Annotated in this window: 38 protein-coding genes, 1 tRNA gene, 1 pseudogene and 1 riboswitch (1 of these 41 running past the window's edge); of the genes and pseudogenes, 26 read left to right on the top strand and 14 right to left on the bottom strand. The window is 72.7% G+C overall.

Annotated features, from left to right (window positions below):
• Window positions 1-226: 226 nt before the first annotated feature.
• Window positions 227-1,315, bottom strand: coding sequence for a TOMM precursor leader peptide-binding protein (locus ACZ3UD_RS08035; RefSeq protein WP_465583625.1), 1,089 nt, complete (start codon window positions 1,313-1,315; stop codon window positions 227-229).
• 411 nt (window positions 1,316-1,726) lie between these two features.
• On the opposite strand from ACZ3UD_RS08035, the gene ACZ3UD_RS08030 reads away from it, so the two are divergent.
• On the top strand, window positions 1,727-2,302 hold the full coding sequence (locus ACZ3UD_RS08030; protein WP_465583622.1) for a M48 metallopeptidase family protein: 576 nt from the start codon (window positions 1,727-1,729) through the stop codon (window positions 2,300-2,302).
• A gap of 109 nt (window positions 2,303-2,411) precedes the next feature.
• Here the strand turns inward: ACZ3UD_RS08030 and ACZ3UD_RS08025 are convergent, their stop codons facing one another.
• Both ACZ3UD_RS08025 and ACZ3UD_RS08020 read right to left on the bottom strand, forming a co-directional pair.
• Window positions 2,412-2,999, bottom strand: coding sequence for an NUDIX hydrolase (locus ACZ3UD_RS08025; RefSeq protein ID WP_465583619.1), 588 nt, complete (start codon window positions 2,997-2,999; stop codon window positions 2,412-2,414).
• Window positions 2,996-4,540: a zinc-dependent metalloprotease gene (locus tag ACZ3UD_RS08020; protein WP_465583617.1), complete on the bottom strand. Its 1,545-nt coding sequence runs from the start codon at window positions 4,538-4,540 to the stop codon at window positions 2,996-2,998. The genes ACZ3UD_RS08025 and ACZ3UD_RS08020 overlap by 4 nt, the downstream gene beginning before the upstream one ends.
• A 197-nt stretch (window positions 4,541-4,737) precedes the next feature.
• Between ACZ3UD_RS08020 and ACZ3UD_RS08015 the strand changes: the two genes are divergently transcribed.
• From ACZ3UD_RS08015 to ACZ3UD_RS08000, 4 genes are all read left to right on the top strand, one after another.
• Window positions 4,738-5,886, top strand: coding sequence for an NAD-dependent epimerase/dehydratase family protein (locus ACZ3UD_RS08015; RefSeq protein WP_465583614.1), 1,149 nt, complete (start codon window positions 4,738-4,740; stop codon window positions 5,884-5,886).
• 171 nt (window positions 5,887-6,057) lie between these two features.
• Window positions 6,058-6,498 carry a molybdenum cofactor biosynthesis protein MoaE gene (locus tag ACZ3UD_RS08010; RefSeq protein ID WP_465583611.1) on the top strand — a complete coding sequence of 147 codons (441 nt, stop codon included), beginning with the start codon at window positions 6,058-6,060 and terminating at the stop codon, window positions 6,496-6,498.
• Between the two features lie 231 nt (window positions 6,499-6,729).
• On the top strand, window positions 6,730-6,903 hold the full coding sequence (locus ACZ3UD_RS08005; RefSeq protein ID WP_387630858.1) for a hypothetical protein: 174 nt from the start codon (window positions 6,730-6,732) through the stop codon (window positions 6,901-6,903).
• A 42-nt stretch (window positions 6,904-6,945) separates the two neighbouring features.
• Window positions 6,946-8,058 carry a YlbL family protein gene (locus ACZ3UD_RS08000; RefSeq protein ID WP_465583608.1) on the top strand — a complete coding sequence of 371 codons (1,113 nt, stop codon included), beginning with the start codon at window positions 6,946-6,948 and terminating at the stop codon, window positions 8,056-8,058.
• 18 nt (window positions 8,059-8,076) lie between these two features.
• On the opposite strand, the gene ACZ3UD_RS07995 is transcribed toward ACZ3UD_RS08000, so the two are convergent.
• Window positions 8,077-8,658 (bottom strand): PPA1309 family protein, encoded by a 582-nt coding sequence (locus ACZ3UD_RS07995; protein ID WP_465583605.1) that lies wholly within the window; start codon window positions 8,656-8,658, stop codon window positions 8,077-8,079.
• 187 nt (window positions 8,659-8,845) lie between these two features.
• On the opposite strand from ACZ3UD_RS07995, the gene ACZ3UD_RS07990 reads away from it, so the two are divergent.
• From ACZ3UD_RS07990 to ACZ3UD_RS07980, 3 genes are all read left to right on the top strand, one after another.
• Entirely contained in the window at window positions 8,846-11,818 is a 2,973-nt protein-coding gene (locus tag ACZ3UD_RS07990) for a UPF0182 family membrane protein (RefSeq protein ID WP_465583602.1), read from the top strand.
• Window positions 11,819-11,884: 66 nt separating this feature from the next.
• A tRNA-Met gene (locus tag ACZ3UD_RS07985) sits at window positions 11,885-11,958 on the top strand.
• 373 nt (window positions 11,959-12,331) lie between these two features.
• Complete coding sequence (locus ACZ3UD_RS07980; protein WP_465583599.1) at window positions 12,332-14,308, top strand: SEL1-like repeat protein; 1,977 nt, start codon at window positions 12,332-12,334, stop codon at window positions 14,306-14,308.
• Window positions 14,309-14,345: 37 nt separating this feature from the next.
• Here the strand turns inward: ACZ3UD_RS07980 and ACZ3UD_RS07975 are convergent, their stop codons facing one another.
• Window positions 14,346-14,759 (bottom strand): Fur family transcriptional regulator, encoded by a 414-nt coding sequence (locus ACZ3UD_RS07975; RefSeq protein ID WP_380615436.1) that lies wholly within the window; start codon window positions 14,757-14,759, stop codon window positions 14,346-14,348.
• A gap of 104 nt (window positions 14,760-14,863) precedes the next feature.
• Here ACZ3UD_RS07975 and ACZ3UD_RS07970 point away from each other — a divergent pair, with 104 nt between their 5' ends.
• Window positions 14,864-16,339 carry a catalase gene (locus ACZ3UD_RS07970; protein WP_465583595.1) on the top strand — a complete coding sequence of 492 codons (1,476 nt, stop codon included), beginning with the start codon at window positions 14,864-14,866 and terminating at the stop codon, window positions 16,337-16,339.
• 216 nt (window positions 16,340-16,555) lie between these two features.
• On the opposite strand, the gene hisN is transcribed toward ACZ3UD_RS07970, so the two are convergent.
• From hisN to ACZ3UD_RS07945, 5 genes are all read right to left on the bottom strand, one after another.
• Window positions 16,556-17,353, bottom strand: coding sequence for a histidinol-phosphatase (hisN, locus tag ACZ3UD_RS07965; protein ID WP_465583592.1), 798 nt, complete (start codon window positions 17,351-17,353; stop codon window positions 16,556-16,558).
• A gap of 79 nt (window positions 17,354-17,432) precedes the next feature.
• Window positions 17,433-17,756, bottom strand: coding sequence for a DMT family transporter (locus ACZ3UD_RS07960; protein WP_380615439.1), 324 nt, complete (start codon window positions 17,754-17,756; stop codon window positions 17,433-17,435).
• A 118-nt stretch (window positions 17,757-17,874) separates the two neighbouring features.
• Window positions 17,875-18,930, bottom strand: coding sequence for a ribosome small subunit-dependent GTPase A (gene rsgA, locus ACZ3UD_RS07955; protein WP_465583588.1), 1,056 nt, complete (start codon window positions 18,928-18,930; stop codon window positions 17,875-17,877).
• A gap of 15 nt (window positions 18,931-18,945) precedes the next feature.
• A complete protein-coding gene (aroA, locus tag ACZ3UD_RS07950; RefSeq protein WP_465583586.1) occupies window positions 18,946-20,277 on the bottom strand; it encodes a 3-phosphoshikimate 1-carboxyvinyltransferase in 1,332 nt (443 codons plus the stop codon).
• Window positions 20,278-20,371: 94 nt separating this feature from the next.
• Window positions 20,372-21,097 (bottom strand): M50 family metallopeptidase, encoded by a 726-nt coding sequence (locus ACZ3UD_RS07945; RefSeq protein WP_465583583.1) that lies wholly within the window; start codon window positions 21,095-21,097, stop codon window positions 20,372-20,374.
• Window positions 21,098-21,235: 138 nt separating this feature from the next.
• Between ACZ3UD_RS07945 and ACZ3UD_RS07940 the strand changes: the two genes are divergently transcribed.
• The 10 genes and pseudogenes from ACZ3UD_RS07940 (at window position 21,236) to ACZ3UD_RS07895 (ending at window position 31,986) form a co-directional block, all read left to right on the top strand.
• Complete coding sequence (locus ACZ3UD_RS07940; protein WP_465583581.1) at window positions 21,236-21,988, top strand: SOS response-associated peptidase; 753 nt, start codon at window positions 21,236-21,238, stop codon at window positions 21,986-21,988.
• A gap of 62 nt (window positions 21,989-22,050) precedes the next feature.
• Window positions 22,051-22,701 (top strand): alpha/beta hydrolase family protein, encoded by a 651-nt coding sequence (locus ACZ3UD_RS07935; protein WP_465583579.1) that lies wholly within the window; start codon window positions 22,051-22,053, stop codon window positions 22,699-22,701.
• A gap of 146 nt (window positions 22,702-22,847) precedes the next feature.
• Complete coding sequence (locus ACZ3UD_RS07930; RefSeq protein WP_465583577.1) at window positions 22,848-23,753, top strand: sigma-70 family RNA polymerase sigma factor; 906 nt, start codon at window positions 22,848-22,850, stop codon at window positions 23,751-23,753.
• Entirely contained in the window at window positions 23,750-24,187 is a 438-nt protein-coding gene (gene rsrA, locus ACZ3UD_RS07925) for a mycothiol system anti-sigma-R factor (protein WP_465583574.1), read from the top strand. Before ACZ3UD_RS07930 ends, rsrA begins: the two co-directional genes overlap by 4 nt.
• Window positions 24,188-24,552: 365 nt before the next feature.
• Window positions 24,553-25,986 (top strand): HD-GYP domain-containing protein, encoded by a 1,434-nt coding sequence (locus ACZ3UD_RS07920; RefSeq protein ID WP_465583572.1) that lies wholly within the window; start codon window positions 24,553-24,555, stop codon window positions 25,984-25,986.
• 146 nt (window positions 25,987-26,132) lie between these two features.
• Window positions 26,133-27,422 (top strand): HD-GYP domain-containing protein, encoded by a 1,290-nt coding sequence (locus ACZ3UD_RS07915; protein WP_465583569.1) that lies wholly within the window; start codon window positions 26,133-26,135, stop codon window positions 27,420-27,422.
• Between the two features lie 278 nt (window positions 27,423-27,700).
• Entirely contained in the window at window positions 27,701-28,687 is a 987-nt protein-coding gene (locus ACZ3UD_RS07910; protein WP_465583566.1) for a tetratricopeptide repeat protein, read from the top strand.
• Between the two features lie 141 nt (window positions 28,688-28,828).
• A pseudogene (gene def / locus ACZ3UD_RS07905) lies at window positions 28,829-29,368 on the top strand (peptide deformylase); the annotation flags it as partial.
• 587 nt (window positions 29,369-29,955) lie between these two features.
• Entirely contained in the window at window positions 29,956-30,735 is a 780-nt protein-coding gene (locus ACZ3UD_RS07900) for a tRNA-dependent cyclodipeptide synthase (RefSeq protein ID WP_465583563.1), read from the top strand.
• A 42-nt stretch (window positions 30,736-30,777) separates the two neighbouring features.
• Window positions 30,778-31,986, top strand: coding sequence for a cytochrome P450 (locus ACZ3UD_RS07895; protein ID WP_465583561.1), 1,209 nt, complete (start codon window positions 30,778-30,780; stop codon window positions 31,984-31,986).
• A gap of 151 nt (window positions 31,987-32,137) precedes the next feature.
• Here the strand turns inward: ACZ3UD_RS07895 and ACZ3UD_RS07890 are convergent, their stop codons facing one another.
• The gene (locus tag ACZ3UD_RS07890; RefSeq protein WP_465583558.1) at window positions 32,138-33,181 is read right to left on the bottom strand and encodes a ferritin-like domain-containing protein; all 1,044 of its coding nucleotides are present in this window, start codon (window positions 33,179-33,181) and stop codon (window positions 32,138-32,140) included.
• Window positions 33,182-33,554: 373 nt separating this feature from the next.
• On the opposite strand from ACZ3UD_RS07890, the gene ACZ3UD_RS07885 reads away from it, so the two are divergent.
• Together ACZ3UD_RS07885 and ACZ3UD_RS07880 are read left to right on the top strand one after the other, a co-directional pair.
• Complete coding sequence (locus tag ACZ3UD_RS07885; protein WP_465583672.1) at window positions 33,555-33,701, top strand: DUF397 domain-containing protein; 147 nt, start codon at window positions 33,555-33,557, stop codon at window positions 33,699-33,701.
• A 281-nt stretch (window positions 33,702-33,982) separates the two neighbouring features.
• Window positions 33,983-35,143 (top strand): protein-L-isoaspartate O-methyltransferase family protein, encoded by a 1,161-nt coding sequence (locus tag ACZ3UD_RS07880; protein ID WP_465583555.1) that lies wholly within the window; start codon window positions 33,983-33,985, stop codon window positions 35,141-35,143.
• A gap of 10 nt (window positions 35,144-35,153) precedes the next feature.
• Here ACZ3UD_RS07880 and ACZ3UD_RS07875 read toward each other — a convergent pair whose 3' ends face one another.
• Both ACZ3UD_RS07875 and ACZ3UD_RS07870 read right to left on the bottom strand, forming a co-directional pair.
• A complete protein-coding gene (locus tag ACZ3UD_RS07875) occupies window positions 35,154-36,149 on the bottom strand; it encodes a ribonucleotide-diphosphate reductase subunit beta (RefSeq protein WP_465583669.1) in 996 nt (331 codons plus the stop codon).
• Window positions 36,150-36,172: 23 nt separating this feature from the next.
• Window positions 36,173-38,578: a ribonucleoside-diphosphate reductase subunit alpha gene (locus ACZ3UD_RS07870; protein WP_465583667.1), complete on the bottom strand. Its 2,406-nt coding sequence runs from the start codon at window positions 38,576-38,578 to the stop codon at window positions 36,173-36,175.
• Between the two features lie 191 nt (window positions 38,579-38,769).
• A riboswitch (cobalamin riboswitch) is annotated at window positions 38,770-38,895 on the bottom strand.
• A gap of 218 nt (window positions 38,896-39,113) precedes the next feature.
• Between ACZ3UD_RS07870 and ACZ3UD_RS07865 the strand changes: the two genes are divergently transcribed.
• The 5 genes from ACZ3UD_RS07865 to ACZ3UD_RS07845 all read left to right on the top strand — a co-directional run bounded on the left by ACZ3UD_RS07865 (window position 39,114) and on the right by ACZ3UD_RS07845 (window position 45,668).
• A complete protein-coding gene (locus ACZ3UD_RS07865) occupies window positions 39,114-40,262 on the top strand; it encodes a hypothetical protein (RefSeq protein ID WP_465583552.1) in 1,149 nt (382 codons plus the stop codon).
• Window positions 40,263-40,399: 137 nt separating this feature from the next.
• Window positions 40,400-41,854, top strand: a complete 1,455-nt coding sequence (locus ACZ3UD_RS07860; RefSeq protein WP_465583550.1) for a glycoside hydrolase family 26 protein — start codon at window positions 40,400-40,402, stop codon at window positions 41,852-41,854.
• 150 nt (window positions 41,855-42,004) lie between these two features.
• Window positions 42,005-42,934, top strand: coding sequence for a hypothetical protein (locus tag ACZ3UD_RS07855; protein WP_465583547.1), 930 nt, complete (start codon window positions 42,005-42,007; stop codon window positions 42,932-42,934).
• Window positions 42,935-43,001: 67 nt separating this feature from the next.
• Complete coding sequence (locus ACZ3UD_RS07850; protein WP_465583544.1) at window positions 43,002-44,453, top strand: glycosyltransferase family 2 protein; 1,452 nt, start codon at window positions 43,002-43,004, stop codon at window positions 44,451-44,453.
• Window positions 44,454-44,468: 15 nt separating this feature from the next.
• A complete protein-coding gene (locus tag ACZ3UD_RS07845; protein WP_465583541.1) occupies window positions 44,469-45,668 on the top strand; it encodes a glycoside hydrolase family 113 in 1,200 nt (399 codons plus the stop codon).
• Window positions 45,669-45,708: 40 nt separating this feature from the next.
• On the opposite strand, the gene ACZ3UD_RS07840 is transcribed toward ACZ3UD_RS07845, so the two are convergent.
• On the bottom strand, window positions 45,709-47,754 hold the 3' portion of the coding sequence (locus ACZ3UD_RS07840) for a DUF459 domain-containing protein (RefSeq protein WP_465583538.1). Its footprint extends 165 nt past the window's final position; only the last 2,046 of its 2,211 coding nucleotides appear in the window; the start codon falls outside the window, past its right edge; the stop codon is at window positions 45,709-45,711.

Genomic DNA, 47,754 nt, shown 5'->3' with positions numbered 1-47,754 from the left:
CCCGCCCGCCGCCCCCCCCCCCCCCCCCCCGCGCCCCCCGGTTACCCGTGAATGGGGGCGCCCTTTTCCCCCGGCCCGCGCCCTGCCCCAGGCAGGGCGCGGGCCATGGGCTCACCTGGCCGGGCGTCGGGCCCTCCGTCCGGGCCCAGGTCGGGCGGCTGCTGAGCCCCGCAGCCGCCGGACCTGTTCCCGGCATGCTTCTCGTTCCTCCTCCCTCGACGACTCCTCAGCCCGGCGGCAGCGGCTGCCACAGGCAGCCGCAGTCCGGGTGTCCTCGCAGCCGCAGGCGGCGGGGCATCCCGTCGCTCGCCGACACCTCGCACCAGCCGTCGACGCTCGGCGGCCGGCCGCCGTCCAGATACACCTGGACATGCAGGGCGGCCAGTCCGGCGGCGGCCGTCGCAAGGGCCGTGTCGCAGGCCGGTGTGCGGGCCCGGCCCGGGCCGTTGTTTGCCAGTTGGGCCAGTACCCGCGCCCACGCGGCGTCCTCGTCCTCCCTGCGCAGCACCAGGCAGTGCCCGCAGGCCGACCGCCCCGGGATCACCAGCGGCCCGATGATGCCGAACTCCTCGACGACGCCCACGTACAGATGCGGCACCCCGGCCCGGAGCAGCAGCTTGGCCTCGTACGTCCCGCCCGCGAAGGCGGCGCTGCCGTCCCGGGGTGCGAGGACCACGAAGTCGGGCGGCGGGTCGTCGGACTTCCGCCGTGGGACGGGCACCAGTGGCCGGCCCGCGGCCCGTTGCACCGCCTCCCGCGCGGCCGTCGAACGCAGCCGCCCGATGTCCGCGGGCGGCAGCCCGGCCGGGGAGCAGTCGCCGGGCTTGACCCGGCCGCCGTCGGACACCGTGACCGTGCCGGTGCCCGCTGCGGCGAGCACAGCCGCCACGGCGGCGCCGACCCGACCCGCGCCGCGCACCTCGATCCGGGTCTCGGCCCGGTGGGTCAGGACCGCCGGTGCGGCGCCGGGGCCGGAGTGGACCAGGGACAGTGAGGCGAGGTCGGGCCCGAGGAGGTCCCGGTGGGGCTGGGGGAAGCGGGACAGCGCCCGGTCGGTCGCCTCCGCGTCGTCCAGCAGCCCGATCTCCTCCAGTTCGGTCAGCAGGGTGTCGGCGTGCTCGCGGCCGAGGCCGATCCGCTCGCCGGCCTCCAGGAGCTCGGGCCGGTCGCGCGTTCCGTCGACCAGCCCGAGGAAGTCGCAGAGGGTCTTGTCGGCGTTTTCGAGCACCCCCGCGTACCGGGTGACGGTGCCGAACTGCAGGGTCTCGGAGTCCCGCCAGCTGCGGGACAGAGCGGGCTTCAGAGCGAGGCGCACGACGATCTCCCTTCTGATCGTTTCCGGACGGCTGACCGCAGCATGCCCCATCGCGTCGACCGTGTGCTGAAAGTTATCCACAGGTCTGGGCGCATGATCACACCATCTGTTTGCAGGTCCTGTGGATAACTGCCCATCCGCTCGGACGTCGGTTTCCGGACACCCTCCGTCGGCCTTTCGTTCCCGATCGCTCCACGAAAGATTTCGGCCATGGCAGCGGACTTCTGCCAGTGGTACCGGGTAACGTCGTGTGCCATGGCGGCCGAGCGGGACTCCCATCCACCGGTGTCGCGTCGGCGTGCCCGTGCAGCGTCCGGGTCCCAGGCGGCGGCGCCGAGCACACGTGGGCGCCCGGACGAGCAGCAGCACGAGCAGCCGCAGACGAGGCTGCAGCCCCCGCCCACCGGGGCGGTGCCGCCCGAAGCGCACGACCGCAGCCGGGTCGAGGTGCGGCGCAGCGCCCGCCGCAGCCGTACCGTCTCCGCCTACCGCGAGGGCGACCGCACCGTGGTGCTGATCCCGGCCCGGATGTCGCACGCCGAGGAGCAGCGGTGGATCGCGCAGATGCTGGAGAAGCTCGCCGCCCAGGAACGTCGGCGGATCCTCGGGGACGACGCCCTGATGGCCCGGGCCCGGGAGCTGTCGGTGGCCTACCTGGGCGGTCGCGCCCAGCCCGCGCAGGTCCGCTGGGTGACCAACCAGAATTCGCGCTGGGGCTCCTGCACGCCCAGTGAGGGGACGATCCGGCTGTCCCACAGGCTGCAGGGCATGCCGGAGTACGTGCTGGACTACGTGCTGTTGCACGAGCTCGCGCATCTGCTGGTGCCGGACCACGGGCCGGCGTTCTGGGCGCTGTTGGAGGCCTACCCGCGCACGGAGCGGGCCCGCGGCTATCTGGAGGGCGTGGTCTCCGCCGCCCGTCTGCCGCACATCCCGGGTGCCCGGCACGGCACCCCGGGCGAGGATCCGGCGGCTTCCTGCGGCTGAGTCCGGGAGGAGCGCCACCGGGAAGCGCCACCGGGAAGGGGCAACGGAAGAGTCGAACGGAAAGGGGGCGTGAGCCGATACGGCCCGCGCCCCCTTTCCGTGTCGCACCTCAGCCGGTCAGCCGCCGCGCCCGGGCGACCAGGTCGCGCACCGAGTGGTCGGTGAGCTCCGGCAGCCGGTCGTAGTCGAACCAGCGCAGGTCCAGCGACTCCTCGCTGATCAGCGCCTGCGCCCCGGCCGGGGCCAGCGCGATGTACTGGACGTCCAGGTGGGTGTTCTCCGGCCGGTCCTTGCCGGTGCAGCGGACCAGGTGCCGGTCCAGCTTGGCCGGTACGGGGGTGCCGTTGTCCCGCAGCAGGGTCAGGTCGGGGATGCCGGACTCCTCGACGGCCTCGCGCAGCGCGGCCGAGGCGAGGTCGGCGTCGCCCGGCTCGCAGTGTCCGCCCATCTGCAGCCACATGCCGACCTTGGGATGCAGGGTGAGCAGCACCCGCCCGGCTGCCGGGTCGACGACCGCCGCGCTCGCGGTGATGTGGGCGGGCAGGCAGGAGCGGTAGAGGCCTCCGGGCTGCTCGGCCAGGTGCGCGAGGTAGTCGCGCCGCAGCTGTTCCTGGTCCTCGTCGGCGGGCCGCCAGTCGGTCAGGGTGCGGACGGCGTCCGCGTGCAGGGCGGACCCGCCCGTGTCGGTGGCCGTCATGCGGTGGGCTCGCCCTTTCCGTCGGTGCCGTCCTGGTCGGGCCTCGGCTCGTCGGTCCTCGGCTGGTCGCTCTTGGTCAGGTCGGGCTTGCCGGCCGCGGCCTCGCCCAGCAGCTTGTCGAGGGCGTCGAAGTCGATCCCGCCCTCCAGGTCGTCGCCGCCGCCGCGGTGCACGAAGGCGTCCGGGTCGTCGAGGTCGGCGGCGGTGGGCAGCATGTCGGGGTGCTCCCACAGGGCGTCGCGGCCCTCGACGCCGCGGGCGTCGGCGAGCAGCGCCCACAGCCGGGCGGCGTCGCGCAGCCGGCGCGGGCGCAGCTCCAGGCCGACCAGGGTGGCGAAGGTCTGCTCGGCGGGCCCGCCGGCCGCGCGGCGGCGGCGGACGGTCTCGCGCAGGGCGCCGGCCTGCGGCAGGTGGGGTTCGGCGGCGGCGTGCACGACGGCGTCGACCCAGCCCTCGACCAGGGCGAGCGCCGTCTCCAGGCGGGCGAGCGCGGCCTTCTGCTCGGGGGTGTCCTCGGGCTGGAGCAGGCCGCCGGCCAGGGCCTCCTGGAGCGCCTCGGGGTTGCTCGGGTCGAGCTGGCCGACGAGTTCCTCCATGCGGGAGGTGTCGACCTTGATGCCGCGCGCGTAGGCCTCGACGGCGCCCAGCAGGTGGGCCCGCAGCCACGGCACGTGGGCGAAGAGCCGCTGGTGGGCGGCCTCGCGCAGGGCGAGGTAGAGCCGGACCTCCTCGGCGGGCACGCTCAGACCCTCGCCGAACTCGGCGACGTTCTGCGGTAGCAGGGCGGCCTTGCCGGCCGGGGCGAGCGGCAGGCCGACGTCGGTGGAGCCGACGACCTCGGCGGCCAGGGCGCCGAGTGCTTGGCCGATCTGGGTGCCGAACATGGCGCCGCCCATGGAGCGCATCATGCCCATCAGCGGGCCGGCCATGGCCTGCATCTCCTCGGGCAGGACGCCGCCCATGGCGTTGCCGACGCGCTCGGCGACCGGGTCGACGAGGTCCTTCCAGACCGGGAGGGTGGCCTCGATCCACTCGGCGCGGCTCCAGGCGACGGCGGTGCCGGCGCCGGAGGGGAGCTCGGTGACGCCGTCGAGCCACAGGTCGGCGAGGCGGACGGCCTCGGCGACGGCGGCGCGTTCGGTGGCGCTGACGGAGCGGTCCTTGCTCTTGCCCTCGGCGGGCTCGGCGACGACGGTCTGCCGGGCGATGTTGGTGGCGAGCTCCCAGTTCACCGGGCCGCCCTCGAAGGAGAGCATCTGGCCGAGCTGTTGGAAGGCGGCGCCGAGGTCACTGGGGTTGAGGCCGCCGAACATCGCGGCGAAGGGGTTGTCGGCACCGGCTCCGCCGGGGCCGCCCGGAGCGCCGGGCATGCCGAAGATCGCGCCGAAGGGGTTACCGGCCCCGAAGCCGAAGGGCTGCGGGCCGCTGTCGCCGGAGCCGGCCGGGCCCTGGTCCTTCTTCTTCTGCGCGTCGTCGGGCTTGGCCTTGCCGTCCTCGGGCTCCTCGGGCGGAACGCCGAATCCGAAGGGAAGGTCGCTCACGGGGTCCTCGATCCGGTCGGCCGTCATGCGGGTGTGGCGGGAAGTACTGCCCGCCCGGGGTTGCGGTGGAGCGGACTCGTGGGCGGCTCCCGCGCGGCAGGCCCGCGCCGGGTGCACCGCCGGGCCTTCGCCTCGGGCAGGATGGACGTACGTGACACACGTCCGTACGCACATAAGCTAACCGTGGAGGATGGCCGGTGAGTTCCCCGCCTTCGGACGTTCGCTCTGGGCTGACCGGAGGAGAGGACGCGTCGGACACCACGGCGTCGCCGCCTCCAGCCTACGGCGGGCGGCCGCTGACCGTGGCCGTCACCGGTGCCGCCGGGGTGCTGGGCGAGCGGGTCGCCGCCCGGCTGGTGGCCTCTCCGCACGTGCGCAGGGTGCTGGCGGTGGACGACCGGCGCGGTGACGTGCCGGGTGTGCAGTGGCGGGTGCTGGACGTGCGGGACCCGGCGGTGGCCGAGCGGCTGGCCGGGGTGGACGTGGTGGTGCACCTGGCGATGGACTTCGGGATGGAGTCCGATCCCCGGGCGCGCAGCGCCTACAACGTGCGGGGCGCGCAGACGGTGCTGACCGCGGCCGCGGCGGCCGGGGTGCACCGGGTGGTGCTGTGCACCTCCGCGATGGTCTACGGGGCGCTGGCCGACAACGAGGTGCCGCTGGCCGAGGACTCGGAGCTGCGGGCGACCGAGGAGGCCTCGCTGGTCGGGGACCTGCTGGAGATCGAGCGCCTGGCGCGGCGGGCGCCGCGCGCCCACCCCGGGCTGCAGGTGACGGTGCTGCGCCCGGCCGTGGTGGTGGGCCCCGGTGTGGACACCGTGCTGACCCGGCACTTCGAGGCGCCGCGGCTGCTGGTGGTGGCCGGCTCGCGCCCGTGCTGGCAGTTCTGCCACGTGGACGACCTGTCGGCGGCGCTGGAGTACGCGGCGCTGGGCCTGGTCGAGGGCGAGGTGACGGTCGGCTGCGACGGCTGGCTGGAGCAGGAGGACGTGGAGCGGCTGTCGGGGATCCGGCGGATGGAGCTGCCGGCGTCGCTGGCGCTGGGTACGGCGGCGCGGCTGCACCGGCTGGGCCTGACCCCGGCCCCGGCGGGGGACCTGGCGTACACGATGTATCCGTGGGTGGTGTCGGGCAGCCGGCTGCACGAGGCGGGGTGGCGTCCGGAGTTCACCAACGAGCAGGTGCTGGCGGAGCTGCTGGCCCAGGTGTCCGGCAAGCACGCGGTGGCCGGGCGCCGGCTGGGCGGCAAGGAGGCGGCGACCAGCCTGGGGGCGGCCGGGGCGACGGTGGCGCTGGTGGGTACGGCGGCGCTGGTGCGCCGGGCCCGCAAGCGGCGCCGGCTCTGACCGGCCCGGCGTCGGCCCCCGGATCGGCCTGGGGGAGCCCATCGAGCCCGGGGAGCCCGTCGAGCCCCGTCGAGCCCGTTGAGCGGCGACACTTCTCACGATGCGAAATTTCCACATCGTGATGTGGAAACATCTTGCCCGCATCCGGCTGGGATGAGGAATCATGGGGTCATGTCCGAGAACCACGACCCCATCCGCCTGCTCGCCATCCGCGACACCCCGCTCTCGCTGGACGAGGTGTACGAGGCGGTCGGCGACGACGCGGCCGGCGGCACCACCGTCTTCGTCGGGACGGTCCGTGACCACGACGGCGGCAAGTCGGTCGCCGCGCTGGAGTACAGCTGCCACCCCACCGCCGAGCAGGAGATGCGCCGGATCGCCGAGAAGGTCGTCGCCGACTTCCCGGTCAAGGCGCTCGCCGCGGTCCACCGGGTGGGCCGGCTCGAGATCACCGACAAGGCCGTGATCGTCGCGGTCTCCTGCGCCCACCGCGGCGAGGCCTTCGCGGCCGCCCGCCGGCTGATCGACGACCTCAAGCACGAGGTGCCGATCTGGAAGCACCAGGTCTTCGCCGACGGCGAGGAGGAGTGGGTAGGCGCCGGCGGCTGCTGACCCCTCGTCGGGTGTGCGGCGGAACCGGATGCACACGGAGTGCGTCCATGGGGTCAGGCGCGCCGCCGCATCACCCGAACGGGTCTGGGTGGCTGCGCCGAATAGTCCCTGGAAGTGAGCCGATCGGCCGTGCCGTTACCCGGACGGCGCCAGCCGCGTTGTCCGCCGGAGTGGTTAATCTGCTCATAGACACGACGAGCTGGGAGTACTGATATGGGTGCGCTCGCCTGGTTGATCATTCCGGTTGTCGCCGTCCTCGCCGCCGCCGTCTGGGCCGGCTGGGCCCAGCGGGCCCCGAAGGCCACGGGGGACCCGGCCTCACTCGCCGAGCACCGGCGCTTCATGGCCGCGATGGAACGCACCACCGCCGACACCGCCGCCCCCGGCGAGCACTCCGGCCGGTAGCCCGCCGGGCGCCGCGTCACCCGCGTCCCGTACTGTCGAGGCATGCCACGCCGCTCCGCGACGATGCTCGCTGCCACTCTGCTGCTCATAGCGCTGCTCTGCGTCTCGGTGCTGATGAAGGTGCCGTACACGGAGATGAGCCCGGGCCCGACGTACAACACGCTCGGCGACCAGGGCGGCAAGCCGGTGATCAGCATCACCGGGCACGACTCGTACAAGGCGAGCGGGCACCTCAACATGACCACCGTCCAGGTCACCGGGGCCAAGTACGAGCCCAGCCTGGTCAACGCCGTGGTCGGCTGGCTGCGCGACGACGTGCTGGTGGTGCCGCACGACAACGTCTACCCGAAGGGGCAGTCGGACGCCGACGCCAAGAAGCAGAACGCCGAGGAGTTCGCCTCCTCCGAGGACAGCGCCCGCACCGCCGCGCTCAACCAGCTGGGCATCCCAGTCGGCAGCGACCTGATCGTCAAGTCGGTCACCGCGGGCGCACCGGCCGAGGGCCGGCTGCACGCGGGCGACCAGATCGCCGCCGTGGACGGCGCCCCGGTCACCTCGGTCGACCAGGTGGTCGCCGCCGTCACCAAGCACAAGCCGGGCGAGTCGGTCGTCTTCACCGTGGTTCCGCGGGCCAAGGACGCCTCCGGCAACGGCACCGCCACCCCGGGGGCCAGGACCGACGTCACCGTCCCGACCGTGCGGGCCAAGGACCTCGACCCGAAGGCCCCGGCCGAGCGCGCCGACCTCGCGGTGGTCGGCATCGGCACCGGGATCCGGCACACCTACCCGTTCCAGATCGACATCGGCCTTCAGGACGTCGGCGGCCCCAGCGCCGGGCTGATGTTCTCGCTCGGCATCATCGACAAGCTCACCCCCGGCGGCGACCTCACCGGCGGCAAGTTCGTCGCCGGCACGGGCACCATCGACGACGACGGCAAGGTCGGCCCGATCGGCGGGATATCGATGAAGCTGATCGCCGCCCGGGACGCCGGGGCCGAGTACTTCTTCACCCCGTCCTCGAACTGTGCCGAGGCCACCAAGAACGTCCCGTCCGGGCTGACCCTGATCAAGGCGGACACGCTGGACGGCGCGCTGAAGTCGCTGGAGCAGATCCGCTCCGGGCAGACCTCCGCGCTGCCGTCCTGCGCCAAGTAACCCCGGGCCCGGGGGCGGTTACGAGAAGGTCGCCAGCAGCGCGTCGGTCAGGCCGGGCACCAGGTCCGGGCCGGTCAGCACCTCGCGGGCGACGTCCTTGGAACGCAGCCGCAGGGCGATCTCCTTCTTGCCGTCGCGCAGCACCGCGGCGGTGATCCGCACTTCCTCGCGCTTGGGGTGGTTGGCCACCCACTCGGCGAGCTGGGCGTCGCTGGCGCCCCGCGGGCGGGACTGCTCGGCGCCCGGCGGCAGCATCAGCCGCTCGACGACCAGGGCGCAGCCGGCCACCGCGTCGGGCCAGGCGATGGTGCCGAGGAACTTGTCGAGTTCCATGCCGGCCGGGATCTCGTCCTGCTCGACCGGGGTGAGGCCGGGTTCGTCGCCGTCGGCGAGGCCGAGCTGCTCGGCGATCCTCGGGTCGGCCTTGCGCAGGGCGGCGCTGTCCACCAGGGCGAACAGCCGGGCCGGGAGGTCCCAGCCGAGGGTGGCAACGTACTCGTCGATCTCCAGCGCGGCCCGGGTGAGCGGGTTGGCGGCGGGGAGCTTGGATACATCGTCGGCAGAGCCGGGGGAGTTCGTGAATGCAGACGCGTCGGACATGACTCAATCCTCACACGCCGGGCGGGTGGCGCCCGCCGGGCGGGCTCGGGGCAAGGTGGCGAGGGTGTGGGGGAGCGGCGTCGTAACCGTCTGCTAACGGTGGGAACTCGGTCGAAGCCTGGTTAAGTTGCTCTGACGACCGACCGATTCCAGACGACACAGCTGAGGTGCCACCGTGGTATTCCAGATGCCGGAACGCTCAGGGCCGGGTTTCCGGCGCAGGGTAGGCCCGCCCTCCCGGCGGGCGCGGGTGGCCCTGTTGACCCTGGGCGTGCTCGCGGTGCTGTTCCTGCTGTTCGTCATGTTCGCCGGGTTCTGGACGGACTGGCTGTGGTTCAGGTCGGTCCACTACTCCTCGGTGTTCACCACCGAGCTGTGGACGAAGATCGGGCTGTTCGCGGTGTTCGGCCTGCTGATGGCGGTGATCGTCGGCTTCAACGTCTGGCTGGCGCACCGGCTGCGCCCGCCGCTGTCGGCGATGTCGGTCGAGCAGCAGAGCCTGGACCGCTACCGGGCGGGGCTGGCGCCGTTCAAGCGCTGGGCGCTGATCGGCGTCTCGCTGGTGATCGGTCTGGTGGCGGGTGCGGCGGCGTCGGGCCAGTGGCGGACCTGGCTGATGTGGACGAACGCGACGTCCTTCGGTGAGAAGGACGCCCAGTTCGGCATGGACGTCTCGTTCTACGCCTTCGACCTGCCGTTCTACGAGTTCGTGCTGGGTTTCGCGTTCAGCGCGGTGATCGTCTCGCTGCTGACCTCGGCGCTGGTGCACTACCTGTACGGGGGGCTGCGGCTGCAGGGCCCGGGGCGGCGGGCGAGCGCGGGCGCGCAGGGGCACCTGGCGGTGCTGCTGGGCGTGTTCGTGCTGCTGAAGGCGGTGGCGTACTGGCTGGACCGGTACGCGCTGGCGGTGAAGACCGGTTCGTACAAGGGCGTCTCGGGCTGGACGGGCCTGCGCTTCGTGGACGCCAACGCGTTCCTGCCGGCCAAGACGATCCTGTTCTTCGTCGCGATCATCTGCGCGGTGCTGTTCTTCCTGACGCCGATCCGCCGCACCTGGGCGCCGGCCCTGATCGGGCTGGGGCTGATGGTGCTGTCGGCGGTGCTGATCGGCGGGCTGTACCCGGCGATCGTGCAGCAGTTCCAGGTCAAGCCGAACGAGCAGGCCAAGGAGACGCCGTACATCCAGAAGAACATCGACGCCACGCGCCAGGCGTACGGGATCGCGGACGCGCAGACCACCCAGTACAGCCCGCAGGGCTCGACCAGCGCGGACGCGTTGAAGCCGGACGCGCAGACCATCGCGGACATCCGGCTGCTGGACCCGAACATCGTCTCGCCGACGTTCCAGTCGCTGGAGCAGCAGCGCAACTACTACGCCTTCCCGAGCACGCTGGACGTGGACCGCTACGGCACGGGCACGGGCAAGCAGGACACCGTGATCGGCCTGCGCGAGCTGGACCTCAACGGGGTGCAGCGCAACTGGATCAACGACCACTTCAAGTACACCCACGGCTACGGCGCGGTGGTCGCCAAGGGCAACCAGGTCGACGACCGGGGCCAGCCGGTGTTCACCGAGTCGGGCCTGCCGGCCACCGGCACGCTGGGCGACTACCAGCAGCGGATCTACTACGGCGAGAAGACGACGACGTACTCGATCGTCGGCGGCTCGAACAAGGAGATCGACTACACCGACCCCAAGACCGGCCAGAACGCCGAGTACACCTACTCCGGGGACAGCGGGGTCTCGCTGGACAACCCGATCACCCGGGCCGCGTACGCGGTGCGCTTCGCCGAGCCGCAGATCCTGTACGCGGGGGCGATCACCGACGGCGCCAAGGTGATCTACAACCGGACGCCGAAGGAGCGGGTGGAGAAGGTCGCGCCGTGGCTGTCGATCGACGCCGACCCGTACCCGGTGGTGCAGGACGGCCGTGTGGTCTGGGTGCTGGACGGCTACACCACCTCGGACGGCTACCCGTTCTCCTCGAAGACGACGCTGGGCACGGCGACCAAGGACTCGCTGACCAACCAGCGCGGTGAGCTGCTGGCCGTCGCCAACCAGGTCAACTACATCCGCAACTCGGTCAAGGCCACGGTGGACGCCTACACCGGCGAGGTGAAGCTCTATCAGTGGGACGAGAAGGACCCGGTGCTGAAGACCTGGATGAAGGCCTTCCCGGGCACGGTCGAGCCGAAGGCGGACATCCCGCAGTCGCTGCTGCCGCACCTGCGCTACCCGCAGGACATGTTCAAGGTGCAGCGCGACCTGCTGGGCCAGTACCACGTGACGGACGCCAACTCCTTCTTCAACGGCAGCGACATCTGGCAGGTCCCGGTGGACCCGACCAGTGACACCAAGCAGGTCCAGCCGCCGTACTACGTGACGGTGCGGATGCCGGACACCAACGCCGCGAGCTTCTCGCTGACCAGCACCTTCGTGCCGAACCAGCGGCCGAACCTGGCGGCGTTCATGGCGGTGGACGCGGATCCGGGCGACGACTACGGGAAGATCCGGATCCTGAAGATGGCGGGGGAGAGCGGCGCGCCCGGCCCGGGCCTGGTGCAGTCGAAGTTCAACTCCCGTCAGGAGGTGGCCTCGCAGATCACGCTGCTGAAGAGCGGCGGCGACTCGGAGCTGGAGTACGGCAACCTGCTGACCCTGCCGGTCGGCAACGGGCTGCTGAACGTCGAGCCGGTGTACGTGCGCGGACGCGGGGCCAAGTACCCGACGCTGCAGAAGGTCCTGGCGGTGTACGGGGACGACAACGTGGCGTTCGAGAACACCCTGGAGGACGCGCTGAAGAAGGTGTTCGCGGGGGCGGCCCCGGCGACCACCCCGACCGCGCCGTCCACCCCGGGCACCGGCGGGACGCCGACCTCGCCGACGACGCCCTCGCCCACCGGGCCGGCCACCCCGGCGCCGGGCGGGACGATCTCGCCGGAGCTGCAGAAGGCGCTCGCGGACGCGGAGAAGGCGTACAACGACGGCCAGACCGCGTTCAAGAACGGTGACTGGGCGGCGTACGGCAACGCCCAGAAGGCGCTCGGCGACGCCCTGAAGGCGGCCGAGGCGGCCCGCGGCGGCGGCCCGGCGCCGACCCCGGCGCCGACCCCGACGGCGACGCCGACGGGGTCGGGGTCGCCGAGCCCGACCCCGTAGTCCTCGCTGAGCTGCGGTAACCGTTTTCGGTTCCACCCCGTGTCCGTGCTATGGTTTAACCACCGACGCGGGGTGGAGCAGCTCGGTAGCTCGCTGGGCTCATAACCCAGAGGTCGCAGGTTCAAATCCTGTCCCCGCTACTCAGTAGCCGAGGGCCCGGAGGATTCTTCCTCCGGGCCCTTCGCGTTTCCGGGCGCGGACGTTTCCCTCCCCAAGCGGGGGGAACCGCTCCGGTACTATCGACCGTCGCCAACGGGGACGGCATTGGGGTTTGTGGGGTGGAAGTGTCGGGAAATCGACAAAGCGCCGAAGCAATTTCGTCGGCTTCGGGTTCGCCCCGCCCGAATTCGGCCGGGGCAGGTGTACGCGGGTAGCGGGTGATGCGACGATGGGACACATGGGGGACGGTGCGCGGTTGCTGACCGGCCGTCTGGTCCGGCGCCTCTCCCGCGAGTCCCTCCGGCCGCGGGCCGGGGCACGATGCCGCGACACTCTGGGGGAGCGGGAGTCGGCATGAGGCTGATCGGCAAGTCAGGGGCCAAGTCCGGTGCGGCCGCCGAAGCGGACACCGACGCCTGGGCGGAGAGCGCCGAGAGCCCCGACGGCCGCCCGGGAGCCCTGCCCGCCCAGCGCACCAGCGGCCTGTCCGAACGCCCCTCGGCCGGCGGGTTCGGCCCGGACAGCCTGGTTCATGTGTCCACCCGTCAGTTCTCCGCCGCCGTCGGCCCGTACGGCGCGGCCGACGGCGAGGACGCGCCCGCCGGCGCCGCGCTGGACCTGGCCGGCCTGGACCCGACCAGCTTCGAGACCGCGCTGGCCGCCCGCGAGTGCGCCGCCCTGGAGGCCCGCCACCGGCAGGCCGCCGACGGCGGCGACCCGGACGCCGCCTGCCGGCTCGGCACCCTGCTGCTGCGCCGCGGCGACCTGGAGGACGCCGAGCCCTACCTGCGCGCCGCCGCGGCCGCCGGGCTGCGCGCCGCCGCCAACAACCTCGGCGTGCTGCTGCACCAGCAGGGCCACCGCGCCGAGGCCGGCCAGTGGTGGCGCCAGGCCGCCGTCTCGGGCAGCGCCCCGGCCGCCCACGCGCTCGGGCTCCAGCTGCGCGACCAGGGCGAGGAGGAGGCCGCCGAGTACTGGCTGCACTTCGCCGCCGACCACGGCCACCCGCTCGGCGCCTACGCGCTGGGCGACCTGATGGAGCACCGGCGCGACGTGCGGGCCGAGCGCTGGTTCAAGGTCTCCGCCGACGCCGGGCACCGCGAGGCCGCCTACCGGCTGGCCAGGATGCGCGAGGCCGCCGGAGACAAGGACACCGCCGAGGCCTGGTACCGCACCGCCGCCGCCCGCAGCCACCCCCGCGCCGCGCTGCGCCTGGGCGTGCTGCTGGAGGAGCGCGCCCGCACCGACCAGTCGCTGCTGGACGAGGCGGCCCGCTGGTACCGCCAGTCCGCCCAGAACGGCGAGCCGCGCGCCGCCTGCGCGCTCGGCTTCCTGCTGCGCGACTCCGGGGACGTCGCCGCCGCCGCCGAGTGGTGGCGGGAGGCCGCCGAGGCCGGCGACGGCAACGCCGCCAACGCGCTGGGCGCCCTGCACGCCAGCCGCGGCGAGGCCAAGCAGGCCGAGCACTGGTACCGCACCGCCCTCGACGCGGGTGACCAGAACGGCGCCTTCAACCTCGGCCTGCTCTGCGCCGGCACCGGCCGCGAGCAGCAGGCCGAGCAGTGGTACCGCCGGGCCGCGTACGCCGGGCACCGGGAGGCCTGCAACGCGCTGGCCGTGGTGCTGCTCCAGCGCGGCGACGAGTCCGGCGCCGAGCCGTGGTTCTCCAAGGCCGCCGAGGCCGGCAGCGTCGACGGCGCCTTCAACCTCGGCGTGCTGCACGCCGGGCGCGGTCAGCACCACCAGGCCCAGGAGTGGTACGCGCGGGCCGCCGCCGAGGGCCACGGCGAGGCGGCCCTGCAGCTGGCCGTCGCCCAGGAGCAGCGCGGCAACCTGCCCGGCGCGCTGGAGCGCTACCGGCAGGCGGCGGCCGGCGGTTCGGCGGAGGGCGCGTTCCGGCTGGCCTCGGTGCTGGACCGGCGCGGGGACGCCGACGCCGAGGCCGAGCACTGGTACGCGGTGGCGGCCGACGCCGGGCACCGGCGGGCGCAGGTGCGGATGGGCGTGCGGGCGGCCGAGCGCGGGGCGCTGGAGATCGCCGAGAGCTGGTACCGGCGGGCCGCCGAGGCGGGCAGCCGCAGTGCCGCGTTCAACCTGGGGTTGCTGCTGGCCCGGCAGGACAGCGAGGCGGAGGCGATGCTCTGGTACACCCGGGCCGCCGACGCCGGGCACGGGCGCGCCGCGCTGCGCCTGGCGCTGCTGGCGCTGCGCCGGGGCGAGCCGGTGCAGGCCGAGAACTGGTGCCGCCGGGCGATCGACTACGGGCCGGCCGAGGTCGCCGAGCGGGCCGGGCGGCTGCTGGGCGCGCTGCACGCGGAGCTCAGCGCGTAGCCCGCCGCCTCGAACGGGGCCGTCGGCCGGCTGCCGGTCAGGGGCTGCAGTCGGGGCACAGGCCGCGGTAGGTGACTTCGGCGGCGGTGACGGTGAAGCCGAAGCGCTCGGCGGCGGGGAGGTCGGCGAGCGGGTCGCCGTGCGGGTGGACGTCGCGGATCGCGCCGCAGCCGGAGCAGACCAGGTGCTGGTGGGCGCGGTGGGCGTTGGGGTCGTAGCGCTTGGCGCGGCCGTCGGTGGCGACCTCCAGCACCTCGCCGAGGGCGACGAGTTCGCCGAGCGTGTTGTAGACGGTGGCGCGGCTGATCTCGGGCAGGTGGGCGGCGGCGCGCGCGTGCACCTCGTCCGCGGTGAGGTGGACGTGCTCGCCGTCGAGGACCTCGGCCACCACCCGGCGCTGCGAGGTGAGCCGCCAGCCGTGTCCGCGCAGTCTCTCCAGCAGGTCACTCATGGCACCAGAATAAGTCACGCTCTGAGTTTGGTTCCAGTGTTGACTTGGACAAAGTCCAAGTTAGGATCGTGTCATCACGACCGGATCCCTCGGAGGCACCCGTTATGACCACGCAGGACGAGCTGCGCCCGACCCTCACCACGGAGGCGGGTGCCCCCGTCGCCGACAACCAGAACACCGAGACCGCGGGCGTCGGCGGCCCGGCCCTGATCCAGGACCAGCTGCTGTTCGAGAAGCTCGCGCACTTCAACCGCGAGCGGATCCCGGAGCGCGTGGTGCACGCACGCGGCGCCGCGGCGTACGGCACCTTCACGGTGACCGCCGACGTCTCGCGGTACACCCGCGCGGCGTTCCTGTCCGAGGTCGGCAAGCAGACCGAGGTCTTCCTGCGCTTCTCCACCGTGGCCGGCAACCTCGGCTCGGCCGACGCGGTGCGCGACCCGCGCGGCTTCGCGGTGAAGTTCTACACCGAGGAGGGCAACTACGACCTCGTCGGCAACAACACCCCCGTGTTCTTCATCAAGGACGCGATCAAGTTCCCGGACTTCATCCACACCCAGAAGCGCGACCCGTACACCGGCTCGCAGGAGGCCGACAACGTCTGGGACTTCTGGGGCCTGTCGCCCGAGGCGACCCACCAGGTGACCTGGCTGTTCGGCGACCGCGGCATCCCGGCCACCTACCGGCACATGAACGGCTACGGCTCGCACACCTTCCAGTGGCAGAACGAGGCCGGCGAGCACTTCTGGGTCAAGTACCACTTCAAGACCGACCAGGGCATCCGCAACCTCACCCAGGACGAGGCCAACAAGCTCGCCGGCGAGGACCCGGACAGCCACCAGCGCGACCTGCGCGAGTCGATCGAGCGCGGCGAGTACCCCACCTGGACGGTGCAGGTCCAGGTCATGCCGGCGGCCGACGCGGCCGGCTACCGCTTCAACCCCTTCGACCTGACCAAGGTCTGGCCGCACGCCGACTACCCGCTGATCGAGGTCGGCCGGCTGGAGCTCAACCGCAACCCGGAGAACGTCTTCGCCGAGGTCGAGCAGTCGATCTTCTCCCCGGCGCACTTCGTGCCCGGCATCGGCCCGTCCCCGGACAAGATGCTCCAGGGCCGCCTGTTCGCCTACGCGGACGCCCACCGCTACCGGGTCGGCATCAACGCCGACCACCTGCCGGTGAACCGTCCGCACGCCACCGAGGCCCGCACCAACAGCCGCGACGGCCACCTGTACGACGGCCGCCACGGGCGCCAGAAGAACTACGAGCCGAACAGCTTCGGCGGCCCGGTGCAGACCGGCCGCCCGCTGTGGGCCGCCACCGCCGTCGACGGCCCCACCGGTAACCACGCGACGCCCGCGCACGCCGAGGACGACGACTTCGTGCAGGCCGGCAACCTGTACCGGCTGTACTCCGAGGACGAGAGGCAGCGCCTGATCGCCAACCTGGCGGGCTTCATCGCCAAGGTCTCCGCCGACCGCGAGGACATCGTGGAGCGGGCGGTCGACAACTTCCGCAAGGCCGACGCCGACTACGGGCAGCGGCTGGAGGCGGCGGTGCGGGAGCTGCGCAAGCAGTAGCCCGGACCGGCTGAAGCGGCGGGCCCCTTGACCAGCACGAACTGGTCAAGGGGCCCGCACCATGGCCGCCCCAGGATTCCCGCTTCGAGCCGAAGGGGCGTGCCGGTGTCGAGAGGGAGAGGCGACCAGCGAGGTACGAGTGCCGGAGCGCCGACCGTCGGCACCGGGTCCAGAGCGCCCTGGAGGCGAGCGGGCGAGTCCCCGCGTGGATGACCGTCAGACCGACAGCCGCCGCAGGGTCTCCTCGTGCAGCAGGCCGTTGGAGGCGACGGCGTCGGCGCCGCCGGGGCCGGGGATGCCGTCCAGGCCGGTGAAGCGGCCGCCGGCCTCCTCGACCACGATGCAGGGCGCGGCCATGTCCCACAGCGACAGCTCGGGCTCGGCGGCGATGTCCACGGCGCCCTCGGCGAGCATCATGTAGGACCAGAAGTCACCGTAGGCGCGGGTGCGCCAGCAGGCGCGGGTGAGGTCCAGGAACGGGTCGAGGCGGCCGCGGTCCTCCCAGCCGGTGAGCGAGGAGTAGGAGAGGGAGGCGTCCTCGATCCGGGACACCCCGGAGACGTGGATCCGGGAGGCCTTGGCCAGGCTGCGGCCGGCGAAGGCGCCCAGGCCCTTGGCGGCCCACCAGCGGCGCTGCAGCGCCGGGGCGGAGACGATGCCGACCACCGGGCGCTGGACGCCGTCCGGGCCGTCCTCCAGCAGGGCGATCAGGGTGGCCCAGACCGGGACGCCGCGGATGTAGTTCTTGGTGCCGTCGATCGGGTCGATCACCCAGCGGCGCGGGCCCGAGCCCTGCAGACCGAACTCCTCGCCGAGGACCGCGTCGCGCGGACGGGCGCGCTGGAGCACGCTGCGCACGAGCTCCTCGGCGGCCTTGTCGGCATCGCTGACGGGGGTGAGGTCCGGCTTGGTCTCGACCGTCAGGTCGAGGGCGCGGAAGCGCTCCAGGGTGACCGAGTCGGCCGAGTCGGCGAGGACATGGGCGAGTCGGAGATCGTCGTGGTAGTCGGCCATGTCCGAAACCCTAGCGAGCCCGTCCCGATCGGCACAGCCGGGCTCGCGGAGCGGGACGCTCCCTCCGGACGCCTCCGGGCTAGTGGGCGGTGCCGCTGAGCTGCAGGCCGATCACGCCGGCGATCACCAGGGAGATGGAGACCAGCTTGAGCACCGAGGTGGTCTCGTCCAGGAAGACCATGCCGTAGATCGCGGTGCCGGCCGCGCCGATGCCCGTCCACACCGCGTAGGCGGGGCCGACCGGCAGGCTCTTCAGGGAGAGGGTGAGCAGGCCGAAGCTGCCGAGGGCGAACACGCAGAAGCTGACGGTGGGCCAGAGCTTGGTGAAGCCCTCGCTGAGCTTGAGGTTGATCGCGAAGCCGGTCTCCAGCAGGCCGGCCAGGACCACCAGGGCCCATGCCATCGCGTGCCCTTCCTGTCGATCGACGGACGGACCGTGCCCGGCCCGACTTTCCTATGATCGCCAGGCGGGCCCGCTCCGACACCTCGAACGGCCCACGGACCGCGAGACGGGCAGAGCCTCAGTCGCCGTCGCGGGACTCCTTGCTGGCCAGCAGACGGCGCAGCGAGTAGAGCCGGGCGCCCTCGGCGTGGCCCTCGGCGACCCAGGCGTCCAGGGCGCAGTCCGGTTCGTCGTGGCTGCACGCGCGCGGGCAGTCGACGGTGCCGGGCTCCAGGTCGGGGAAGGCGTGGATGACCCGGGACGGGTCGATGTGCGAGAGGCCGAAGGAGCGGAAGCCGGGCGTGTCGATCACCCAGCCGGAGTTGAGCGCCTTCTTGGAGCCCGCCTTGGCGCCGGGCGGTGGGGGCAGCCGCAGCGCGAGGGCGGAGACGGTGGTGTGCCGGCCGCGGCCGGTGACGGCGTTGACCTGGCCGGTCTGCCGCTGGCGGTCCGGGACGAGGGCGTTGACCAGGGTGGTCTTGCCGACGCCGGAGTGGCCGATGAACACCGTGGAGCGTCCGCGCAGGTGCGCGCGGACGGCCTCGGCGCCGGTGGTCTCCAGTTCGTCCCGGCGGGTGACGACGTAGGCGATGCCGAGCGGGGCGTAGGACTCCAGCAGCGGGGCGGCCGGGGCGAGGTCGGCCTTGGTGAGCACCAGCAGCGGTTCCATGCCCGCGTCGTAGGCGGCGACCAGGCAGCGGTCGATCAGCCGGGGGCGGGGCTCGGGGTCGGCCAGGGCGGTGACGATGGCCAGCTGCTCGGCGTTGGCGACGACGATCCGCTCGTACGGGTCGTCGTCGTCCGCGGTGCGCCGCAGCACGGAGCTGCGCTCCTCGACCCGCACGATCCGGGCGAGGGTGTCGGTGTCCCCGGAGAGGTCGCCGACCAGGCTGACGACGTCGCCGACGACGACGCCCTTGCGGCCCAGCTCGCGGGCCTTCATGGCGACGACCTGGTGCTCCTGCTTGGTGCCCGGGTCGACCAGGCAGGTGAGTCGGCCGCGGTCGACGGTCAGCACCATCGCCTCGGCGGCGTCCTCGTGCTTGGGCCGGATCCGGGTCCGCGGCCGGGAGCCCCGGCGGGCGGGGCGGTTGCGGATGTCGTCCTCGTCGGCGTCCTTGCCGTAGCGGCGCATGGCTTCAGTCTCCGCTCAGGCGTCCGCCGCCGCTCCGCCGAGCAGCTCCGACCACATCTTGGGGAAGTCGGGCAGGGTCTTGGCGGTGGTGGCCACGTTCTCCACCTCGACGCCGGGCACGGCGAGGCCGAGCACCGCGGCGGCGGTGGCCAGGCGGTGGTCCTCGTAGGTGTGGAAGACGCCGCCGTGCAGCGGGCGCGGGCGGATTCGCAGGCCGTCCTCGGTCTCGCTGACGTCGCCGCCGAGGTCGTTGATCTCCTTGGCGAGCGCGGCGAGCCGGTCGGTCTCGTGCAGGCGCAGGTGGGCGATGCCGTACAGATGGGACTCGGAGTCGGCGAGGGCGGCGACGGCGGCGATCACCGGGGTGAGCTCGCCGACGTCGTGCAGGTCGGCCTCGATGCCGTGGATCCGGCCGGTGCCGGTGAACTGCAGGCCCTCGTCGGTGAACTCGCAGGCGCCGCCCATCCGGGTGTAGAGGTCGCGCAGCTGGTCGCCGGGCTGGGTGGTGTGCTTGGGCCAGTCGCGGACGGTGACCCGGCCGCCGGTGACCAGGGCGGCGGCGAAGAACGGCGCGGCGTTGGACAGGTCGGGCTCGACCACCAGGTCGCGGCCGAGCAGGGCGCCGGGGGTGACCCGCCAGACGTCCTTCTCGCCGCCGTCCTCGGGGGCGTCGACCTGGGCGCCGGCCAGGCGCAGCATCTCGACGGTCATCCGGATGTGCGGCAGGGAGGGGACGGGGCCGCCGACGTGCCGGACCTCGACGCCGTGGTTGTAGCGGGCGCCGGAGAGCAGCAGGGCGGAGACGAACTGGGACGAGGAGGAGGCGTCCAGTTCGACCGGGCCGCCGTCGAGGCCGCCGGTGCCGTGGACGGTGAGCGGGAACGTGCCGCGGCCGTCGTCCTCGATGCGGGCGCCGAGCGCGCGCAGGGCGTTGATCACGCCGTGCTGGGGGCGCTCGTGGCTGCGCGGGTCGCCGTCGAAGTGGACGGGGCCGTCGGCGAGGGCGGCGAGCGGGGGCAGGAAGCGCATCACGGTGCCGGCGTTGCCGACGTCGACGTTGGCGGGGCCGCGCAGGACGGGGGCGGGGATGACCCGCCAGGCCTCGCCGCCGCCGGTGCCGCCGGAGTCGTTGTTGACCTTCTCCTCGATGGTGACCCCGAGGGCGCGCAGGCCGTCGGCCATCAGCTGGGAGTCGCGGCTGCGCAGCGGGCGGCGCACCCAGCCGGGTCCGTCGGCGAGTGCCGCCAGCACCAGGGCCCGGTTGGTGACCGACTTGGAGCCGGGGATGGTGACGGTGGCGTCGACGGGGGCGGTGGCGACGGGGGCGGGCCACAGGGTCTCGGTCATGGAGGCCAGTCTAGGGGCCGTACCGGAACGGCCCCGGTCGGTGGCCGCATGGCGGTACTCGCCCGCCCACGCCCCGGGCGGGTGGGCGCGGCGGTCAGTGCAGGGGCTGGAGCAGCCAGGTGGCGCCGAGGGCGAGGCAGGCGAGGGCGACGAGCAGGAAGACGGTGACCCAGGCGAGGGCGGGGACGTGGGTGAGCCGGGCGAGCTGGTCGGCGTCGGAGTCGCGGGCCCAGCCGATGCGGCGCTGGTGCTGGAGTTCCAGGACGGGGCGCACCGCGCCGACGAGCAGGAACCAGCAGCCGAGGTAGGCGAAGCCGGCCTGGACCTGGGCGCTGCCGAACCAGGAGACCAGGAAGAAGGCGCCGCCGGCGACCAGGACGGTGAACAGGCCGAAGGCGTTGCGCACGCGGATGAGCAGGGCCAGCAGCAGGGCGATGGCGAGCCACAGCAGCAGGGTGATCCGGTCGGCGGCGAGCAGGGCGGCGCAGCCGAGGCCGAGCAGGGCGGGGGCGGTGTAGCCGGCGGCGGCGGTGAGGACCATGCCGGGGCCGGTGGGGCGGCCGTAGGAGAGGGTGAGGCCGGAGGTGTCGGAGTGCAGCCGGATGCCGGCGAGTTTGCGGCCGGTGGCGAGCGCGGCGAGGCCGTGGCCGCCTTCGTGGGCGATGGTGACGGCGTTGCGGGCGACGTGCCAGAGCGGGCGGGCGAGGACGGTGAGCAGGGCGGCGGCGCCGGTGGCCAGGACGAGCCAGCCGGGAGGGGCGGCCTGGGTGCCGGTGACCTGGTCCCACAGGGCGCCGAGGTTCTGGTCGTTGGCGTTCATCGGGGGGTCTGCGCCTCCGTTCGCTGCGTTGGGCCGTTCGGGGCAGCCTCCCATGCGGGGACGGGCGGGCGGGAACGGGCGGTTCCGGCCGGGGGATGAGGAAGTGGTGAGAAGGGGCGGCATGGCAAGCTGGCCCGCATGTGCGGTCGCTTCGCAGCCAGCAGCAAGCCCGAGGACATCGTCGAGCTGTTCGACGTGGAGTACTGGGATCCCGAGGAAACCCTGGACCCGAACTGGAACGTGGCGCCGACCAACAGCGCGTTCGTGGTGCTGGAGCGGCTGTCCGAGGAGCGGCCGCGGCCGCTGCGCCAGCTGCGGGCGCTGCGCTGGGGGCTGGTGCCGCCGTGGTCGGACTCCGCCGGGACGGCGGTGAAGATGATCAACGCCCGGTCGGACACGGTGCACGAGAAGCCGGCGTACCGGCAGGCCTTCGCCTCGCGGCGGTGCATCCTGCCGGTGGACGGCTACTACGAGTGGCAGACGGTGCCGGGCGAGCGGGGCAAGGCGCGCAAGAAGCCGTTCTTCGTCTCCCGGGCGGACGGTGGCCCGCTGGCGCTGGCCGGGTTGTACGAGTTCTGGCGCGACCGGGCGGTGCCGCCGCGGCATCCGCAGGCCTGGCTGGTGACGTTCACGATCGTCACCACGGACGCCGAGGAGTCGCTGGCGCCGATCCACGAGCGGATGCCGCTGTTCCTCGACCGGGAGTCCTGGGGCGAGTGGCTGGACCCGCGGCTGAGCGACCCGGACCGGCTGCGCCGGCTGCTGATACCCCCGCCGCCCGGCGCGCTGCTGGCCACCCCGGTGTCCCCGGCGGTCGGCAGCATCCGCAACAACGGCCCGGAGCTCAAGGAGCCGTGGGTCGAGGCCGAGTACGAGACCACCCTGTTCTGACGTTTCCCGGACTCGCGTCCCGGATCCACGTCCTTGGATTCAAGCCGGCTGGAGCCGCCGAGATGACCACCTCCGAACTCGTTGCCACCGGGGCCGGCGAGGCCCGGATCACCTACCACCGGGCGGCCGCCCCGAGGGCCGTGCTGGCGCTGGGGCACGGCGCCGGCGGCGGGGCCGGCGGCGGGGCCGGGGCGCCGGACCTGGTGGCGCTGGCCGAGCGGCTGCCGCCGCGCGGGATCACCGTGGTGCTGGTCGAGCAGCCGTGGCGGGTGGCGGGCAGGAAGCTGGGCCCCGCGCCGAAGACCCTGGACCTGGGCTGGCGGCCGGTGGCGGAGCGGCTGGCCGGGCGGGGGGTGCCGCTGGTGGTCGGCGGGCGCAGCGCCGGGGCGCGGGTGGCGTGCCGTACGGGGGCGTCGACCGGGGCGGTGGGGGTGGTGGCGCTGGCGTTTCCGCTGCACCCGCCGGGCAGGCCGGAGAAGAGCCGGGCGCAGGAGCTGCTGGAGTCGGGGTTGCCGACGCTGGTGGTGCAGGGCACGGCGGATCCGTTCGGCGGGCCGGCGGAGTTCCCGGAGCTGCCGCGGGGGCACGAGCTGGTGGAGGTGCCGTACGGCGGTCACGGGTTCGCGGTGCCCAAGCGGGCGCCGGTCGGGGAGGACGAGGTGCTGGGGCTGATCTGCTCGGCGGTGGGGGACTGGGTGTTGCGGCTGGTGTGAGCGGGGCGTCGCCCGGGGTGGCCGTGACCAGGGAGTTCGCGATCGCTCACTCGTGCGAGTGGACGGTGCGCGCGGGCGGGAATGCGGGCGGGGCCCGGGTGGTTGTCGTGTCCGTCAGCACGAGTCACCGGTGAGAGGCAGGGCAGATGGGTTCGATCGCGTGCCCCGAACGGCCTGAGGAGCGCGAGGCCACCACGGCGTTCGCCCCCTCCTGGTCGGAGTGGCTCGACGCGGGCGAGAAGCCCGTCAGCCCGATATCCTCCATTTCTGGGCGGCCCGCCGTGGGTCGTTCCCGTCATGCCGAGGAGGTGGGTCCGGTCGTCGGGACCGAGCACGAGGCCGAGCCGGGCCGTGGCCCGGACGAGGCCCTGCCTGCGGACGAGGCGCTCACCGGGGAGGAGCTGGCCGAGGCGATCGGCGAGGACACCTTCCGGGTGTCGGCGGAGGAGACCGAGGAGGCCCGGCGGGAGCGTTTCGAGCGCGACGCCCTGGGCTACCTGGATCCGATGTACTCGGCGGCGCTGCGCATGACGCGCAACCCGGCGGATGCGGAGGACCTGCTCCAGGAGGCGTTCGCCAAGGCGTACGCGTCCTTCCACCAGTTCCGTGAGGGCACGAACCTTAAGGCCTGGCTGTACCGCATCCTCACCAACACGTTCATCAACTCGTACCGCAAGAAGCAGCGGGAGCCCCAGCGCACCGCGGCGGAGGAGATCGAGGACTGGCAGCTGGCCCGGGCCGAGTCGCACATGTCGACCGGTCTGCGCTCGGCCGAGACCCAGGCGCTCGACCACCTCCCCGACAGCGATGTGAAGGACGCGCTCCAGGCCATTCCGGAGGAATTCCGGATCGCCGTCTATCTCGCGGACGTAGAAGGCTTTGCGTACAAGGAGATCGCGGACATCATGGGTACTCCCATCGGTACGGTGATGTCCCGGCTGCACCGCGGCCGCCGGCAGCTGCGCGGCATGCTGGAGGACTACGCCCGTGAGCGCGGGCTGGTCCCGGCCGGCAGCGGGGCAGGGCAGGAAGCGAAGGGCTCGGGCTCATGAGCTGCGGCGATCCGCACGAAACGGAGTGTGGCGAGGTCCTCGACCACCTCTATGAATTCCTCGACAACGAGATGCCCGAGGGGGATTGCGCCAAGCTGCGCGTGCACTTCGAGGAGTGCTCGCCGTGCCTGAAGCAGTACGGGCTGGAGCAGGCGATCAAGGCGCTGATCAAGCGTTCCTGTGGCTGCGACGACACCCCGACCGACCTGCGCGGCAAGGTGCTGGCGAGGATCGACTCGATCCGGGCCGGGCAGCGCTCGGGTGAGCCGGTGGTGGTCGCCGCGGAGACCTCGGTCGAGGTGCACACCGAGTCCGCCCGTCCGGCACCGACCATGACGAAGGCGCAGGCCCAGGCGCAGGCGCGGGAGGGCGCGGCCGAGGAGCCGGCCGTGCGCCCCGGTGCGCCGGTCGAGGCCGGCGCCCCGGCGGAGTGAGCGGCCGGTCGGTGCGCGGCTACGCGGCCGCCGACCGGGCGCGGTAGTGCGCCGGCCCGTCGATGAGGGGGCGGCCCGGCGGTTCGGGCAAGGAGTTTCAGCGGCCCCGGGAGCGTGCGCTCCCGGGGCCGCTCCCGTTCTGCTCGCATGCGCCGTCACTCGTTCGAGTGAGTTGGCGGTGCGCCAACTGCGCCATCGCGCGATCATGCGTCCCCGCGCCCGGACGGCGGCCTATCCTCCTGACGGACGCTCACCGTCGGTACCCCCGGCGCGCTGAGGCAAACACGGGCCCGGACGGCGGGGAGGTCGAGATCGCTACCGACAGTGGAGGCGCGACCCTGCCGCAGGGGGCGGCGCGCTACCTGGTGGCCGTCCCGGTGGCGGCGCTGTGCTGCCTGCTGCCGTTGCTGCCGCAGGCCGTGCCCCCCGGGATGCCGCGCTGGCTCGGCCACCCGGTGGACTGGCCCAAGGTCGGACTGCTGGCCTTCCTGCACGGCTGCTGGGAGTCGCTCGCCCAGGGCCTGCCCAGCCCCTGCTCGCTCCTGGTGCGCCGGTTGCTGCGCCGCCCCGCGCCCAGCGAGCGCGCCCCCGCCCGGCCCGGGGTGAACGCCTTCTTCCCGGTGCTGTTCGCCGGGGTGCTGATGCTCCCGCCGGCCGCCGCCGCCCTGGTCGCCGCCCCTGCCGCGCTGCTCGGCGGCCCGACCGGGCCCGGCTGCCGCCGGCGCCAGCTGTTCAACGGCTCACAGCTCGCGCTGTGCGCCTTCGCCTCCTCCGTCGCCTTCCACCTGCTGCGCGGCCCCCAGCTGCTGCTCGGCTCTCGCTTCCCGGCCGCACTCGTGCCCGGCTTCGTCGCCGTCGCCACGTTCTGCCTGGTCAACGGGGCGGTGGTGGGGGTGATGGTGATGCTCAGCGAGGGCCGCGGGGCCGGGGTGGTGCTGCGCGGGGCCCGCTCGGTGTGCGGGCTGCCGGTGCTGGTGCACGCGGCCGGCGGACTGATGGTCTCGGTGCTCTGGCAGGGCCCGTACGGGGCGTTCGCCGCGCTGCTGGCGCTGCTGCCACTGTCCATCTCCGCCTGGGTGTTCGCCCAGGGCCAGCGCGAGCGGGACGCCCACCAGGCCACCGTGCAGTCGCTGGTGCAGGCCGTGGAGATCAAGGACGCGTATACCCGCGGGCACAGTGAACGGGTCGGCCGGGCCTCGGTGCTGATCGCCACTCAGCTCGGCATGGAGGCCGAGCGGCTGCGCACCCTGCGCTTCGCCGGGATCCTGCACGACGTCGGCAAGCTGGGGGTGGCCACCGAGCTGCTGCGCAGAAACGGTCCCCTCAGCGAGGACGAACGCCGGGCCGTGGAGGTCCACCCGGTGTACGGGTACGAGCTGGTGCGCGGGATCGACTTCCTCGGCGAGGCGCACGCCGGGATCCTGCACCACCACGAGCGGATGGACGGGCGCGGCTACCCAAGCGGGCTGGCCGGCGAGCAGATCCCCGAGTTCGCCCGGATCATTTCGGTCGCCGATGCCTTCGACTCGATGACCTCCACCCGCTCCTACCGGCGCGGGCGCCCGGTCACCGAGGCGGTGGCCGAGCTGGAGCGCTGCTCGGGCAGCCAGTTCGACCCGGTGATGGTGCGCGCTCTGATCGACGCGCTGGCCGCGCACGACTGGCAGCCGGTGGTGCACTCCGAGGACTGCGTACGGGCCGTCCCGGACATCCCGCTCGGGGTGCCCGAGCCGGTGCGGTCCGCGCCCGGCCGGGTGCCCGCCCAGGGCGGGAGCGTCCCCGCGGCCGGGCAGCCGTGACGGGCCCCGGCCCGGCCGGCTCCGGCCGTACGGGGCCCGGTCGTGCGACGTACGGCCGTAAGGGGCTCGGTCGAGCGACGTCCGCCCGGCCGGACTCCGGCCGGACGACGCCGGGTCGTGCGGCCCGCGGGCGCACCGCCCGCGCGGTGCACACGGCCGCCGCCGTGCTGCTGGCGCTCGCGCTCGGCGCGGTCGCGCAGCGCGGGGTCGCGGAGCCGGGGGTCGCGCTGGCGTTCACCGCGCTGATCGCGCTCGGCGAGTGCGTCCGGATCACCCTTCCGGGTGATCGCGAGCAGGCGCCCATCGGCGCGGCCGGCGCGCTGGCGTACGCCCTGCTCGGGCCGCTGCGCGGGGTGCCGACCGCACACGGCACGCTCCAGGTGGTCGCCGTGACCGGGGCCGGCCTGCTGCTGGCCTGGCTGCCCGGCCTCGCCCTGCCGCACCGCCCCGAGCGCCCGCACCGGCGCCCGCCCTGGGCCGACCCGGCCCGCCGGGACGGCGCCGCCCGTCGGCTGCTCGCGGTCGGCTTCGCCGCCGCCGTCTTCCAGCCGCTGTACAACGGCGGCCTGGTCGACCGCTTCTCGCCCGAGGGCCCGGCCTACGGGGCGTTCCTGACCGTCGTCGCCGCGCTGGCCGCGCTCTGCGACGCCACCCTGGCGGCACTGCTGCGCTGCGACTCGGCGGGCCCCGAGAGCGGCCTGCGGCTCCCGGCGGCGCTGGAGGACGAGCTGCGCTCGCTGTTCGGGATCGGCTCGGCGATCGTCGCCACCGGGATGCTGGTCAGCCTCGCGGCCGGCGAGGTGGGGCTGTGGGCGCTGCCGCTGTTCTGCACCCCGCTGCTGCTCGCCCAGGTGTCCTTCCGGCGGGCCGCCGCGGTGCGGGCCGCCACCGGGCAGACCATCGCGAGCCTGGCCCGGGCCACCGAGGTGGCCGGCTACACCCCGCACGGGCACGCGCGCCGGGTCGCGGACACGGCGTGCGCGCTCGGCCGCGAGCTGGGGCTGGGCACCCGGGAGCTCGCCCTGCTGGAGTACGCGGCGCTGATGCACGACGTCGGCCAGCTGTCCCTGGTCGAGCCCGTACCGGACGGTGCCACCGCGCTGCTGCCCTGCGACGAGCAGCAGCGCATCGCCCGCCTCGGCAGCGAGGTGATCAGCCGCACCGGGGTACCCCGGCGGGTCGCCGAGCAGGTCGCCCGGCTGGCCGATCCCTTCCCCGGGCCGGTCGGCGGCGAGGGCCCGGCGCCCCTGGCGGCCCGGATCATCCGGGTCGCCAACGCCCACGACGACCTGCTGACCACGGCCCGCGGCCGGGGCGTCGGCGAGGCGGTGGGGCGGCTGGAGGCGCTGGAGGTGCTGCGGCTGGGCCGCGGCCGGGTCTACGACGCCCGGGTGGTGGACGCCCTGGCCCGGGTCGGCGGGCAGGTGCGCGGCTGAGCCCGTCCCGTCCGCAACCGTCCCGTTCGTGGATCGAGGCCCGCTCGGCCTCGGGGCGGGCCCGTGCGTCCAGGGGTTGAGGAGGCGCGCTCCGGCGGGCAGGCTGGGGAGGGGCGGGCCCCAACCTCGGCGGTGGGGAGCGCGGGTGGGGGCGGGCGTGGTTGGATGCGGTCGTAGCGTGGAACACCGACCCGGGGCACCGGGCCCCGGACCCCGTCGTGGACGGGACGGGCCCGTCGGCTACGGGACTTGAGCGGACGACGACGGCAGGGACGAACGTGAGGATCTTCCACCGGGCACGGCACCGGCCGTCCGCCACCTGGCGGCAGACGACCGATCGGGCCTTCACGCTGATCGGCGACGGCCGCTACGAGGACGCCGGCGCCCTGCTGGTGATGGCCGCCGACCTGGAGCCCTGGCTGTCCGACTCCTGGTTCAACCTCGCCCTGCTGCACAAGTTCCGCCGGGACTGGGAGCAGGCCCGCTCGGCCGGCCTGCGCGCCGTCGCCCTGCTGGACCGCGAGCACGGTGCCCCCGACTGGTGGAACCTCGGCATCACCGCCACCGCCCTGCAGGACTGGCCGCTGGCCCGCCGCGCCTGGCAGGCGTACGGGCTCAAGCTGCCCGGCGGCCCCGGCGTGGACGGTCCGGTCAGCCTGGACCTCGGTACCACCCCGGTGCGGCTGTCCCCGGACGGCGAGTCCGAGGTGGTGTGGGGCCGGCGCCTGGACCCGGCCCGGATCGAGGTGCTGTCCATCCCGCTGCCCTCCTCCGGCCGCCGCTGGGGCGAGGTGGTGCTGCACGACGGCGCCCCGCACGGCGAGCGGGTCACCGACGGCGTGGCCTACCCGGTGTTCGACGAGATCGAGCTGTGGGCGCCCTCCCCGGTGCCGACCTACGTGGTGCTGCTGCAGGCCGCCACTTCCGGCGACCGGGACGCCCTGGAGCGGCTGGTCGCCGAGGCCGGCTACGCCGCCGAGGACTGGACCTCCTCGGTGCGGCTGCTGTGCCGGGCCTGCTCGGAGAGCCGGATGGCCTCCGACGACGGCATCGTCGCCCACCACGACCCGCACGACGACGGCGACGCCGCCCACCCCGGCCACCTCAGCCACCTCAGCCAGGGCGGCGCCGCCGGGATGTCCTGGCTGGTCGAGCGCGAGTGCGGGATCGCCGCCCCGGCGAACCTGGTCCGCACCCTGCTGGACCGCTGGGTCGCGGCCGCCCCGGGAACCCGGGCTTACCGGGATCTCGAAGAAGTGTGCTGAGTACCCTGGTGAGGTACGCGTAGACCTATGGAAGCGGAAGACATGGCGGAGCAGCACGACCACGAGCACGAGCACGACGTGGAGGGGGCGGCGCCCGAGGCACCGACCAAGGTGATCGGTGAGGAGCCCGACCTCACCAAGGGCACCGCGCGTCCGATCACCGTCGTGGGCAACCCGGTGCTGCACCGCGAGGTCAAGGACGTCACCGCCTTCGACGGCGAACTGTCCGCGCTGATCGACGACATGTTCCAGTCGATGTACGCCGCCGAGGGCGTGGGTCTCGCCGCCAACCAGATCGGCGTGGACCTCAAGGTCTTCGTCTACGACTGCCCGGACGACGAGGGCGTGCGCCACATCGGCCACGTGATCAACCCGACGCTGGAGGAGTACCCGGCCGACCGCCGCCGGGTGCTCGACGACGGCAACGAGGGCTGCCTGTCCGTCCCGACCGCCTACGCCGAACTGCCGCGCCCGGACTACGCGGCGGTCACCGGAGTCGACAAGGACGGCACGCCGATCCGGGTCGAGGGCACCGGCTTCTTCGCCCGCTGCCTCCAGCACGAGACCGACCACCTGTACGGCACCCTCTACATCGACAAGCTGTCGAAGCGGGACCGCAAGGACGCCCTGCGCCAGATGGCCGAGGGCACCGCGCGCTACGCGACCGTGCCGAACGAGTAAGAGCCGAGTAGTAGCAGCAGCAGTAGTCGGCGAAGGCCGGTGCGGATCTCCCGCACCGGCCTTCGGTGCATTGTGGGGCCGGCGGGATCCTCCAGTGGCCCGCCTCCTGTCCTGACCGATCCTGTCCTGACCGAGTTCCCGGCCCGGAAATCAGCTGCCGCCGGGGCGGGGGGCGGGGTCGGCTCGTCCAAAACAATTCCCTTTTATCCGGGGGATGTTGGAGGATTTCACACTGGTGCGGGAGACTGCCCGGGCGATATCCGGCAGTCGCCGGGGAATCTTCGTGAACACACCCCTGGGCGGTTGTACATGTGGATTCCGGCCGCTCGGTGATCACATTTCGCCAACCCCCGTGCGGGGCTTGCGGAGATCCCGAAGAGCGGCGGTAACTTCATGTGGTCGCAGCCCCACCATGCGCACACGGCATCCCGAGGCCGGGCCGCCTGACCAGGCGCGCTACCTCCACCGTGGTGAGCACTCCGGTACCTCCGGGTGAACTCCGCCCACCCGCCGCGCATTTCTGCGAATCCCCCCGCATCACCATGAACACCTTTTCCGTGACCACTGCTTCGATGTGGAGGCAAGGCATGCGCGACGCCCTCCGAGGCGAACGCCCGATAGTGACTCCGTCGGGCGGATATGAGGCACTTCCGTACTCCCCGCGCTGCCAGGAGATCTGGCGGCGCGGGGACCACCTGCTCATCGGTGTCAGCCCCGGCAACAGCTATTTCAGTGCCCGGCGGGTCACCGAACTCATCGGGTGGGGGCGGGAGTTCTTCGAAAGGATCGACATCGTCTACGCGGACCTGTTCGTCGGCACCCAGTACGAGACCTTCGGCTACACCCCGGAACACGCCGAGCGCCGGGCCCTCAAGGAGGTCAAGGCGACCGCGCGCCGGATCGAGCGGGGCGTCGAGGATGCCGCCCGCCAAGGCGACGTCCGGGTGCACGCCCTCTCCTCCTTCGCCGGTGACCAGGCCTACCGGCGGCTGCACCGGCAGGCCGTCGACGCCCTCCGGACCGACCGGGAGTTCCGCGAGGCCGCCGAGGGCATGGCCCGTGGCTTCCTCGCCGCCCGGCTGGACGAGGGCCTCGCCCCCAGCGAACCCCAACTCGCCGCCGGGCTCCGGTACATCGCCGCCGAACTGCCGTTCTTCCTGAACACCCCGGCCCTGCTCGGCGTGCGCTCCTCCGTCAGCTGCTACCACCTGCAACTCCCGCTCACCCCTGTCCTGTTCGGACGGGACGAAGGACTGCGTGCCGCACCGGGCCAGGCCTACGCGGTGATCCGCCCGGCCGCACCGCGGCCCGCTACGACCGCGCCCGGCCCCGCTGCCGACGCCGCCGTGCCCGTCCGCGCCGCGTAGCCGAGCCGTTCGGACCGCGAACTTCCCCAAGGAGACACGCCCATGACCGTTCCCCACCCGCCGACTACCGACATCGCCTTCCCGCTCTCCCGGCGAGGCGACGTCCTCCCCGTCGAGGTGAACCGACTGCGAGAGGAAGCGCCGATCGCCGAAGTCCGTACCCTGACCGGCGATCCGGCCTGGTTGATCAGCAGCTACGCGCTGGCCGAACAGGTGCTGGAGGACGAGCGGTTCAGCCTCAAGGACACCGCCAACCCCGGTGTCCCCCGCCAGTACGCGCTGACCGTCCCGCCGGAGGTGGTCAACAACATGGGCAACATCAACAGCGCCGGGCTGCGCAACGCCGTCATGAAGACCCTCTCCCCGCGAGCCGACCGCGAACTCGACGGCTGGCTCCACGCCGAGGCCCACCGGCTGATCGACGAGATCGTCGCCCAGGGCGCCCCCGGCGAACTCCGGGACGGTTTCACCGACCCCTACTCCGCCGCACTGCACTGCCGGCTGCTCGGCATCCCGGCCGACGACTGGCGGCGGCTGATGGCCGGCATCGACGTCGCCTTCCTCACCAGCCCGGTGCCCTTCGCCGGCTCGACCCCCAACTGGTACAAGGACCTCGACTACATGCTCGGGCGGCTCAACGCCGACCCGGAACCGGTGGACGGCCTGCTCGGCCGGTTCGCCGCGCTGCGCCGCTCCCCGGACGTCTCCGACCGGGTCGGCGACGAGCTGCTCGCCACCGTCGCACTGTCGCTGTTCGGTGCGGGCGCGGTGTCGACCTCGTCCTTCCTGCTGAACGCGATCATCTACCTGTGCGAGCAGCCCGAACTCGCCGACCGGCTCCGGCGGGAGCCGGCGCTGATCGGGCGCGCGGTGGACGAGTTGCTGCGGGTGAACCTGTCGATCGGCGACGCCCTGCCGCGGCTCGCGCTCGCGGACGTGCAGGTGGGCGACGTGCTGGTGAAGGAGGGCGAGCTCGTGCTCGTCCTGGTCGAGGGCGCCAACTACGACCCGGCGGTCTTTCCTGACCCGGAGCGGATCGACTTCGACCGGCCGAGCAACCCGCACCTCGCGTTCGGTGCGGGCCGCCACTTCTGCCCGGCCTCGGCGCTCGGCCGCACGCACGCCGAGATCGCCGTCGCCGCGCTCGTCGAGCGGCTGCCGGGGCTGCGGCTCGCCCTTCCGGCCGAACAGCTGGCCTGGCGGCCGGGGTTCATCAAGCGGCTGCCGGAGCGGCTGCCGGTGGTGTGGTGAGCGGACCGGCGGTAGTCACGTCGGCTTCCCGGCGTCCTGCGCACGCCTAGCGGCGCAGGTGCGGCAGCCCCCGGCCGGTGCGAACGCCGGCCGGGGGCCGGGGAGTTCGGGGCCGGTGCGGATCTTCCGTACCGGCCTTCGCGCTGTCCGGCTACACGAGGAGCCACTCGGGGCCGTAGGTGGAGCCGGGGTCGGCGGGGAGCTTGACGACCTCGATCTGCTGGGCCGTGGCGCGCATCTGGAACATCAGGCCGATCGCGGTGCCGATCGCGGACGGGTCGTCGCTCCAGGCCTTTTCGAGGGCGCGCAGCATGTCGCTGTACTGCTGGTTGAAGGCGTCCAGGAGCTTGGCGGTGGGCTGGTCGGGCGAGTTGGGGTCGCCCGTGCGGGGCCAGCCGCCCTTGGGCACCCGGGCGACCGGGAAGGTGTCCGGCAGCGGGACGTCGTCTCCGGTGAACTCGAACTTCTGGGTCATGTCGTTGAAGACGAGCTTCTTGCCGACGGCGATCTCCTTGAAGGCGTAGTAGTGGGCGAGTTCGCCCGGGGCGCTGGGGAAGGGGTCCTCCGGGGAGGCGGTGGTCCCCTCGCCCTGGGCCTGGATGATGTTGATCGCCTTCAGTACGTCGTCGATGGTGTTCATCGCGGTGATGTTGCGGTTCGGCCCGGGCGAGGAGGTCACCTGCCGCTGACCGGTGAGGAGGTGGGCGAACGTGGGGAAGACGTTGGCGATGCGCTGGTAGAAGGCGCCGATGGTGTTGCCGTCGGCCGCGAAGGCGAGCGGGTTCTCGGGCTTCTCGATGTCGGAGAAGAGCTTGGCCGAGTCGCGGCTCAACCCGCTGAGGTAGACCGTCAGCCCGGGATTCACGCCGCCGGGAAGCTCGCCCGGGTACTTCGGGACGGTGAGCGGGTTGGTGAGGACGACCGTGCCGCCGATGCTGGTGAGCATGTTGCAGACCAGCCCGAAGTGGTACATCTCGTCGAGGATGATCTCGTGGATGGTGTGACGGACCGGCTTGCTGTTGTCCGGGTCGGTGATCGACCAGAGGGCGGTGGCGTAGGGCGCGATGGTCGACACCTCCAGCATGATCGCCCGCTGGAGGGCGTCCTTGAGCTCCTGTTCGGTCCACTCCTCCTCCGCCATGCTCATGAGCTGGACGATGGCGTCGCTCTCGTAGTCGAGGATTCCGGTCGTCACGGGGTGCCCCTTTCGTTCGGCTGTGGGCCGGACGGTAACCGGGTGTCGGTCGTGTACGGATGCGGTGTGCCGGTGTGGCCCGGGAGTTCATTCGGACGGGCGGCGCGCGGTGCCGTCACCGCCCGCCCGGGGTGAACGGCGGGCCGGGCGGGGGAGTTGGCCGCTACCGAGGGGGTGCGTCCAGGGCGGGGGCGACGGCGTCGCGCGGGGACAGGGGAGTTCAGGGGTGGTGGGTGGTGATGGTGATGGGGTGGGCGGTCTAGTCGGTCATGTCGCCGACGTAGAGGGTGGTGCTCCAGCTGCCGCCCCGGTCGAGACAGCGGGCGACGCCCTGGCCGCCGGCGGGGCCGATGCAGATGCGGATGAAGTCGCGGTGGGCCTCGCGGATGGGGAGCGTGCGGTCGGCCTTGTGCCGGTCCGTGACTCGAAGGACCCTGGCGGGCCGACTCTGCTCTTCCCGGCTGATGCTTGGGCTTCGCTCGTCGCGGGGGTCAAGTCCGGCGAGTTTCCGACCGATTGAAACAACAGAGGTGCCCCGCACGGGCTGTGGCCGTGCGGGGCGTCGTCATCTGAACCAGCGCGCACCTCGGAATTGCACGCCCCGGGTGAGTCTCTGCGCTTCTACCGTTGCCCATCGGTGCCAGGCAACGATGGGCAACCGGACGTGTTCTGCACCCGAAGGGAGCGCAGTATGGGTGAGCACGAGAAGCCGCCGCCGGACCCGGGCCAGGGGACCCCACCGCCGGGCAATGCCGACGGGCAGGTCCCGCCCCCGCCGCCGAGCGATGGAAAGCACAAGAAGTGAGCGGCGACCTGGCTGACCGCCGCACGCGGCTGGACGCGGTGATGGAGCAGCGCGCGGCCTGGCCGGCCGATTCGCCGTGGTTGCGGGAAGCCATGGCCGTGCTGCCTCGCGACGCGTTCGCGCCGGATCGGCTCTGGCGTTGGGACGGCCACCGCTACGTGCCGCTCGACCGGGCGACCGATCCGGCCGGGTGGGCGGACGAGGTGTACGCCGGCCCGGATGCGGCGGCGGTCACCCAGGTCACCGCCGGGCTTCCGTCATCGAGCCTCTCGGCGCCCGCTGTGGTCGCCGACATGCTGGACAGCCTGAGGCTGGAGCCCGGCCACACGGTGTGGGACATCGGCACTGGCCAGGGGTGGAGCTGTGCGCTTGCCGCGTGGCGCGCCGGGCCCGGCTTGGTCGTCTCCACGGAGATCGATGAAGACCTCGTGGTGTCCGCCCGCCGACGGCTCGGCGCCACCGGGGTTGATGCCGAAACGCTCGTGGGCAACGGCACCAGCAGTGTGCCGCCCGGCGGCCCGTTCGACCGGATCCATGCGACCTACGCGGTCGAGACCGTTCCGTACGCGTGGATCAAGGCCGCCAGACCGGGCGGTCGGATCGTCTACCCCTGGGGACGGCTTGGCCACGTGGCGCTCACAGTGGCCCCCGACGGCTACAGCGCGAGCGGTTGGGTGCAGGGGCTTGGACAGTTCATGGCTGACCGGTCTGGCCCAGTCTGGGTGCCGACCGGCTACACGAAAGTGCGTGGCACCGGCGGCCCTGACACCGAGCGGCTCATCGAATGCGACCTCGCCCCGCTCGCCGACGACTGGGACCTGCGTTTCGCGGTGCGCGTCGCCGTTCCGGACGCCATCCTGATCACCAGCCGGGACGAGGACGGCGTCAACGCCTGGATCCACGACGGCAACGCGTCGTGGGCGGCGCTGTCCGCGCGTGGCGACGGCAGCACCGTGCTGCACCAAGGCGGCCCGCAGCGCATCGGCGACGAACTGCTGACTGCCTGGTCGCAGTGGGAGGCTCACGGCCGCCCGACGCCGTACGACTACGGGATCACCGTCACGCCGGAGCAGCAGTGGGCGTGGCTGCGCGATGAGGACGGGCCGAGCTGGCCCATCGGAGAAGCGGGGGAGCGCCGAGCGGCGCTCCCCCGCTGAACCCTGCTTCCTAGAAGTCGTCGTCGAAGGACACCGAGCCCTCGACGGCGACCTGGTACGCCGAGACCCGGCGCTCGAAGAAGTTGGTCAGCTCCTGGACGTTCTGGAGCTCCATGAAGCCGAACGGGTTGGTCGACCCGTAGCGGATCGGCATGCCGAGGCGGGCCAGGCGCTGGTCGGCAACAGCCTCCAGGTACTGGCGCATGGAGTCGGTGTTCATGCCGGCGAGACCGTCACCGCACAGGTCCTGGGCGAACTGGAGCTCGGCCTCGACGGCCTCCTCCAGCATCTCCGTGACCTGCTTGGCCATCTCGTCGTCGAAGAGGTCGGGCTCCTCCTCGCGAACGGTGTCCACGACCGACATCGCGAAGTCCATGTGCATGGACTCGTCGCGGAACACCCAGTTGGTACCGGTCGCAAGGCCGTGCAGCAGACCCCGGCTCCGGAACCAGTACACGTAGGCGAAGGCGCCGTAGAAGAACAGGCCCTCCACACAAGCCGCGAAGCAGATCAGGTTCAGGAGGAACGCGCGGCGGTCCTCCTTCGTCTGCAGCGACTCGATGTGGTCGACCGCGTTCATGTACTTGAAGCAGAACTTGGCCTTCTGCGCGATGGAGGGGATGTTCTCCACGGCAGCAAAGGCAGCCGCGCGGTCCTCCGGGTCGGGCAGGTAGGTGTCCAGCAGCGTCAGGTAGAACTGCACATGGACGGCCTCCTCGAACAGCTGACGCGACAGGTACAGCCGCGCCTCCGGGGAGTTGATGTGCTTGTAGAGGCTCAGCACCACGTTGTTCGCGACGATCGAGTCGCCCGTCGCGAAGAACGCGACCAGGCGGCCGATCAGGTGGCGCTCGCCCTCGCTCAGCTTCGCCAGGTCGGCGACGTCCGAGTGCAGGTCCACCTCCTCCACGGTCCAGGTGTTCTTGATCGCGTCGCGGTACCGGTCGTAGAACGACGGGTAGCGCATCGGGCGCAGGGTCAGCTCGAAGCCGGGGTCGAGCAGCATCTTGCGGTCTTCGTTCGGGGTGCTCACTGGCAGGCCTCGCAGGACTCGGGGTTCTCCAGGGAGCAGGCGATGGCGGCTTCCTGCTCCGGGGTGAGGGTCGGGGTGTTCACCGGCACGGGCGCGGCGGCGCGGGCGGCACCGGAGGCGGCCTGGGCGATGCGGGTGGCCGGGCGCGAGCGCAGGTAGTAGGTGGTCTTGAGACCGACCTTCCACGCGTAGGCGTACATCGAGCTGAGCTTGCCGATGGTCGGCGCCGCCATGAACAGATTGAGCGACTGACTCTGGTCCAGGTACGGCATGCGGGCCGCGGCCAGGTCGATCAGCGCGCGCTGCGGCAGCTCCCAGGCCGTCCGGTAGAGCGAACGGACCTCCTCCGGCAGCCAGTTGAACTCCTGCACCGAGCCGTTGGCGTCGCGCAGGGCGTCGCGGGTCTGCTGGTCCCAGACGCCGAGCTCCTTGAGCTCGCGCACCAGGTACGGGTTGACCTGGAGGAACTCCCCGCTCAGGGTCTCGCGCTTGAACAGGTTGGACACCTGCGGCTCGATGCACTCGTACACGCCGGCGATGGACGCGATGGTCGCGGTCGGGGCGATCGCGAGCAGGAGCGAGTTGCGCAGGCCGGTGACGGCGATGCGGGCGCGCAGCGCCGTCCAGCGGTCGGCCCACTGCGGGGCGGCCGTCGGGAAGTGGTCGATGTGCAGCTCGCCGCGGGCGGCGCGGGTCTCGCCGTAGGCCTCGTGGCGGCCCAGCTGCTCGGCCAGGTCGGCGGAGCGCTCGTAGGCGGTGAGCATGATGCGCTCGGCGATGAGCGTGGACAGCCGCGCGGCCTCGGCCGAGTCGAAGTCGATCCGCAGCTTGAAGAAGACGTCCTGCAGGCCCATCACGCCGAGGCCCACCGGCCGCCAGCGGGAGTTGGAGGTCCCGGCCTCAACCGTCGGGTAGAAGTTGATGTCCACCACGCGGTCGAGGAACGTCACGGCCGTACGGACGGTGGCGTCCAGCCGCTCCCAGTCCATGGCGCCGAGCAGGTCGTCGGCGGAAGCCCCGGCAGCGACGTGGGCGCCGAGGTTGACCGAGCCGAGGTTGCAGACGGCGGTCTCGGAGTCGTCCGTGACCTCCAGGATCTCGGTGCACAGGTTGGAGGAGTGCACCGTGCGGCCCGGCAGCGCGGTCTGGTTGGCGGCGCGGTTGGAGGCGTCCTTGAAGGTCATCCAGCCGTTGCCGGTCTGCGCCAGGGTGCGCATCATGCGGGCGTACAGGGTCTGCGCCGGGATGGTGCGGACGGCCTTGCCGGCCTGCTCGGCCTTGCGGTAGGCCTCGTCGAAGTCAGCCCCCCACAGGTCGACCAGCTCGGGCACGTCGGCGGGGGAGAACAGCGACCAGTCGGCGTTGGCGTTGACCCGGCGCATGAACTCGTCCGGGATCCAGTGCGCCAGGTTGAGGTTGTGGGTGCGGCGCGCCTCCTCACCGGTGTTGTCGCGCAGCTCCAGGAACTCCTCGATGTCGGCGTGCCAGGTCTCCAGGTAGACGCAGGCCGCGCCCTTGCGCCGGCCGCCCTGGTTGACCGCGGCGACCGAGGAGTCGAGGGTGCGCAGGAACGGGACGATGCCGTTGGACTTGCCGTTGGTGCCGCGGATCAGGCTGCCGCGCGAGCGGATGCGCGAGTAGGACAGGCCGATGCCGCCGGCGTGCTTGGACAGCCGGGCGATCTGCGCGTAGCGGTTGTAGATCGAGTCCAGGTTGTCCAACGGGGAGTCGAGCAGGTAGCAGCTCGACATCTGCGGGTGCCGGGTGCCGGAGTTGAAGAGCGTCGGCGAGGAGGTCAGGTACTCCAGGCGGCTCATCAGGCCGTACAGCTCGGCCACCTCGCGCACCGACTGCTCGGAGTCGCCGACCGCCAGGCCGCAGGCGACGCGGAGCAGGAAGTGCTGCGGGGTCTCGATCACCTTGCGGGTGATCGGGTGGCGCAGCAGGTAGCGGGACTGCACGGTGCGCAGACCGAAGTACTCGAAGCGGTCGTCGCCGGCGGTGTCGATCAGCGCGTCCAGGGCGGCGGCGTGCTTGGCGACGAAGGCCGCGGTGGTGTCGCCGATCAGGCCCTCGGTGTGGCCGACGGCGATCGAGGCGGAGAAGGAGACCGCGCCCTGGCTGTTCGCCTCGTCGACGATCTCCAGTGCGAGCAGACGGGCCGCCAGCTTCGAGTACTGGGGGTCCTCGGCGATCATCGACGCGGCGGCGTCCACGGCCAGCCCGCGCAGCTCGGCGAAGTCCGAGCCGGCGTGGCGGCCGCGCAGCGCGGCGGCGGCGACATGGCCGGGGTCCACCTCGGTGAGGTCGGCGCTGCGGTCGGTGAGAAGCCGCAGCAGCGCTCCGCCGGGGTCGGAGACCGTCGGGTCGGTGAAGGCGGTACCGGAGCCCTGGGCGGGCAGGGTGGCTGAGGCAGCGGTGGTCAAGGCGCTCTCTCCTGGCGGCGATCGGCGGCGGTGATCGGGTGGCACCGGACCGGTCTGGGCAGGGGAGCACGGCGCGAACGCAAACGGCGTCGCGCGACGGTGTCTCCCCGGCCCGCCCGCGAGGCCCGGAGGTGTACTGCTGGTGCTGGCGCGGCCTCTGCGGGAGGGCCGTGGGCACGCGGTCGGCAGGTACTCGGACTCGCGGACACGGCTGCTGGAGCCGCCCGCACACCGCTGCGGGGCAGTCCCGGATTCCCGCCGGGTTCCCCTGCATCGACAGCAGGAGTGAGCATACATGTAGTGGTGTCTCACTGATGCGGCACCACATGTAGTGCGGCGTGGTGTGTTGGCGCGATGACCGGCGGTACTGGGGCGGGTGGCGGTTCGTGCCCGTCCGGCGCCCGGATCCGCGCCTCGGGCGGGTCGGATCCGCACGCCCGCGTCCTGGTTTCGGCACGGAATGGTCACCGGACGGATCGACGGTCGGGGGGATGCCCTACGATCTGGGCGCATGAGCGACGGAACCGGCGTACCTGGGCACGGGCCGCAGGGAACGCCTCCCGCCGGGCCGGGGGGCGTACAGAATCAGCAGTCGGCGGTGCCGGGTCCGGTGCCGCCGCCGAGCGGCGGTTTCGGCCCGCCGCCGGCCTCGTACGGGCCGGTGGTGCCGTCCGCGCAGCCGCTCTCGCAGCCGGTCCCGCCGGTACCGCAGCCGCAGCCCCAGCCGGTCGCGCAGCCCCAGCCGGTACAGCCGCAGCCCCAGCCCCAGCCGGTGCAGCCGGCGGCCCCTCAGCCGCAGTGGCAGCAGCAGCCGCCCCAGCAGCCCGTGCCGCCGCAGCGCGTCGAGCCGAACTGGGAGGCGCTGGCGGACCGCAACGAGGCTGACGGCAAGCGCAAGCGCCGGATGAGGGTCATCGGCATCGTGGCCGCCGTCGTCCTGGTGGGTGGCCTGGCCGCGGGCGGCGTGATGCTCCTCGGCAAGAAGGACGACACCAAGAAGGCCGGCGGCGGTCCGGTCACCACCGTGTCCGCCTCGGGCAAGCCGACCCCCGGGCCGTCGAGCGCGAGCGCGACCCCGGGCGGCCAGACGGACGACCCGTCGAAGCCGATCTGGGAAGCCGCCACCGACCCGGCGCCGCAGGACGCGGGGGCGCTGTTCTCCGCGATGCAGGTGACGGTCAGCGGCGCGACCTGGAACCGGACCGTGGTCTCGCTGGACCAGCCCTGCTGGGACGGCAACTCCACCACCGGCGGTCTCGGCAAGATCCTCGGCGACCAGGGCTGCCAGAAGGTGCTCCGGGCGACGTACGTCTCCGGCGACAGCGCGGTGACCGTCGGTGTCGCGGTCTTCGACCACAAGATCCAGGCCGAGACCGCGATGAAGAACTACGCCGGCCAGCTCAAGGGCCTTCCCGCGGCCGGCGCCCCGGCGTTCTGCGCCAACCCCGGCTGCACCAGCACGCACGGCAGCCTGGGCCGGTACGCCTACTTCACCGTCGAGGGTTCGGCGAAGGGCGGAAACGCCCCCGATGCCACCGCGACCGCGGCGGCCTCCGGCTTCGCCGAGCACGTGAAGGGCCAGCTGCTCCGGCGGGCCAAGGCGGCGGGCTCCGCCACGCCCGGTTCGCAGGGCACACCGGCGGCCACCCCGGCCGGCTGACCTGTCGTGACACCCTGGTGCCGGCGGATCCGTTCGCCGGGACCGGGGGAGTGTGGCAGGCTCTCGGGAGTCATTCGTACGTGTGTTCCGGTTGCGTCCGTGGGGGTCGGTACCGGCAAGCAACCGGAGGAGCGGTCGTGGCCCTGCCCAGTGCCCTGCGCGGCAAGCCGGCCGTCCTGGCCGCGGCCGGGATCGTGGTCGTCGCGGGCACCTTCGCGCTGCTGGGCCGGGACGACCGGGCCGACGGCGAACAGCCCGCGCGGGTACCGGTGTCGGTCGGCGCCCCCGGACGCACCCTGCCGCCGGACGTGGGCCGGGACCTGCTCGCCCGGGACCCGCAGGCCTCGCCGAACGCCCGCGCCGTCCAGCAGTTCCTCGCCGACCTGGAGAGCCAGGCCCGCACCGGGCAGAGCGGCGGCACGGTGATCGGCCAGCACGTCGAGGCGCACAACGAGCGCAACAACCCCGAGTACGGCGACTACCGGGGCACCAAGCAGGTCGGCTACTACTACAAGAAGGCCGCCGACATCACCGGCAGGCTGCCCGGCTTCCTGGAGACCGACCTCGGCCCCGGCTACGGCCAGAACGCCTGGGGCGTGGGCAACCCGCGCTCCTACTCGGCCGGCCGCTGGCCCACCTGCCGGACCGGCTGGCAGTACACCGACGACGCCGTCGACCTGATGACCGCCGTCTGGTCCGGCCACCCGCGCGCCGACGACGGCACCTACGGCAGCTCCGGCGTCCAGCAGAACTGCGACGGCAGCAGCACCGAACTGCCGGACAACGGCGGCGCCCCGGCCGGGATCGTCGGCATGTCCTTCCACGAGCCCTACCCCGGATCGGACGTCAAGTCCTTCGACCGGGTGCTCTGTTCGAACTCCCCGGCGGCCAAGGACCCGGGCTGGTTCGGCCGGGTCGTGGACGCCGCGCACGACACTCCCGAGTACCGCGCGCTGATCACCGACCTGTCCTACCTGGCCGACCACCTGGAGTACCTGGCCGCCCACGACGTGCCGGTGCTGCTGCGCCCGTACCACGAGATGAACGTCCAGGACTGCTCCAGCCGGTTCTGGTGGGCGGGCCAGAAGCCGGCCGACTACCAGGCGCTGTGGAAGATCACCTACAAGTACCTGGTGGAGACCAGGGGCCTGCACAACCTGCTGTTCGTCTGGACGCCGGTGTCCTGGGACGGCGCCCCGGGCGTGGACCCGTGGGACTACTACCCGGGCGCCCAGTACGTCGACGTGGTCGGGGTGGACGACTACAGCGGCAGTCCGGCGCACCCGATCGGCACCGGCGAGGTGTGGACCAAGCGCTACTACGACGGGCTCGCCGCCTACGACAAGCCGCGGATGCTGGCCGAGTCCTTCGCCGTGCCCGTCAACTCCCGCCAGCCGGACACCCTGCGGCGCACGCCCTGGACGATCTGGACGGTCTGGGGGCAGTCGCTCACCGCGAACAACCTGGCCCCGGACCAGCCGCGCAACTCCGGCGCGGACGTCAACGCCACCTATCACAGCCCGCTGGCGATCACCGGTGGCTCCGGCTCGTCCGGCGGGAGCATCGACTGGGGTGGGCTGCACGTCCGCTGAGGGCGGGCGAGGTCCGGCGAGGTCCGCCGGGATTCCTCGGGATTCGTCGAACGGGTGGAATTCCGGGTCAGTTGCGCCGTGTGGCATCCTGTGGCGGCGAAACCGAGGGCTGGGTGGGGTCGGGATAGGGTCGAAGGGGCGGGGTAGGGGATGACACAGACGCGTCCGATGCGTGGGGCCGGTGGCCTGGCGATCGGCTGGGGCGTGGTGCTGCTCGGCTGGGCGGCGTACAACTGCTTCGGCCAGGTCGGCTTCGCCACGTACCTCAAGGGCATCTTCTACTACGGCGGGACCTCGGTGGACGCCGAGACCGGAAGCCTCAACTACGGCCTGCTGTACCTGGTCGCGGGGCTCCTGCTGCTGCGCGGGCGCAACTGGGCGCTCGGGGTGGCGGCGGGTGTGGCGCTGGTCGAGGGCTACAACCGGGTGCGCAGCCTGACCGGCGCGCTGCTGGACAAGCCGCAGCGGGAGTGGTTCACCGGGACCACCGAGGGCGGGCTGAAGCTCGCGACCTTCGCGCTCGGCGTGGTCGTCACCGCGGCGCTGATCCTGCTGCTGGCCCGCTCCAAGTGGCGGGAGCAGCCGGAGGGCGCGGGGGCGCCGGGCGGGGAGGCGCACTGGTCGATCATGCAGACCGTGCCGTCCGCGCCGACGCCCGTGGCGTACGCCCAGCCCCAGCCGGTGCAGCCCCAGCAGCCGGTCCAGCCGCAGCCCGGATGGCCGCAGCAGCCGCCGGCCCAGCCCTCGTGGCAGCAGCAGCCGGTCGCGCCGCAGCAGCCCCAGCCCGGCGCCTGGCCGCCCGCGCAGCCTCAGCCGGTCCAGCCGCAGCAGGCCCAGCCGGTGCCGCCGCAGCCCGTCCCGTATGCCCAGCAGCCGACCCGGACGGCGCCGTCGTACCAGCCGACCATCGCCCAGCAGCAGTGGCCCGCCGCCCCGCCCGCGCCCGCCCCGCCCGCGCCCGGCCAGCCGGCCCCCGGCTCGGTGCCCCCGGGGCCGGCCGCCCCCGGCCCGGTGGCGCCCGGCCCCGTCGTGCCGCCGCCGGCCGACGCCCCGCCCGCGGACCGCCCGCCGCAGGCCTGACCGACCGCGAAGAACCCGTGCCCCGCCCGGGGACCGGACCCACACCAGACGAGGAACGACTTTCACCATGACATCGACAGCCCCCGTGCGGACGGTGCTCACCACCTCCCGCGAGGCCGCCCGGCTCGCCGAGCGACAGATGTCGTGGAAGCCCAGGGTGCTGCCGTTCTACGTCGCCTTCCTGATCATCTTCACCTTCTCGATCTGGGCGTACGTGCCCAACCCGACCCCGCTCGGCTGGGCGATCACGATCCTGTGGGGCATGCCGGTGTTCGGCGTGCTGATCGGCTTCCAGGGCGTGCTGATGGTCCGCCGGCGGCTGCGCCAGGTGGACCGGATGACCCCGCCGGCGCCGGCCGAGGACGACTTCCTGATCGTGCTGGTGCCGACCATCGGCCGCCACGACACCTACCCGGCGCTGGAGCGCTCGGTGCTCTCGTACGTCGAGCACCTGCCGCCGTACTTCCCGTGGATGCGGGTGGACATCCTCACCGAGGAGGGCTGCGCCGCCGCCGAGAAGATAGACGAGCTGGCCGAGCGCCACCCGCTGATCCGGGTGGTGACCGTGCCGAAGGCGTACGAGACGGCCAACGGCACCAAGTTCAAGGCCCGCGCCAACCACTACTCGCACGAGCTGCGGATCGAGGAGGGCGAGGCCGAGGACGACGTCTGGGTGCTGCACATGGACGACGACACCGGCGTCGGGCCGGACACCGCCGCCGCCGTCGCCCAGTTCGTCAACCGGCAGCGCCGGGCCGGGGACGACGCCAAGCACATGGCGCAGGGCATCCTGACGTACCCGCGGGAGAACGCCGTCTCCACCTTCACCTGGCTCGCCGACGCGATCCGCCCGGCCGACGACATCGCCCGCTTCCGCGCGATGACCGGCACCGGTACCCCGATCGCCGGCGTGCACGGCGAGCTGCTGATCGTGCGCTCCTCGGTGGAGGCCACCATAGGCTGGGACTTCGGGCCGAAGACCATCGTCGAGGACGCCCAGATGGCGCTGAACTTCTGCCAGCGCTACCCGGGGCGCAGCGACTGGTTCAACGGGCGCTGCTACGGCGCCTCGCCGGCCGGCGTCAAGGACTTCCTCAAGCAGCGCGAGCGCTGGGCCTGGGGCCTGGTCGCGCTGTGCTTCAACAAGACGATCCCGCTGCGGTACCGGCTGTTCATCGGGATGGGCATGGTCAGCTGGGTGCTCGGCCCGCTGCAGCACGTCGGCCTGGTGCTGATGGTGGCCTGGTTCACCGGCACCTGGAACACCTCGCCGGTCACCCAGTCCGTGGTGCTGCTGTGGGCGATCAACTTCGCCTACGTGATCTGGACCTACTGGGAGGGGCTGCGGCTGAACGTGGTCGCCTCGGCCAACCACCGGCGCAAGTGGTGGGAGCCGATCGTCGTGGTGGCCTGCATCCCGGTGTTCTCCTTCCTGGAGGGCTGGGGCGGCCTGCGGGGGCTGATCAAGTTCCTCAAGCGCGAGGAGAACAAGTTCGTCGTCATCGCCAAGCCGGCCTGATCGGAAACCACGACAGTGAAACGCCCCGCAATCTTCGTCCTGCCGAGCCTGGTGCTCGGCATCACCGTCGTCGTCCCGATGGTCTGGGGTGACCACCCGATCAGGTTCGACCACCGGCGCCCCACCGAGGTGCACTGGGCCGGCGCCCCGACCGAGCAGGGCCGGGTCTGGGGCTTCGGCAAGGACGCGCCGCCGACCCCCGCGGACACCGGCCCCAAGGTGGCCCGCCCGTGGACCAAGGGCAGCCCCGAGTGGGGCGTGCAGGTGTACTGGCTGGACGACCCGGCGGACCCTGACAGCTTCGTCCAGGGCAAGGTCGACCGCATCGTCAAGTACGTGGTCGGGCTGAACGCCAACTCCCTGTCGGTGTCGTTCCCGTACTACACCACGGGCACCAAGTCGAACGCCGTCGCCGCCCGGCCGACCTCGCCCAGCCCGGAGCGCCTCGCGCTGCTGCTGGACGCCGCCCACCGGGCCGGGCTGCGCACCACCGTGCGTCCGATCATGGACGAGGAGGTGTTCGACTACGTCCACACCCTCAAGTGGCGCGGCAACATCGCGCCGGCCGACCGGGACGCCTGGTTCACCAGCTACGCCGCCTTCCTGGCGCCGTACCTGAAGACCGCCCAGGACCACTCGGCGGCCGAGTTCACCGTCGGCACCGAGTTCAACTCGCTGGAGGGCGACCCGCACTGGCAGGGCCTGATCGACGAGGCCCGGAAGACCTTCCACGGCGAGCTGGTGTACGACGCGAACTTCGACAACTGGTCCAACGGCCCGATAGCGATACCGGTCGACGGCACGGGCGTGGACGCCTACCCGCCGGCCAAGAACTCCGACGACGACGCCCCGATCGCCGACCTGAAGGCCAGCTGGAACGCCTGGCTCGACAAGCGCGGCAAGGGTCCCCAGCCGGCCACCAAGCTCACCGAGGTGGGCATCCCGGCGCAGAAGGGCGCGTACAAGACGCCCGGTGAGTACTACAAGAAGACCGAGCTGAACGAGGCCGTCCAGGCCACCTGGTTCACCGCGGTCTGCCAGGTGGCGCAGGAGCGCAAGCTGCGCGGGCTGTACTTCTGGTCGCTGTACTTCGGCATCGACCCGACCCTGCCGACCAACCCGGACACGCCGCGGATGGACTACGCCGGGCGGCCGGGCTCCGAGAAGGCGATCCGCGACTGCTTCGCGCAGACCTACGAGGTCCCGCAGCAGTAGCGGTCCCCGGCCCCGGCCGCAGTCCCGGCCGCGGGCCCGGCTACGGCTGGGTCCCGGCCGGGTGCTCGCCGGCGCCGGACGTCGCCTTGGCGGTCGGCGTCCGGGTCGGCTTGGCCGTGGTCGTCGGCCGTCCCGTGGGCCTGGGGCTCGCCGTGGGCGTCGGGGTGGCCGTGGCCGTGGGCGTCGGGGTGGCCGACGGAGTCGGGGCCGCGGTGGGCGCCGGGCCGGCCGGGTGGTCCGGCTGGGCCCCGGACAGCGCGTCCGCGATCTGCTTCTCCAGCCACGGGGTCACGAACCGCATGCCGGCCGGGGTCAGGTGCACCCCGTCGTTGGCGGGGGTGACCCAGTGGCCGTCCTTGTCCTTCCAGACGCAGGTGTCGTACGGGCAGTAGAAGGTGTCGAGGTCGACCAGCCGGACGGTGCCGCTGGCGGACTTCACGAAGTCGCCGACCTGCTGGTTGTAGCAGGTGCCCCAGGTCTTGCTGATGGCGCCGTTCTCGACGCGCTCGTTCATCAGCAGCACCTGGGCGCCGGGCGCGCGCCGACGGACCTGCTCCACGGCCTGGGTGAGCTGGGAGCGGTAGCGGGTGCGGTAGTCCTCGTCGCAGGGGTTGAGCCAGGTGCCGTCCAGGTACTGCTCGGCGGCGTCCCAGCCGAGGTGGATCACGACGGCCTTCGGCGCGGCGGAGGCGAGGCGCTGGTCCCACTCGGCGGCGCGGTCGCGGCAGTCCGTGCTGGTCTCGAACTCCGTCTGGGAGGTGGTGCGCACCTTGTCCGGGTCGAACACGCCGCAGCCGCTGATCCCGCCGTCGACCACCCGGTAGCGGTCGCCCTGCCGGTACAGGCCGGTGGCGAGGTCCTGGGCGAAGGAGTCACCGAGGACGAGGACCACGGGCTTGCTGCTCGGCCCGGACTTCATGTCGTGGGTGATCCAGGCCGGCAGGTACCAGGCGCCGGTGGTGGCCACCGCGGTCGTGACGGCCAGCAGCGGGACGGCCGGGAAGGCCCGCCAGCGCAGCACCCGCAGCTTCTCGGTGGCGGTGTGCAGCAGCCAGGCCAGCACCCAGGAGACCGGTCCGCCGATCAGCAGCAGCTTCTGCGGCGAGATGTCGTCGACGTAGTGCTGCAGCAGCCAGTACACCGGCAGGTGGAGCAGGTAGAGGCTGTACGAGATGGTGCCGGTGAGCCGCACCGGGGGCAGCGACAGCAGCCACACCAGGGGGCCGCGGTCGAAGCAGAGCGAGGCGGTCAGGACGGCGGCGAGCGCCGCGACCACGGCCAGTCCGCCCTGGTAGAGCAGGGGCTCGTGGTAGGAGCTGACGGACAGGCTGGCCCAGACCAGGCCGCCGAGGGCCGCGGTGCCGACCAGGGTGGGCAGGGCGGCACCGCCCGGCAGCTTCCGAGGGGTGCGGGCGCCGTCCGCGCCGTCGGCGGCCGCGGCGCGGACCCGGCGGCGCAGCCACAGGTAGACCCCGAAGGCGGCGGTGGCGCCGGCCGCGAAGCCGACGGCCCGGCTCTCGGTGCCGAGGTAGAGGCGGTCGCTGTTGTGGCCGTTCCACAGCAGCGGGGCGACCGCCGCGGCGGCGACGAACAGGAGGGCGGTGACGATGCCGGTGGCGCGCAGCGAGCGGCGGCACAGGCCGAAGACCATGAGCAGCAGCAGCGGCCAGACCAGGTAGAACTGCTCGGTGATGCTGAGCGACCACATGGCCGCGAGCGGGTCGATCGAGGCGAAGTGCTGCCAGTAGGCGTCGCCGCGGGCCAGCTGGGCCCAGTTGGCGACCTGGGCCAGTGCGGCGAGCGCCTGCGGGCGCAGGTCCTTGACGTCCCGTAGCGGGCTGACCAGGGCGGACAGCGCGACGACCAGGATGATGGTGGCGAGCAGGCCGGGCAGCAGCCGCTTGGCGCGGCGGCGATAGAAGACGCCGAGCCGGATGCCGTCGGTGCGGTCCAGCTCGCGGATCAGCACCAGGCTGACCAGGAAGCCGGAGAGCACGAAGAAGACGTCCACGCCGAACAGGCCGTTCTGGAACCAGTCGGTGTGGTAGAGCAGCACGGAGGCGATGGCGAGGCCGCGCAGCCCGTC

Source organism: Kitasatospora sp. NPDC023118 (assembly GCF_055560875.1).
The sequence above is the reverse complement of the archived record's forward strand: the minus strand, read 5'-3'. Positions and strand labels throughout refer to the sequence as shown.

What these genes read in the sequence shown, in the direction of transcription:
- ACZ3UD_RS08025 (WP_465583619.1), bottom strand. Translation starts at nt 2,999, where the DNA reads ATGACGGCCACCGACACGGGCGGGTCCGCCCTGCACGCGGACGCCGTC.
- ACZ3UD_RS08010 (WP_465583611.1), top strand. Translation starts at nt 6,058, where the DNA reads ATGTCCGAGAACCACGACCCCATCCGCCTGCTCGCCATCCGCGACACC.
- ACZ3UD_RS08000 (WP_465583608.1), top strand. Translation starts at nt 6,946, where the DNA reads ATGCCACGCCGCTCCGCGACGATGCTCGCTGCCACTCTGCTGCTCATA.
- ACZ3UD_RS07995 (WP_465583605.1), bottom strand. Translation starts at nt 8,658, where the DNA reads ATGTCCGACGCGTCTGCATTCACGAACTCCCCCGGCTCTGCCGACGAT.
- ACZ3UD_RS07990 (WP_465583602.1), top strand. Translation starts at nt 8,846, where the DNA reads ATGCCGGAACGCTCAGGGCCGGGTTTCCGGCGCAGGGTAGGCCCGCCC.
- ACZ3UD_RS07980 (WP_465583599.1), top strand. Translation starts at nt 12,332, where the DNA reads ATGAGGCTGATCGGCAAGTCAGGGGCCAAGTCCGGTGCGGCCGCCGAA.
- ACZ3UD_RS07975 (WP_380615436.1), bottom strand. Translation starts at nt 14,759, where the DNA reads ATGAGTGACCTGCTGGAGAGACTGCGCGGACACGGCTGGCGGCTCACC.
- ACZ3UD_RS07970 (WP_465583595.1), top strand. Translation starts at nt 14,864, where the DNA reads ATGACCACGCAGGACGAGCTGCGCCCGACCCTCACCACGGAGGCGGGT.
- hisN (WP_465583592.1), bottom strand. Translation starts at nt 17,353, where the DNA reads ATGGCCGACTACCACGACGATCTCCGACTCGCCCATGTCCTCGCCGAC.
- ACZ3UD_RS07960 (WP_380615439.1), bottom strand. Translation starts at nt 17,756, where the DNA reads ATGGCATGGGCCCTGGTGGTCCTGGCCGGCCTGCTGGAGACCGGCTTC.
- rsgA (WP_465583588.1), bottom strand. Translation starts at nt 18,930, where the DNA reads ATGCGCCGCTACGGCAAGGACGCCGACGAGGACGACATCCGCAACCGC.
- aroA (WP_465583586.1), bottom strand. Translation starts at nt 20,277, where the DNA reads ATGACCGAGACCCTGTGGCCCGCCCCCGTCGCCACCGCCCCCGTCGAC.
- ACZ3UD_RS07945 (WP_465583583.1), bottom strand. Translation starts at nt 21,097, where the DNA reads ATGAACGCCAACGACCAGAACCTCGGCGCCCTGTGGGACCAGGTCACC.
- ACZ3UD_RS07940 (WP_465583581.1), top strand. Translation starts at nt 21,236, where the DNA reads ATGTGCGGTCGCTTCGCAGCCAGCAGCAAGCCCGAGGACATCGTCGAG.
- ACZ3UD_RS07935 (WP_465583579.1), top strand. Translation starts at nt 22,051, where the DNA reads ATGACCACCTCCGAACTCGTTGCCACCGGGGCCGGCGAGGCCCGGATC.
- ACZ3UD_RS07930 (WP_465583577.1), top strand. Translation starts at nt 22,848, where the DNA reads ATGGGTTCGATCGCGTGCCCCGAACGGCCTGAGGAGCGCGAGGCCACC.
- rsrA (WP_465583574.1), top strand. Translation starts at nt 23,750, where the DNA reads ATGAGCTGCGGCGATCCGCACGAAACGGAGTGTGGCGAGGTCCTCGAC.
- ACZ3UD_RS07900 (WP_465583563.1), top strand. Translation starts at nt 29,956, where the DNA reads ATGCGCGACGCCCTCCGAGGCGAACGCCCGATAGTGACTCCGTCGGGC.
- ACZ3UD_RS07895 (WP_465583561.1), top strand. Translation starts at nt 30,778, where the DNA reads ATGACCGTTCCCCACCCGCCGACTACCGACATCGCCTTCCCGCTCTCC.
- ACZ3UD_RS07875 (WP_465583669.1), bottom strand. Translation starts at nt 36,149, where the DNA reads ATGCTGCTCGACCCCGGCTTCGAGCTGACCCTGCGCCCGATGCGCTAC.
- ACZ3UD_RS07865 (WP_465583552.1), top strand. Translation starts at nt 39,114, where the DNA reads ATGAGCGACGGAACCGGCGTACCTGGGCACGGGCCGCAGGGAACGCCT.
- ACZ3UD_RS07855 (WP_465583547.1), top strand. Translation starts at nt 42,005, where the DNA reads ATGACACAGACGCGTCCGATGCGTGGGGCCGGTGGCCTGGCGATCGGC.
- ACZ3UD_RS07850 (WP_465583544.1), top strand. Translation starts at nt 43,002, where the DNA reads ATGACATCGACAGCCCCCGTGCGGACGGTGCTCACCACCTCCCGCGAG.